Genomic DNA, 57,671 nt, shown 5'->3' on the forward strand with positions numbered 1-57,671 from the left:
GTCCAGCCCTCCTCGAGCGCCATCAGCGCCAGCTCCACGTCCTCCCTGCTGTGCATGCGGACCTCCCGTCCGGACCGCCGCGCGGTCCAACTTTTTGTCCGCGGTCCCAATTCCGTACGTCTCTTACGATATGCACGGAAGAATCCGTATGTCTCTGACGAAAAGAGGTCCCTAAACGTCAGAAGCATACGGATTCGTCCACAAAGGTGCGTTATGTCCCGTTCGATTGGCGACCCTCATACAACGAAGGGGACAACGAGGGGCACCTACACGTAGAACAGCATGTCGTCATAGGTCGGCACCGGCCAGTAGTCGTGCGCGACCACATCCTCCATAGCGTCGACAGCCGTACGGAGCGCGTCCATGGCGGGCGCGACTTCATGAGCGTAGACATCGGCCTTCTCCTGCCAACCCTCGGTTGCGAGAGCCTTCTCGTGAACATCCCGCAGGGCGAGGATTGCCTCGTTGATGGTGGTTACGCCCTCAAGAAGCTTCTCCATAAGATCGCGCTCGAAGTTGAGCGTGCTCACGCCACCTGCACCCATCACGGTATCGATGCCCTTGGCGATCTTCGTCGCATAGGCGCTGATGCGCGGCAGGTAGGTCCGGCGCGCCATGCGCTCCATCGTGCGCGCCTCGATGTTCATGCGCTTGGCGTACTTCTCGAGCTTAACCTCGTAGCGGCTCTCGACCTCCGGGCCATCGAGCACACCCATCACCGCAAAGAGCGCACGCGACTTCTCCGTCACAAACGCAGGAAGCGCGTCGGCCGTGGTCGGGAGGTTGGCCAAGCCGCGACGCTCAGCCTCGGCGTGCCATTCCTCCGAATACCCGTTGCCGCCAAAGAGAATGCGCTGATGCATGGTCAGACTCTCGCGCACGTACGCGAGCGCGCGTTCGCCAAACTCCTCGGCAGAGGCGCCCTCCATCGCGTCGGCAAAGTGCTTGAGCTCGTAGGCGACGGCCGTGTCGAGCACCATGTTGGCATCCGACGCGTTGACGGCAGAACCTGGCATGCGAAACTCGAACTTGTTGCCGGTAAAGGCAAAGGGCGAGGTGCGGTTGCGATCGGAGTTGTCCTGCTGGAGCTTGGGCAGCACGTCGGCGCCGAGGTCGAGCACGCCGTGCGCCGCGTGCACACTCGCGCGACCATCGACGATCTTCTGGACGCACTCGGTCAGAAGGTCGCCCAAGAAGATGGAGATGATGGCAGGCGGTGCCTCATTGGCACCCAGGCGATGGTCGTTTCCGCATGTGGCAACGCTCGCACGCAGGAGGTCCTGGTACTCGTCTACCGCCGCGATCACCGCAGAGAGGAAGACCAGGAACTGGAGGTTGTCCTCGGGCGTCTCGCCGGGGTCGAGCAGGTTTGCGTCCTCGGTGGCAAGCGACCAGTTGTTGTGCTTGCCGCTGCCATTGATGCCCTCGAAGGGCTTCTCGTGCTGGAGGCACACGAGTCCGTGCCGGCTTGCGATGATGCGCATCTCCTCCATCATAATGAGGTTCTCGTCCACCGCACGGTTCGCGTTGGTAAAGACGGGCGCCAGCTCATGCTGGCAGGGCGCGACCTCGTTGTGCTTGGTCTTGGCCGCGATGCCGAGCGCCCAGAGTTCGTCGTCGAGCTCCTTCATGAAATTGTTGACCGTGGGGCGGATCGCGCCAAAGTAGTGCTCCTCGAGCTCCTGCCCCTTGCAGGGAGCTGCACCAAAGAGCGTGCGTCCGGTAATGACGAGGTCCGGCCGGCGGGCGTAATCCTCCTCTTTGATGAGGAAGTACTCCTGCTCGTTGCCCACACTCGGCACCACGCGGCGGGGGTGCTTGCCAAAGAGCGCAAGCACGCGCTTGGCCTGCGTATCCACAGCGGCCATCGAACGCAAAAGCGGCGTCTTCTTATCGAGCGCCTCGCCCGTATAGGAGCAAAACGCCGTGGGGATGCAGAGCACCTCGTCTTTGATGAAGGCGGGCGAAGTCGGGTCCCAAGCGGTGTAGCCGCGCGCCTCAAAGGTGGCGCGAAGGCCGCCGTTGGGGAAGCTCGACGCGTCCGGCTCGCCCTGGATGAGCTCCTTGCCGCTGAACTTCGAGATAGCCGTACCGTCTCCCACCGGGTCGAGGAACGCCTCATGTTTCTCGGACGTGATGCAGCTGAGCGGCTGGAACCAGTGCGCGTAATGCGTGGCGCCGCGTTCGATCGCCCAGGTCTTCATGGCATGGGCGACATCGTTTGCCACATCTATATCGAGTGGCCTGCCCTCGCTTACCGTGGCGTTGAGTTTTTTGTACACGTCTTTGGGCAGATAGCGTTTTTGCTCGGCCTCGCCGAACACCATCGTGCCAAATCGATCCTCCAAAGCGGGCATAGGCGGTCCCTCCTTACGGCTCTCGCCGTGGTACGGGATGGCAACGACACAGGTTTTACCGTGCCGTCCGGACGCACCCAAAGATAGGGCGCCGCTGTTTCGCCGCCGTTGCCCTTTGGTTGCCGAGACGCTTCTATGTGATGAACACTGCAGGTCAAAATGGTTTCAGGCAGATGGATTGCCGGTTACCGACAGGTAGCAGGAGCGTTTCCATTGCGTGACGGCGCGGCGACTTGACTTCCGGGCTAAGCTCACCGCCCTCATCTGGTGTTGCCCGTGGCGTATGATGAGAGGTAAGCCTGATAAGGAGGCGGCATATGGCCGGTGAGAATATCACATCGCGCATCCAACACGCAGTACGAGAGCTCGAACCCTATGTGATCGAGCAGCGGCGGCGCTTTCATGCCCACCCCGAGCTGAGCCTCCAGGAGTTCTGGGCAACCGATGCCATCGCCGCGGAGCTCGACCGGATGGACATCCCCTACACGCGCCCGCTCGAGACAGGGCTCATCGCCACGCTGCGCGGCACAGCCGATGGCGCCTACCTTCCCGACGGCAGCCCGCGCCGCCGCCTGCTGCTGCGCGCCGACATTGACGCCCTGCCCGTTGAGGAGCGCACCGGCGCGCCTTTTGCGAGCAAGTGTCCCGGTGTCATGCACGCCTGCGGGCACGACTGCCATATTGCCATGCTGTTGGGAGCGCTCAGGGTGCTCGCCCAGATGACCGATGAACTTGGCGGCGAGGTCCGCGCCGTCTTCCAACCCTCCGAGGAGAACGGCCAAGGCGCCGCCCTCATGATCGGCGCCGGTGCGGCCGACAAGGTGGATGGGGCGTTTGCCCTGCACGTTTGGAGCGAGGTAGACACCGGCACCATAAGCTGCGAGGCGGGGCCGCGCATGGCAAACGTCGACTGGTTTCGCATCGACGTCACGGGTACCTCCTGCCACGGCGCGATGCCGCAACGCGGGGCGGATGCCGTTATCGCAGCGGCAGAAATCGCCAACGCGTTGCAGACCATCGTGAGCCGCGATGTCTCGCCCTTTGAGCCGGCGGTAGTAACCATAGGCGAGCTGCATGCAGGCAGCGCGCGCAACGTCATCGCCGGAGAGGCGTATCTCGCCGGCACGGTCAGGACGTACGGGGCGCGCACGCACGAGGCCATGCCCACGCTCATCAAGCGCATCGCCACGCACACCGCCCAAGCCCTTGGCGCCGAGGCCACGCTCACCGAGTACACGCGCGCCCACCCTGCCGTGGTCAACGACACCGAGGCTGCGGAGCGCTGCCGCCGCGCTGTGGTACGCGTTCTGGGCGAGGATGCTGTTGGAAGCTACCAGGGAACGCTCTCGGGTGAGGACTTCTCGCTCTACCTCGAGCGCGTACCAGGCGTGCTCGCCTTTGTGGGCACGCGCAACCCCGCCGCAGGTGCCACCTTTGCGCAGCATTCGTGCTATTACACGGTCGACGAGTCAGTGCTCGCCAAGGGCGTGGCGCTTACCTGCCAGTACGCGGTGGACCTTCTTGCCGAGGACGAATAGCCCTAGATTCAACGCGCGCCCTCTACCAAAAAACCGACTCATCGGTGAAAAGCCCAAAGGATTGTCCTGCGTTTACGCGCTCTGCAACGCGTTCGCGCATCGTCGTGGCGTCAAAGCCGCCAAGATCAACATCTATGACAAGAATCTCACCGTCTCGCGTCGCTGCAAGCACCTGGGTACCCTGAGGCGTAAAGGTGCAGGCGCGAATCTCGGACGCCTGCTCGCGCACGGTGGTACCCATGGCGACATCCTCTGAGCGCATGAACGCCATGCCGCCATCGGAAAGACCTATGGCAAAAACCGATCCGTCGGAAGACGCCGCAACAGCGCGCGCCTGCCCACCAACATCCCCCGCAACAAACGCACCGGTCGCGCCCGTGTTCAGCTCCCACCAGCCCGCGCGCTTCGTCAGCGTGCGAGATGAGCCCTGGTTGAATCCATCGCCTACTGCAAGCGCCATGTCGCCCGAACATGCAATGGCGCGAGGCATCGCACCCGGCAAAATGCCCACCGCGCCGCCCAAGATGTCGCTTTCGGCCTCCCTGACACGCGCCAGCTCGCTTGTCCCCGGCTCGACCACGGACAAACCGCCGCCCACAGCGCCGATAAAGACCCTACCCTGCTCGTCCATAGCAAGCGTTGACACCGACGAGCCAGTGATATCCTGCATGACGTCCCCTGTTTGCGCATCAAGCACAAGCACGCGATCAGAAGATCCTACCGCCACGCGGTCGGGCATCGCTGTGGACGATGCCACCTCCCTTGGCTCAAAGCCATCCGGCAGAGACACCTCGTCCGCGGCGCCCGTCGCAAGATCGAGCTTCCACAGGGCGTTCTCGCCCGACTCGTTAAAAGCGATAACGTACACGGTGTCGACATCCGCGCCCGCTGCGATGGCACTTGCCTGGTCGGTCGCAAGGGGATGGACAATCTCGAGCAGCTCGCCCGACGCTCGGTCTATAAGGGCAATGCGCCCGTCTCTGGAGAGCACTGCCCAGCGCAAGCCGTCCGAAAGCACACATCCGTCCATAAACCAACAGTCTGTTGAGGCGGCGGTGCGCGTCGCGGCCGCCGTCTTCCAAATCGCATAGGTGCCCGCGGGCATCTTCAGCGCGAGCTCGTCGCCCGCGTCGCTCCAGGCAAGCGCACAACCCGTCTCGGGCACCACCCCTGCGAGCGTTCGGAACACCTGTCCTCGCGCTGTGTCGATGAGCTTGATGTTTTTCTTGGTTGCGACTGCCACGCACGCGCCCGTGGGGTCAGACGCAATGGCGAGCACGGGCGCATCGAGCACGACTCGAGCCGCCACCTCACCTGTGGCATCGTACAGAAGAAGGCCCGTGGAAGCCTCGTCGAGGGCAATCCGCACACCGCTCGCCGTCTCGAGCGAAGTGCGTGCACCCTCCGAAAATGCAATGTTCGCAGGAGCGCTCTCGCCATACGATACCGGTGTCTCAACCTCAAGCGCGCGATGGTACAGGACCAGATCGGTATACCAGGACTCCTCGTCGGAGTCCTCGCACGCATCGAGTGCAAGCGCTGCAGCGGCAAAGGGCTCCTCAGGCGCCGTCAGGCGCACGGCGCTCATAACAGTCGACGTCTCTCGCCAAGCTACCTGTTGGTCCTTGATGGTTTTAATCTGTACGTGGCCAGCCAAGACGGTGAAGCCACTCAGGCCAATAGCCACAACAGCCAGCACGGCAATCGTCCGCACAAAGCGCGCATGCCCCGTCGAGCGACTCACAAAGGTACGCGCCACATCTGTGGTGCCATCCACACGCCGGCCAATCAAGCGACGGAAGCGCTTAAGATCGCGTCCTCGCGCCAAAAGTCGCGTCCTGCTGCCGCCGTCGACCCATGCCGCCGCACGCGTCTCGAGGTCCGCAACAAGATCGTCATCCTCGGACCGCGTCGCAAAGCGTTGCGCGATGGTCTCCGCGATCTGTGTGAGGTCATCGGAATCCGCATCGAACGGAACCTCGATCAAGGGACGATGGTAGTAACGCGCCTGCTCTTCCTCGATGTGGCAGGGCTTTGACGAGAACCACGCGGGAGCTTGGAAAAGCACGACCGCCGATGCCGACCGGATGGCCGCCGTTACGCGCGCATCCCAATGCGTGCCGTACCGCAGCTGTTCGGTATCGCGCCAAACCTCGATTCCGCGCGCTTCAAGCTGCTTTTGCAGCTCGGCAACCTCAGGCTCACAAACCCTGGGACAGGAAACAAAGATGTAGCCCATAGGTTAGCCACGCCCCCTCTCACCAAACGCAGGGGCAGCCCGCATTCCCAGTTCCTGTACATAGTCTTGGGGCAGTACGTCGATTTCGGTTTGCCGCCACACGATGGGCTGGCGCGCACGAATCAGCTCGGCAATTCCCTCGTTATCTCTTGCGGTGTGATTGGACCACGGCGTCCACCATCTGCCAGCCGCTTTTACCACTAAGCGCTGAACGTCTTCAGACCAGCCAATCGCCTCAACTGGGTCACCCGTGGGGACCTGCCAAGCCTGCGTCTGCTGGAAGCGCATCTTGGGAGAGAGGGAATAGCACACCACAAATCCTGACGACGTACCCGCCGCAAATGACAGGCCGTCTGAAGCGAGGCTTACCGCCGCTACCTCCCCCATACGCTCCTTGAGAACGACACCGTCTGAGCCCGAATCGTTGGACATCGTGATACGGGACCCTTCCGCCTCTACGCTCATCCACCCCACAGAGTCAAAGAGCCCGGTGCTCAGGCGGGCGTAGGCGGGCTCCGCAGCGCAGGGAATCAAATCGGCGAGGTCATCGACAGCCGTGTAGAAACCGTTCGAGCAGCATGCGATGCCATCGGATGATACGGATATGAAGCAGACACCCGCCATAGTCTGGGCAATCTCACCCAAAAGCGCGCCTGTCACGCGGTCGAAGACCTGCACGCCGTCCGCGGCAGTCGCGATTATGACCACATCGTTGGTCGCCGCCATCGCGTCGGGAAGGTCACGTACGGTGGCACCGATACGCCTGGGCGCAGGCGCAGCTCCATCGAGCCCTATCTCAAGGAGCGCACCGTCCGCACAAATGACCGCGCTGCCGTCGGGCGCCAGTGCGCCGGTGTACACCTGCGCCTCAGGTACCGTAACTTCAAACACGGCCGCCAGGTCGAATCCCTTCAGCAGCTCGACCGTCGTCCCCTTGCGAACGAGGGCGCAGGGGCCGAGCGCGGTGCGCGCGCACGCAAGCACCTCGTCAAAACCATCCGCGTAAGAACCGATACGCGCAGAAACAATGCTTGTCACCGCGTTTGTCTGCGCGATGACAGCATCGTCTCCATCTTCGGAAATCGCAACGTCAACGGCGTCACGCACATCTTCTGCGAGGGTCTTCCGCGCGTCGCTTGCCAGGTCGAGCAGGTGCACGCCCTCCGTATCGGCAACAACCGCTCGCGAGCCGTCGGGTGTGACATCGAACACAAACTGGTCATCCGAAGAGGCCTGAACGGACGTAGCACCGTAAAGGGCCTGCATATCCCAAGCTTCAAGCACGCCGCCACGAGCCCGCACCCAGTAGGTACCATCGTCGGTAAAGGCCCCATCCCCCTGCCACGTACCATCGCGTTGAAGGTCGACCGTCCCCAGGGTGCCAGCAGGCCAATGTGCCCTGAGGCTTGAGTAAAACCCCACGGTAGTTGGCACAGACCAATCCCCTAGAGTGACATCGCGGGAAGCCGATGCCGTCTCGACTGCCGTGAATGCAGGGTCGTTCTCGTAAGACGAGCTGAATGAGCTACGCGCAAGGGCGAGCGACTCACTCACCTGCTCGGACACGGCCCAACGGACCAGCAGCACCACGCCAATTGCCACAATCACGAAAAATGCCGTAAACATGGCCCTTTGCATGTTGTGTCTGCGCACCCGAGCCGAAAGAAGCAGCGAGGCGTGCACGTAGGCTGCCAACGTCTTATCGACCGTGTAAAACGTGTCGTTTGCCATCTCCTGGATAACGTCAAACGCTCGCTCGGCATCCTCTTTATTCTGGATGAGGAAGCTGTTGTCGCGCCCCACAAGATCCCAGCGCTCGGCACGCGTTCTCAGGTCTTCGAATTCTTGATACAGCCAAACATGCGCCCGAAACAGGCGATCCCATGCTTCGGGCAACTCGCGCGCCCAAATCCATTGGCGCTCGCGCAGGGGCGAGCCCGCAGGGCCACAACGCTCGGGCGTGATGGAATCGAGCTGCACCGGGACAGCGCTTAGGGCCGCATCGGCACGCATCTCGGCATGCGCCATAAACGCAGGGTCTGCCGCAGCCGCCTCAGACAGGAGCACGACGCAAAGCGTCGCCCGCGCAGAATCGGCAGCATCGGGCAACACTCGCCAGCCATTGCGCTCCGCGGCAGAAGCCACCTCGGCGTATCTAATCGAATCATGCTGATGGGCCACAATGAGCACGGTTCGTTCGGCCGCTGCATCCCCCATGCCTGCCTCCCTAGTCGCTCTTGGCGTCATCATATCATGCCAAAACAACAAAGGCCCCGCAGCGTGCGGGGCCTTTGCGAAACGATGTCTGACGGATTCACTCGACGCGACGCTCAAGCGCGTTCCGCTCGAAATCCTTAGAATGCAGCCTGGACGGAATCGCCAAAGGTCTCCTCAAGGTAGGCCTTGAAGTCCTCGGTCTGAAGAACCTCAACGAGGGCGACGATGCACTCGTCATCCTCAAGCTCGGGACGCGTGCAGATGACGTTTGCATACTCCTCGGCGATGATCTCGGAGTCGGCGCGCTCCTGCGCGACCGCGTCGGCAAGCGTGAGACCGGCATCGATGGCATAGTTGCCGTTGATGACCGCAAAATCGACGTCGGCGAGCGTGGAGGGAAGCATGGCGGCCTCCTGCTCGGAGAACTGAATGTTGTGGGGGTTGTCCACGATGTCGTTGGGCGTGGCCTCGAGACCAGCATCATCGGAAAGCGTAATCACACCCTGCTCCTGGAGAAGCAGCAGCGCACGACCCTCGTTGGTGGGGTCGTTAGGGATGGAGATGGTGGCACCGTCGGTGATAGCAGCAAGGTCGTTCGAACGGCCGGCGAACACGCCCATCGGCTCGAAGTGAATCTTACCGGCGTTAACAAGGTCGGTGCCATTTTCGGCGTTGTAGTTGTTGAGATAGTTGATGTGCTGGAAGTAGTTGGCATCCAGATCGCCCGACGTGACATCCTGGTTGGGCTTGATGTAGTCGGTGTATTCCTTCACCTCAAGAGTAATGCCCTGCTCCTCCAGGCGAGGCGCAACAAAGTCGTTCAGGATCTCGGCGTGAGGGCTCGGCGAGGCGCCGATCTTCAAGGTGCCGTGCTCGTGCTTGGGCTTGCTACCGCAGCCAGCAAGAGACGACACGGCGAGCACGGCAGCGGAAGCGAACAGGGAGCGACGGGTAAACGTGAAGTTCTGCATGATGATTCCTTACCTGAGAAGTTGTAGACAAATGGAGCTCATAGTAACTAAGAGTGTGCGGAGCGATGATCGCTCTTACGTGCAAGGAAGTCGCACAAGCTCTGGATGACTTGCACAATCACCACCAAGATGATGACGGCGGCAAGCATGACGTCAGACTGATACCGGTAGTAGCCGTAACGGATGGCGATATCGCCCAAACCGCCCGCACCAACAGCGCCGGCAATAGCGGTATAGCCGAGTACGGAGATGAGCACGACCGCGACGCCGCGAACGATCGAAGGCAGTGCCTCAGGCAAGAGAGCCGAGAACACGATGCGCGGGGTGCTCGCACCGCAAGCCTCAACAGCCTCCACGCTCTCGCGCGGGACCTCGGCGAGCGACTGCTCGATCATACGCGCAATGAACGGCGAGGCAGAAAGCACAAGCGGCGGGATGGTGCCGAGGATTCCCGAGCCCGTGCCCATGATAAGGCGCGTGAACGGGATGATGAACACCATAAGCACGATGAACGGGAACGACCGGAGGATGTTGACCACCCAGCCGAGGACCGCGTTCAGCGCAGGGATGGGACGCAGCGACCCCGGTGCGGTGAGGTAAAGCACCACGCCGAGCGCAAGGCCGATGACATAGGAGATGGCGGTGGGGATGAGGACCATGATGATGGTCGAACCCGTGCCCTCGAAAAGAAGCCCGCCGTATTCGGCGAGAAACGCGGATACGGTATCAAGCATCCCAATCAACCCTTTCGAGCAGCACCTGTGCAGCATGGGACTGGGGCGCGGCAAAAACATCCGCCACGCTCCCCTGCTCGACCACCTGGCCGTGCTCGAGCACCGCGACGTTCGTGCAGATCTTCTCGACCACGCCCATGGAGTGGGTGATGACGATGACCGTGACGCCCGTCTTGCGGTTGATGTCGCGCAGGAGCTTAAGAATCGTGTTCGTGCTCGCCGGGTCGAGGGCGCTCGTGGCCTCGTCGCAAAGGATGTACTCGGGATCGCACGCCAGCGCGCGGGCGATGGCTACGCGCTGCTGCTGCCCACCGGAGAGCTGAGACGGATAGGACTGAGCCTTATCTTTGAGACCGACCATGTCGAGCAGTTCGAGCGCGCGCTCGCGGTTCTCGGACGTGACCTTGCCCGTGGCCGCCTTGTAGGGGAAGCACACGTTGGCAAGCACGGTCTTTTGTGCGAGCAGACCAAAGTTCTGGAAGATCATGGCAACGCGACGGCGATAGGCACGCAGCGCGGCGCCGGAGAGCCCGGTGACGTCCTGCCCGTCGACGATGATACTGCCCGACGTGGGGCTTTCCAGCAGGTTGATGCAGCGTACAAGCGTCGACTTGCCCGCGCCGCTCATGCCGATGATGCCCATGATGTCGCCGTCGGCGATAGAAAGGCTCACATCGTTTAGCGCATGGGCCGTACCGCCGGCGCTCTCGAAGGTCTTAGTGAGGTGTTTGATTTCAATCACGAGGTTGGCTCCGCTCGATGAGGATGGTCTCAAAAGAGGCGAACAGCCTCCCGCCGGAGGCTGCTTAACTGAGGCGCCCGGTCTTTCCCTGCACGCGACGATCGCGCGGCATGACAAAGTGCCCGGGCGAGGGCATCTGCATGACCATCATCATCGTGATATGTGCGGAAATCGTAAACATGGTGATTAGGTTAGCAGCGCAGGGGGGCAAACGCAACCCGCGAATGTTATCGGTTGGTTACACCGCAGCAGCGCGCTGCTGCGCGGGTGCGCGGCGTTGCTGTCGCACAGACATTTCAGGCAAGAATCGAAGTAATGAACCCAGGTAATGCGCGATTCGGCGCTTTTCGACACATCGGGTTCATTACTTCGATTTTCGCAGGCTCTCTACCTGCACTTCTTCTACGAGTTCACTACCGGGTTCACTACCGGGTTCATTACTTCGATTCTTGCCGAATTCGTAGCGGTGAGGGCGCTTTGCGCGAGCTCGGGCATTTCGCTTCGGCTTTTGTCAGAAGCGCACAAGCAATCGTGGTCGCGGTCGCCATAACAGCCAACGGACGAAACCTGCAAGGCTCTTCGCAGGTGCATGTGCACAGAGCCCGGGCCCCGCCCGTTGTTCTTCTCGCCTGTCGAATCGGCAGAGGACTTACTCGGCGGCCTCCGCCTTCTGGCTGTCGACGTACTTCTTCTTGCTCTCGTTATAGGCCTCGAGCGTTACCACGTCCTCGATGCGCAGGTTAATACCCGCAACGTCGAGACCGGTCATCTCGGTCAGGCGCTCGGTCACGCGCGCCTTGACATCCTCAAAGATCGCCGGCGCATAGCAGCCGTACTCGATGATGACGGAGATGTTCACGATAACGCGGTTGTCGTCCGTGACCTCGACGGTCACGCCCTTGGTGAGGTCCTTGGCGCCGAGCGTCTCCTGCACGAAGTGGATGAGGTTGCCCTTCATGCCGAGCACGTGCGGCACCTCGCGGGTGGCCATGGCAACGATTTTCTCGATGACGCCGTTGGAGTAGGTGAGCGAGTCCTCGGTCTCCTCGTACTCGTCGTCCTCATCATCCTCGTAGTCTTCGTCATCCGCGTCGTCGGCATCCGCCTCATCGGCGTCAACGGCCTCGGCGACGTCCTCGACCGTCTCCTCGGCAGCCTCGTTGGCCTCAACCATAGCCTCGTCCTCAGCAGCGGCGACCTCGTCGGCGACCTCGATGCTCTCGCGGAGTTCCTTGTCCTGAGCCATGTGTGCCCCTCTCGGTTATCGGCCGTAAGGCCGGTTGGAACCTTTACAGACAGCAGCGGCAGGGCCGCGCGTTATCTCCCACCGCGCAAAAGACGGGAGAAGAAGTTGACGATGCCATTATCCCCATCGCGAATCTGGCCAATCACGGCACCCACGATCACAAAGACCGCGATCACAATCGTGTCCCAAAGCCCGATGGTCAGGATGAGAACTGCAAGCACCAACCCGATGAAGCCATACGTCACAGTAAACGGGTGGCGCTTGGCGTAGGCCCAGGCGGTGGCGCCGAGGCCTTTGGCGAACCCGACGGCGTTCTTGAAGTCGTCGGAATTCACCGCGTCGTGAACCGCGTGCCCAGCAGTCTCCCATGCAGAGGCGCCCTCGGCACCAGCGTCCTGATCGTCCTCAAAGGGTTCGGTCTCGATGGAAAGCCGAGGTATCCGCGCCTGGCGCGCGTCGTCTCTATCGCTCACGAGAAACCTCCTTGGTCACAACCGTGGTCTTAGCGGGAAGAAAGCGCACGAGCGCTGTGGCGCCCGTGGCCCCGAGCGTCTCGTCGCACGCGCGCTCGATGCTTTTCTGAATGCGCTCGGCAAGCTCGGTCAGGCCGTCCTCGGTAAAGGCGATGGCCTCGACAGTGAAGCGGACCTGGTCGCGATTGCGGCCAAAGATGCGGCCGCGGATGGACTCGACCATGACACCTTCGCGCTCCGCCGCCGAGCGGACGGTTGACTTGAGCGCAGAGAGGCTCACCTCTATATCGGGATTGCCGCCGGGATTCAAGCACGTGGGCTCGCGGCGGGCGAGAAAGATGGCAAGCACGGTGATGAGGGCGCCGAGCGCGAGCGTAACCAGACAGACGGCGAGCACTACCTGCGCCACCGGATGATCAAGCAGCCGCTCGAAACGCGCGGTGAACGGCCCGTAGGTAAGACCCGTCACCAGCCCCAGTACCACAATGGCCGAGAGCAGATAGATGAGCGCGCATATCCTCTTGAAGACGCGCACGGGCACACCTCCTCGCGTGCAAACGGTCGGGCGCGGCGCCGCGGCGCTTTGCCCTAGGAGCGATATGGTCTGATTATACGCGAGCCGGGCCCGCAGCGTCATGCCACGGACCCGGCTTTAAGCACATTGCCATATGAACCTAAAGGCGAGACGTTACTCCTCCTCGAGGGCGGCGAGCACCTCGTCGGTCATATCCATGGTGCTGTAGACGTCCTGGACGTCATCAAGCTCCTCAAGGCGGTCGATCAGGCGCTGAACCTTCTTGGCGTCAGCAGCGGAGACCGCGGTCGGCGTGGTGGGAACCATGGTGAGCTCAGAGCCCTTGACCTCGATACCCTGCTCCTCGAGACCCTTGGAGACCGCCATGAGGTCGCCGGGGTTGGTCCAAACGACCCACTCCTCGCCAGCGTCCTCATAATCGTCGCCGCCAGCTTCGGCGACGGCCATCATGAACTCCTCCTCATCGCCAGCAGCGCCGTTGGCCATGAGGTTCTCCTTCTTGTCGTTGGGGTCGACGATCTGCTTGGCCACGACGACCTGGCCCTTGCGCTCGAACTGGAAGGCCACCGAGCCGGTGGTGCCGAGGTTGCCGCCGGAATGAGAGAAGGCGGAGCGCACATCGGCAGCGGTACGGTTGCGGTTGTCGGTCAGGCACTCGACGTAGACCGCCACGCCCGCGGGACCGTAGCCCTCGTAGACGATGTTCTCGTAGACGGCAGCATCGGCACCGGCACCAAAGGCCTTGTCGATGGCAGACTTGATCTTGTCCTTGGGCATCGACTGAGCCTTGGCCTTGGCGACCGCCGCGGCAAGAGAAGCGTTGTTATCGGGGTTGGGGTCGTTGCCCAGACGGGCAGCGACGGTGATGTTACGGGAGAGCTTGGAGAAGAGTGCCGAGCGCTTGGCGTCCTGAGCGCCCTTACGGTGCTTGGTAGTTGCCCATTTAGAATGTCCGGACATGCAAGACTCCTTCTAAGTATTTGCGGCCACGGGGCGCTAGGGTGCCGAGCTGGCCCATGTGAGCATGAACTTTAGCATGATATACCGTTTGCGGCCGCCGGTACAGTCCTCGCAGGCGCTGCCACGCAATATGCAAGGTTGTGAGGCGAAAGGCAGCAGGCGCAAACGTGCTTGACGGATCTTTTGGCGCCGCCCATCGCCTGCCGGCGAATCCGTACGTTCCCGACGATAGAGCAATCGAATCCGTACGTTCCTGACGCAAAAGACCCTGCAAACGTCAGGAACGTACGGATTCGATATGGCAAGCTATAGCAAGCGGCAAACGGCAGGAACGCATGGCCACTGGTGAGCGGCGGCAGCGGCAGCGCTCTTGTACAACGTCCTTGTACAAAGGGGCACTGAACGGCACACGCGTCGTACGAATACCGTCCGCATCTCTGCAGCCGCGCTACCGTTCACCGAAAAGATGACTCTCCAGCAGGTGGAATATATATTAGTGCGAAGTGTAAAAACCGCAGGTAAAACGCCATGAAAAAAGTTGTGTTTTCCCCTTGCAAACACATGCGCCAAGTCCTAGGATACCGCGTCATCGCGAGGCTACGCATCCGGAGGCGCACTCGCGACCGTGTGGTTTCTTTTTCTCGTCGTGCAGCCCTGAGCTGCCGACATGGGGAGAGGAGAGGTTTCATGGGAAGCCGTCTCGGCGCATCGCCCGCTGTCATGCGCGATGCGTCCGCCGCGCAGACGCAAGGCGTGGCAGAGCGGGCTGAGGGGTGCGAGGACACCGACCCGCTCGAACGAATCCGTACACAATCAATCGATCATGTTCTTGCCGAGCTCGGCTCGGGCAAGGGCGGCCTGAGCTCGCAAGAAGCTGCCGACCGCCAGCAGAAATCCGGCAAGAACCTCATCGAAAGCGCGAAAAAGCGCTCGCCGCTTCTCGCGTTTCTTTCGAACTTCACGCACCTTATGGCCATCCTGCTCTGGGTCGCCGGCGCAATCGCGTTTTTCGCCGGCATGCCCGAGCTCGGCGTGGCCGTGTGGCTCGTGAACATCATCAACGGTGTCTTTAGCTTCTGGCAGGAGCACCGTGCAAGCCAGGCGACCGAGGCCCTGAAAAAGATGCTCCCGGCATACGCCACCGTCATCCGCGACGGCCAGCAGCAAAAGATCCTTGCCGAGGACCTCGTTCCTGGCGACGTCATGCTCCTTGCCGAAGGCGATAAGATCTCGGCGGACGCCCGCGTCATCCAGAGCTCCGACTTGCAGGTGAACCAGTCCACCCTAAACGGCGAATCCACCCCGTCGCGCAAGACCGCCGACGCCGTTGTGGAGGACGGTCTATCGGCCGCCGAGATCCCCAACCTCGTCTTTGCCGGAACCAGCGTGTCGGAGGGCAACGGCCGCGCCGTGGTCTTTCGCATCGGCATGGCGACCGAGTTTGGCAAGATCGCGAGCCTGACACAGAATATGGAGGCTGCCGAGAGCCCGCTCACCCGCGAGCTCAATCGCCTCACCAAACAGGTGACGGTCTTTGCCATGTGCATGGGCATCGCGTTTTTCCTGCTCAGCATGTTTGTGGTGAAAGAGCCGTTTGCAAGCTCGTTCATCTTTGCGCTCGGCATGGTCGTCGCCTTCATTCCCGAGGGGCTCCTCCCCACCGTCACGCTCTCGCTCGCCATGGCGGTGCAGCGTATGAGCACGCGATGCGCCCTTGTTAAGAAACTCGACTCCGTTGAGGCACTGGGCTCCACGAGCGTCATCTGCACCGATAAGACGGGCACGCTCACCCAAAACGAGATGACCGTGAACCATCTCTGGACGGCGACGCGCGAGTACGAGATCACCGGCGTGGGCTATGCACCCGAGGGCCATATCGAGGCCGAGGGGCGCAGCTGGCGCGCCGTGGATGACGCCGACCTGGAGCTTCTGCTCGAAGGCGGCCTGCTCTGCGGCAACGCGCGCCTGGCCGCACCCGAGGCCGAAGGCGGGCGCTGGGAGGTCTTTGGCGACCCGACCGAGGCGTGCCTCATCGTCTCTGCCGAGAAAGGCGGCATCGACCGCACCGAGCTCGAGCACCGCATGCCGCGCGTGAAGGAGCTTCCCTTTGAGAGCCGTCGCAAGCGCATGACGACGGTGCATGCCCTCGAAAACCCCGTCGATGGGGCGCACCGCATCGCCTTTGTGAAAGGCGCGCCCAACGAGGTCGTTCGCCTCTCCACACAGGTGCGCGCAAACGGCGCAACCGTTGCGCTCGATGAGGCGACGCGCGAGCGCATCATGGCGGCAAACGACGCGTACGCTGCCGACGGCTTGCGCGTGCTCGCCGTGGCGTACCGCCCCCTCGACGGGCCTCGGGCCGATAGCGACATCCCTGCCGCAATGAGCGACTACGATCCCGACACCATCGAGCGCAACCTTACCTTTGTGGGCCTCGAGGTCATGATGGACCCACCGCGCCCCGAGGTCGCCGCCGCCGTAGCGGAATGCCACCGTGCGGGTATCCGCATCGTCATGATCACGGGCGACTACGGCCTCACCGCGGTGAGCATCGCGCGTCGCCTTAAGATCGTGGAGGGCGAGGACGTGTCGGTCATCTCGGGCTTTGAGCTCGCCCACATGGACGATGACGAGCTCAAGCGCCGCCTTGCCGGACAGGTGGTGTTTGCCCGCATGGCGCCCGAGCAGAAGCTCCGCGTGGTCACCGCCCTGCAGGAGATGGGCGAGATCGTGGCCGTGACGGGCGACGGCGTGAACGATGCGCCGGCGCTCAAGAAGGCTGACATCGGCGTTGCCATGGGCGTCACCGGTACCGACGTGGCAAAAGAGGCGGCCGACATGATCTTGACGGACGATAACTTTGCCTCCATCGTTGCCGCCATCGAGGAGGGCCGCGCCGTCTACAGCAACATCCGCAAGTTCCTCCTCTACATCTTGAACTCCAACGCGCCCGAGGCCGTGCCCTCCGCCGTGTACCTGCTCTCCGGCGGTGCCGTGCCGCTGCCGCTTACCACGATGCAGATCCTGACCATCGACCTTGGCACCGACATGCTGCCCGCCCTCGGCCTTGGCACCGAGCCGCCCGAGGACGCCATCATGGACCAACCGCCGCGCGATCCCCACGAGCGCCTGCTCAACCGCCGCGTGCTCGTAAAGGCCTTCCTCTGGTACGGTCTTATGGGCTCCCTTGCCGCCATGACGGGGTACTTCCTCGTCAACATGCTGCACGGCTGGACGCCCGGTATGCCGCTCTTTGGCCTTGGCAACGACGGCGACCCTGTCTACATCCAGGCCACGACCATGACGCTTGCGGGCATCGTCTTCGCGCAGATCGGCCAGGTTATGAACTGCCGCACAGAACGCACCTCTGTCTTTGCGATCGGCCTTCTCTCGAACCACCGCATACTCACCGGTATCGTGTTCGAGATCGCACTCATCGTCTTCCTTACGGTGTTCCCACCGCTCCAGGGCCTTTTCCACACCACGCCGCTCGGCTGGCAGGACTATGTGTTCCTCTGTTGCATCCCGCCCATCGTTTTTGCCGTCGAGGAGCTGCGCAAGGCCTGGCTTCGCCGTCACCAAAGCGCGCGCAGTGCCAAGCGCACGCCCTCTGAGAGTTAGGAGATCATCATGAACGTTATCATTGTGGGCATTGGCTTTATGGGTACCGGTCTTGCCCAGCGCCTCATCCATCAAGGGTTTTCCGTCACCGCCGTTGACCAGAACCAGACAGCGCTCGACGCGCTGGGCGATGCCTTTCCCGGGCAGCGCGTGTGCGGCGTGGGATTTGACCGCGACGTTCTTGAGCGGGCTGGCATCGAGCGCACCGACGCCGTCGTATCGTGCATGGGGTCTGACGAAGCCAACATCGTCGTCGCGCACGTGGCTCGCTCGACCTTCCACGTACCGCGCGTCATCGCGCGCCTGCACGACCTCTCCAAGGCGGATACGTATCGCCGCCTGAACATCCAGACGATCTCGCCCAACGCCTGGGGCATCGCCCGCACGGCCGAGCTGCTCACCTACCAGCACCTCGACAGCGTGTATGACGTGGGCTCCGGCGATGTGGTCATCGTGCGCGCCGACGTGCCGGCGCTACTCGACGGCACCACGGTGCGCGAGCTCACCGCACTTGGCGAAGTTCAGATTGTGGGCGTCTCGCGCGACAACGAGACCTTTATCCCCACGCAGGGCACCGTGCTCGTCGACGGCGACATCGTCTACGCTGCCGTCGCCACAAGTGCCACGCGCAAATTTAAGCAGATGTTCGGCATCGCCGCGTAAGGAGGACTCATCATGCAGATTATCATCGTGGGTGGCGGCAAGACCGGCTCGCACCTAGCCGAGCGCCTGACCGAAGACGGTGCCGCCGTGACCGTTATCGAGGGACGTCCCGAAGTGGCCCGCCACCTGCGCGCCGCCTGCCCCACCGCTACCGTTATCGAGGGATCCGGATCCGACCCGCAGGTACTCGAGCGCGCCGGCATCCATATGGTGGATGCGCTCGCCGCTGTCACGGGCGAAGACGAGGTCAACCTCGTCGTGTCGATGCTCGCCAAGATGGAGTTTTCGGTGCCGCGTGTGGTCGCCCGTGTGAACAGCCCGGCCAACGCATGGATGTTCACCCCGGCAAATGGTGTCGATGTGGGCGTGAACCAGGCGGAGATCACGGCGCGCTTCATCTTGGAAGGCATGAACGCCCGCGACGTCTACACACTCATGAGCCTTGGCCGCGATGACCACCGCATCGTTCAAGCGACCGTGGCGCCCAGCTCGCATGTGGCAGGTAAGACCCTGCGTGACATCGCCTTTCCCGCAGAGACCATCGTGGCGGGCGTCGAGCACGAGGGGGCGCTCGCCGTCCCCAACGGCGATACCATACTCGCCCCCGGCGATGAAGCCGTACTCTTTACCACCGATGAGGGCACCGAGGAGCTAAGGCGCCTCTTTTCGTAGCGCCACGCGATACGAATCGATAACCGAAGACGGGGCGTGCCGCTCGTCCGCGCAGACGCGTAGCGGGCGGCACGCCCCGTCCTTTGTTGTTCTCCGAGTAGCTCAGCAAATGGCTGGCGGTAAAACTCCGCTAGCGAACTCCGTCCTCTTATACCCCCACGTAATCGTTCTGGGGACGCCTGAGGCGCAGGGCGACAATAAGGATCACGATGCCTGCGACCACCAGCGGCAGACTGAGAATCTGCCCCATGGTGATCACGCCGCCCAGAAGATAGCCAAGCTGCACGTCGGGCACGCGCACGAACTCCACCAGGATGCGGGCGATACCATAGCCGATGAGGAAGATGCCCAGAAACGTACCCTGCGGGAGCGTCGGCTTCTTGCGGCTGAGCAAGTAGAGCACGCAAAAGAGCACGATACCCTCGAGCACCGCCTCGTAGAGCTGGCTCGGGTGGCGCGGCATATCCCCCGCCGCACCGCCAAAGACCACGCCCCACGGCAGATCGGTCGGCTTGCCCCACAGCTCGCCGTTGACAAAGTTTGCGCAGCGGCCGAGCGCAAGCGCAATGGGCGCGCCAATGACGGCCAAGTCGGCGATGGTCCATGTGGAGATATGCATGGCACGGCAAGCGATGGCGCCGCCCAAGATGCCGCCCACGAGACCGCCGTGGAAACTCATGCCTCCGTGATTGGTCATGAAGATCTCGAGCGGGTGGGCAAAGTAATAACCATCCCCGTAGAAGATGACATAGAACAGGCGCGCACCCACCACAAGGCCAAAAAACACCCCAAAGACCACCATCGAGAGGTCATCAGCCGAGATATTGAGGCCCCAACGGCGCTGCGTGCGCCACATCACCACTGCCGTGAGAAACGTGCCCACCACGTAGGCGAGACCGTACCAGTAGATAGTGATGGGCCCCGCCGAAAACGCGACGGGGTCCAGCATCTGATAAAGATCGTTCAGCACAACTGCGCCTTAGAACGGCGTGTACTCGTCGTACAGGTCAGCCATGCCGCCCTGGGCGGCGAGGTCGTTCACCGACACGACGCGCGTGACGCCGGGCACGTTCTCCTTCAGGATGCGCTCGATGCCCATCGAGAGCGTGAGCTGGCTCATAGGGCAGCCGGCGCAGTGACCGGTGAGCTCGAGCGAGACGACGCCCTCGTCATCGACACTGTGGTAAATCATGTCGCCGCCGTCGGCCTGAAGGTTTGGGCGAATCTGGTCGAGGACCTTGACCAGGAGTTCTTCGTTAACAGCCACGCTGGGCTCCTTTCATGTGCTATAGGCGCGGGTCGAAATGCTGCCCCGCAGGTGACTGATGATACTACAAGGTGGTACCCACAAGACAGCGCATCACACACGAGGTTGTGTAGAGCAGATGTTGCGTCGCTCACGCACCCGCAAGCCCCGCCGCAACCGAGGCGAAGGCGATGATGACGCCCACGATGGACTCGCCACCGAGCACGCCGGACGCCACGACGACGCCCGCTTCCTCCGCCTGCGCCGTATCCGCTCCGCGCGCGGCGCGCACACGGTCCCACACCCAGCGCACCACCGCGCCTGCCACAGTGGAGATTGACATGTAAAACGGCAGGTACACGCCGAGCCCAAGCATCATCGAGGGGATGCCGGCGAGATAGAGGGCAGCGCCCACCGCAAGTCCTACGGCAAAGGCCGCCGTGCTCGGGATACCCGAAACCATGGTGGCGACCACATTTGCCTGCGCGGCGACAAAGAGAGCGTCCGCGCCAAAGGCATCGGTGCCGTATGCGCCTACGAGAGCCGCCATCGCCCCAACTGCGACAAACGTCCCCAGAAGCGCCCCTATCGCCTGGCCTGCCCACATGACATGCGGGTCGGTCCCTATAATCTGGCCGGTCTTGAAGTCGCTCATCACATCTCCGGCAAGGCCGCACGCAACCGCGATTACGCCTGCCACAAAAAAGAGCTGCACACGCGTGCTTGCAGAGAAGGCCGCCACAAAGAGCAGCACGATGAGGCCAAAGATCTCCATGGGGTCGATGCCCGACTGGCCAACGGACTGTGCACTCATGACAGCGGTCACAAAGGAAAGCGCCACAACCACAAGGCAGACGAGGGGCGAGAAACCGAGCATAAAGCAAAGCGCAAGCGCCGCGGCAGCAACCATGAGGGCGAGCAGGCCGCGATCGCGCGTGAGAATGGTCCCCGAAGAGGGTCTTTCGCTACGGGCAGTCCTGAGCTCGCTCGAAGGCGCCACAGGCACCTTCGGCTCGTGCGGAACTTGCGAAAGACCCTCGCCGGAGCCCTTCCCCACCGCGACGCGCGCTCGTCCTCGCCCAAGAAGCGGCAGTGTGACGTCCTTGATGACAACGCCCGCGCCAGAACCCATCATGAGCCCCATGCCGAGGCTCGACACGATGCCCTGCGCCGTGGCGACATCCCAAAATCCGAGCGCGCTGCCCGCCCAAACGATGCCAAACCATCCGGCAACCGCACCGACCGTCCACCAGATAATCGAGCGCCTGCCCGCAAGAAAACCTACAGCCCAGCGCATGGGAGACAGCTGCAGACCTGTCGCCACACCCGGAACGGGAACCTGAGCCACGAGCGCGGGGATGATACCGAGGACGTCGCGCGCCACGCACCAGGCACCCGCCACCGCCATCGAGCCAAAGAGCATGCTTCCTGTCTGCCCGCCAGCCCGACTTGCCAGCAGCGTCTCTGCCGCCGCACGACCGATGGGGTACTCCAGATCGGACTCATCCACAAAATGTCGGCGGATGAGGGCCGTGCACACGAGACCGAGAAGCGTACCGGCAAGGGCAACCGCAAGCATCTCGAGCATGCTCACGTCATCCCCCGCGCCCAGAATCCACACGCCGGGAATGGTGAAGGCAAGGCCGCCCGCAACCATGGAGCCGGCGGACATAATGACCTGCGTGATATTCGCTTCGTTAAGGCTCGTGCGGCCCGCAGCGCGCAGCAGTACAAGCGCAGTTATGGAGGTGAAGATCGTCGGCCAGGGAAGCGAGCCCATCTTAAGGGCGGTGTAGACCGACGAGGCGGTGATGATGACGCAGCCCACGCACCCGATCAGAATGCCGACCGGCGAGAGCTGCCCGCGCAATGGCGCGCGGCGAGCGTTCGAACTCATAGGTTGTCCCTTCGTATATCCGCTCCCCCTCTGCCGGGGAGTCGGGTTACGGCAAAGTCCGTTCAGTATAGCGGGGTGAGGAACGCCCGTTGCCGCACGCGGCGCGTATCATAGAATCAAAGCAGAACCGTCGCGAGAAAGAGGGCAGCCATGGGCGCCGCAACGCATATCCTTACCGTCGATGTGGGAAACACCACCACACGCCTCGGCGTCTACACCCTGCCCGCAGACCGCGAGGACGCCGCCGCGCCCGAGCTCATTGGCGCCTGCGATCTCACCACGCCGGACCGCGCCACCGCGGACGAACTCCGCATCCAGCTTGCCCAGGCCCAGGGTATTCTGCCGATGGCCGAGCTTGCCGGCTCCATCCTCTCATGCGTGGTTCCCACACTCACCGAAACCTGGCGCCACGCCCTCGCAAGCGTTGCGCAAACACGACCGCTCGTTGTGGGGCCGGGGCTCAAATCGGGCATCCGCATGCGCTATGACGATCCCTCCGAGGTGGGGGCGGACCGCATCGCCGGCATCGTTGCGGCGCGTGCCGCCTACGAACTCCCGGCGGTCGTCGTCGACCTGGGCACCACCACCAACTTCGACGTCATCGACGCTACGGGCGCTTTTGCGGGCGGCATCATCGCCCCCGGCATCGCGCTCGGCGCGCAGTCCCTCGCTCGCGCCGCGGCGCGCCTCCCCATCATCGAGCTCGCCGCGCCCAAGTCCCTCATTGGAACGAGCACGCGCTCTGCCATGCAATCCGGCGTGGTCTTTGGCGAGGTCGCACGCATAGACGGTCTTATCGAGGGCATCGCGGGAGAACTCGGCGCGGCGCCCACGGTCATCCTTACCGGTGGTGACGCCGCGCGCATAGCACCGCTCCTCAAGCACGCGGCAACCGTCGACGGCGACCTCACCCTCCGCGGCCTCGCGCTCCTCTGGCAGAAAATCCGCCGCGGCTAAGCCCCTCCCCGTTAACGGACCAGGGCCCCGCAGGTCAACAACCTGCAGGGCCCTGGTGCATCAATGCAACGTTTGCTGTGCGCGGTGACGGGGCGCCTTACACGTAGAAGAGAATGTCGTCGTAGGTCGGCACCGGCCAGTAATCGGCCGCAACGATCTCCTCCATGGCGTCAACCGTCATGCGGAGCGCCTCCATGGCGGGCGCGACCTTGTGCGCGTAGCAGTTTGCCTGCTCCTGCGCGTCCACAATGGCCTCGGCCTCGGTATGGACCGACACGAGAGCGGCAATGGCCTCGTTGATGTGCGTGATGCCGTCGCAAAGGGCATTGAGCGTCTTCTGTTCCCACTCCATCGCCGAATCGGCGCCGGCGGCGCGGATGGTCTCAAGACCCTTGGCGACCTTGGTCGCGTACGCGGTAATCACCGGGCGGTACGTACGACGCGCCTCGCGCACCATCGTCGTGGCCTCGATGTTCATGAGCTTGTTATACTTCTCGAGCTTGGCCTCGTAGCGGCTGTGGGCCTCCGTCTCGGTGAGCACGCCCATGGACTCCCACAAAGCGATGCTCTTGGGCGAGACCATGGCCGGCAGTGCGTCGGCGGTGGTGCGCAGGTTGGCAAGACCGCGGCGCTCGGCCTCCTCGTGCCACTCCTCCGAGTAGCCGTCTCCCGAGAAGAGGATGCGGCGGTGCTCGCAGAGGCTCTTCTTGCAGTACTCGAGCGCGGCGTCGGCAAACTCGTCCGCAGGCGTGCCCTCAAGCACGTCGGCAAAGTTCTTGAGTGCCTCGGCAACCGCCGTATCGAGCACGAGGTTGCAGTCGGACGCATTTGCCTCGGAGCCCACAGCGCGGAACTCAAACTTGTTGCCCGTGAACGCAAAGGGCGAGGTACGGTTGCGGTCGGTGTTGTCTTGCTGAAGCTTGGGCAGGACCTCGGCGCCCAGGTCGAGCACGCCCTGGGTGGCATGCACGCTCGCCTTGCCATCCATGATCTTCTGCACGACCTCGGTAAGCTGGTCACCCAAGAAGATCGAGATGATGGCGGGCGGCGCCTCGTCGGCACCCAGACGGTGATCGTTGCCGCAGGAGGCGGCGGACATGCGCAGCAGCTCCTGGTACTTGTCGACCGCCTCGATAACCGCGGTCAAGAACACCACGAACTGCAGGTTCTCGAGCGGGGTGTCACCGGGATCGAGCAGGTTCTCATCCTCGGTACCGAGCGACCAGTTGTTGTGCTTGCCGCTGCCGTTGATGCCCTCAAAGGGCTTCTCGTGCAGCAGGCACACCAAGTCGTGGCGGCTCGCGATGAGCTTCATCTTCTCCATGACGAGAAGGTTGTTGTCAACAGCCTGGTTGAGGTCGGAGTAAACCGGCGCGAGCTCGTGCTGGCAGGGGGCGACCTCGTTGTGCTTGGTCTTGGACGGGATGCCGAGCGCCCAGAGCTCGTTGTCGAGGTCCTTCATGTACTTGGAGACGGAGGGGCGGATGGCACCGAAGTAGTGCTCCTCAAGCTCCTGACCCTTACAGGGCGGTGCGCCAAAAAGCGTGCGACCGCAGATAACGAGGTCGCGGCGGCGACGATACGCATCCTTCTTGATGAGGAAGTACTCCTGCTCGTCGCCCACGGAGGGAACCACGCGCTTGGGATGCTTGCCAAAGAGGGCGAGCACGCGCTTGGCCTCGCGGTCGAGCACGGTCATAGAGCGCAGAAGCGGCGTCTTCTTGTCGAGCGCCTCGCCGTTATAGGAGCAGAACGCCGTGGGGATGCACAGCACGTCATCCTTAATGAAGGCCGGGCTCGTGGGGTCCCATGCGGTGTAGCCGCGCGCCTCAAAGGTGGCGCGCAGGCCGCCGTTGGGGAAGCTCGACGCATCCGGCTCGCCCTTGATGAGCGCCTTGCCCGTGAACTTGGTGATGGCGGTGCCGTCGCCCACCGGCTCGAGGAAGCTGTCGTGCTTCTCGCTCGTGATACCGGAAAGCGGCTGGAACCAATGGGCGTAATGGGTCGCACCATGCTCAAGCGCCCAGGTCTTCATGGCATGCGCCACGGCATTGGCCACATCGAGGTCGAGCGGCTCGCCGCCCTCGATGGTCGCGAACAGGCGCTTGCAGACATCCTTGGGCAGGTACTCCTTCATGACGCTCTCGGAGAAGACCAGCGTCCCGTAACGCTCGGTCAGATCGGCCATACGGCACTCCCTTCGGTGGCGCGCCTCAATGCAGCGGGCGGCCTCGGCGATGCAGCTGTGAACAGGGTAACGCACCAGCGGCGTTGCGGGGCGCCCAGATAAGGTTCTCGTCCAAAACGCAACAAAATCCCTCGTCCGCGCAAGCCGACACGCCCAACGTTCCCATCCGGTTACCGACCTCGCCGCACGCAAGCGCGACGGTCCGCATGCGCTACCATCTCTTCTACCGGCGCACGCTCCAAACGAAAGGCACGCCATGCGCATCGACAACATCTTTGCCAACGCCCGCGCAGGCGGGCGCATCCCCGTCTCTTTTGAGATGTTTCCGCCTAAAGGCGAGCTCACCTTGGAGCGCGCTCGTGAGGCGGCCGAGAAACTCTGCGCCTGCGCGCCCGATTTCATAAGCGTCACCTGCTCTGCCGGCGGCACGGGCGACTCAAGCGCCACGGCGGACATTGCCGCCATGATCGAGCGCGATTTTGGCGTGAGCTCCGTCGCGCACCTCACCGGTATCGGCCGAACACGCGCCGAGCTTGCCGAGCGAATTGCCGCCTACCGAAAGGCGGGGGTCGAAAACGTCCTCGCCTTGCGGGGCGACATGCCCGAGGGCGCCGATGCGGCGCGTGGGGATTTCTCCTTTGCCTACCAGATTATCCCCGACCTCGTCGAAGCCGGATTCTGCGTGGGCGCGGCCGCCTACCCCGAGGGCCACATAGCCTGCGATGACCTTGCCGAAAGCGTTCGGCACCTGCGCCTCAAGCAGGATGCGGGCGCCTCGTTTTTGGTCACGCAGCTCTTCTTCGATAACGATTTGTTCTATCGGTTCCGCGAGCTTGCAGACGCCGCGGGCATCACCGTGCCCATTACCTGCGGCATCATGCCCTTTATGAGCAAACAGCAGGTAACACGCATGGTCTTTATGTGCGGAGCGTCGCTTCCCTCCCCCGTCATCAAGCTCCTCGCGCGGTACGAGGATGACCAAGAGAGCCTTATGCATGCGGGTATTGACTACGCCTGCCGTCAGCTCGAAGACCTTGCCGCGCACGGCGTCGACGGCCTGCACGTGTACACGATGAACCGCCCCTCGGTCGCCCGCGCAGCGATTGCCGCGCTGGGAAGGTAGCGCGCCGTGACGACCCGCGCCGCCGCATACGCGCACCATGCGCCCAACGCCCCTTGGCGCGCCCTCGCCGGCGCCCAACGGTATCGCCTGGGCAACATCCACGTCGACCGCGCCGAAATGCTCCGCTACCTCGGCTACACGGGGCAAAAGATCGACGAGGACCTCGCCCGCCGCATCGAGCGCGTGGCACGAGAGGTTGAGCAGACGCTTGAGCCGCACGGTGTGAGCCAGGTGTTTGGTGTTGACACCCATGCGCGCACCGCTGCGGGCGCGTCCTGCGTGCGCCTCGTGGGAACCGTCGTCGAGCTCACCGGAGACGATATCCACCGACACCTGGAAGGTGCCTGCGCCGTAGCGCTTTTGGCGGTGACACTCGGCATGGAAAGCGAGCGTCGCCTGCGCACCCTCGCCGCAACCGAGCCTGTGGAGGCAGCGCTTTTTGACGCCGCCGCCTCCGCGTATGTCGAAGCGGCGGCAGACGCAGTAGATGCCGCCATCGCGACCGACGCCACACGCACGGGCCTTGTCCGCAATGGCCGCTTCTCCTGCGGCTACGGCGACTGCCCGCTCACCGCACAAGGCCCCATCATCGATGCGCTCGACGCCCGTCGCGCGCTCGGTATTACCGTGACAGAGAGCTACCTGCTCGTTCCCAGCAAAAGCATCACCGCCCTCATCGGTCTCTTTGAGCGAGGTAACGGGGTCCAAGACGCATCGCGCACCTGTGCGCACTGCGCACTTAAGGAGAGCTGCGCGTTCAGAGCGCGCGGCGAGCGTTGCTGGCGGCGAGCGAATTCGGTACAGGAGGACTGACATGACGCGCGACCTTGCACGCGCCCTCAAGGGCGAAAGCCATCTTCTGTTTGACGGCGGCATGGGGACCATGCTGCAGGAGGCGGGCCTCGCTGCAGGTGAAACGCCTGAGCTGTGGTGCCTCACCCATCCGGATGAAGTGCGCGCCATCCACCGCGCCTACGTCGAGGCGGGAAGCGATGTCATCACCACCAACACCTTTGGGGCCAACCGCCTCAAGCTCGACGGTAAGGCGACGGTCGATGAGGTCTTCTCGGCAGCCGTGGCGTGCGCCCGTGCCGCAGGGGCTCGCTACGTCGCCGGAGACATCGGGCCCACCGGCGCTTTGCTCCGCCCCTTGGGCACCCTCTCGTTCGATGACGCCTACGAGCTCTTTGCCGAGGAGGCGCGCGCTGCCGCGGCGGCGGGCGCAGACCTCTTCATCATCGAGACGATGACCGATCTTCTTGAGGCAAAGGCTGCCCTTCTTGCTTGTCGCGAGAACACAAACATGCCCATTATCGCCACGATGACGTTCGGCGAGGACGGACGCACGTTTTTGGGGACGAGCCCCGAGGTGGCGGCGGTCACCCTCGACGCACTCGGCGCCGATGCGGTGGGCATCAACTGCTCGCTCGGACCGGGAGAGCTTCTCGGCCTTGCCAAACGCATGCTCGCCGTTACGGAAAAGCCCCTCCTCGTGCAGGCGAATGCCGGCCTTCCACACGTTGAGGGCGAACGAACCGTTTACGACATTGGACCCGAGTCCTATGCAGAGAGCGTGCGCGCGCTCGTGGACGCGGGCGTGGGGATCATCGGCGGCTGCTGCGGCACCACCCCCAGCTATATCCGCCTGCTCGATGAGGTCATCAAGGGCCGCGCGCCTAAGTCGCGCCACATCGAACGCGCGCTCACAGCCACCAGTGCGCAAAGCATGGTGCATCTCCCTGTAGGGGCGGGGCACGTCGCTGTTATTGGCGAGCGCATCAACCCCACAGGCAAGAAGCGCCTCCAGCAGGCGCTTCGCGAGGGCGATATCGACTACGTCGTGGGCATGGGGATCTCCCAGCAAGAACAGGGCGCCGATATCCTCGATGTCAACATCGGTCTGCCCGAAATTAACGAGGCAAAGCTCCTGCCCGAGGTAGTTGAGCGACTCTGCGCAAGCGTCTCGCTACCGCTCATGCTCGACTCATCCGACCCGGTCGCCCTCGAGGCGGCATGTCGACGCTACCCGGGAAAACCTATCATCAACTCCGTAAACGGGAGCCGCGAGAGCCTCGAGGCGATTCTCCCCATCGCGGCGCGCTACGGCGCAAACGTTGTCGCCCTCACCCTCGACGAGCAGGGCATCCCCCGCACGGCAGAGGAGCGCCTCGCCATCGCCCGACGCATCGTCGAGGCGGCAAAGCGAGCTGGCATCGGAAGCGAACGCATCCTCGTCGACTGCCTCGCCATGACCGTATCGACCGATCAGTCCCAAGCCACCCAGACGCTCAAGGCCATAGGCCTCGTCAAACGCGAGCTCGGCGTCTTCACCACACTCGGCGTCTCAAACATCAGCTTCGGACTGCCCCAGCGTCCGCTCATCAACAGCACGTTTCTCTCCGCTGCCTTTGGCGCCGGCCTCGACGCCCCCATCTTGAACCCCGCTACGGAGCGCTACCGCGACGTGGTACGCACCTGGCGGGTGCTCAATGCCCAGGACACGGGCGCCGAGCAGTTCATCGGCAACTACGCCGAATGGGTCGATCCCTACCAGCATCCCGGCAAAGGGGCCATCGGCGATGGCGTCACCACGCGCCAACCGGAAGGTACAGCTGCCGCTGCGAAAACCTCGTCCACGCTGAGGGAGCTCGTTATCTCGGGCAGGCGTGGAGACACGGCGCGCTGCGTGGCTGAGCAGCTCAAACACCACGACCCCCTCGAGATCATCAACGACGAGCTTATCCCCGCACTCGACGAGGTGGGCGACCGCTTTGAGGCGGGTACGTACTTCCTCCCCCAGCTCATGGCATCCGCCGAGGCGGCGCGGGCGGGCTTTGACACCATCCGCGACGTCATGCCCGCACGCGCAACCACAGACAAGGGCGCAATCTGCTTGGCAACCGTCAAGGGCGACATCCACGACATTGGCAAAAACATCGTCAAGATGCTCCTCGAGAACTACGGCTACACCGTCTTTGACCTGGGAAGAGACGTCGATCCCAAGCTGGTCCTCGACTGCGTGAGAACCCACGGCATCCAGCTCGTCGGCCTCTCCGCTCTCATGACCACCACCGTTAAGAGCATGGAGACAACCATCGAGCTCCTTCGACGCGAGGCTCCCAGCACTAAGGTCTTTGTGGGAGGAGCTGTGCTCACGCCCGAGTACGCCAAGATGATCGGGGCGGACTTCTACGCGAAGGATGCCGCCGAATCGGCGCGCATAGCTGCCGAGGTGCTCTCATCATAGGTCCCTAACGCCCATAATCCGCCCGTACAGACGATCCTGTCCCCGATGCGTCGACGATGCGATCGTACAGAGCCCTTGTCTCGGGCTCGGGCATGCCTTTGTCCTGCGCCTTGAGCGCTAGCGCGTGACGCCGGTACAAATCGACCACCTCCCTCCGTCTTCCCGCGAGTTCGTACACGCGCATGGCCGCACGGACCACGTCCTCGCGCAGGGGAGCCTGCAGGAGCGCCGCATCCGCCATCCACGAGGCGCTCGAGACATCGCGCTCCTCCAGAGCCGCCTCAACACCGCGCAGCATACAGTCGACGAACTTCGTCCGGTACCCCTCGCGCATCTTCTCGAAAAACGCCCCTCCCTCTCCATCGGGAACAAACAGGGGTCCTGCGTAGAGCTGCTCAACTTTGAGGCATATGTCGATGATCTGCGGAGCGCTTATGCCCTTGCGCTTGAGAAGCACTTCCCGCGCGAGCATATCGAAACGCATAACATCGGAGACCACATACTCCGCATTGAAGGCAATACCCTCTCCTTGCAAGATCAGGTATTGCGGACCGTCCTTGGTCTGTCCCAGCGCGCGCCTGAGTGCCGAAAGCGTTGAGTAGAGGCTGTTACGCGCATGGGTGTAGTCGTAGCCATGCCACAGTTCCTGCTGGAGCGTCGCGCGCGGCACAAAGGCCCCCGGCGCAAGGGCAAGACGCGCCGCGACGACGCTCGTCTTTCGCCTGCGCCAAAGAGCACTTGTGAGCACGTGCCCATTGCGCTCGATCTTAAGTCCGCCGAAGAGGCGAACGGTCAGCTGGCCAACAACCGTCCGCTCCATATCTCCTACCACCTCAAAGAGGCGCTCCGAGCGTTCCTCCGCCGAGGCGCCCGTCTTAAACGCGGCTTGGAGATGCTCGGGGATTAAGCGGACGATGGCAGCGGCAGGAACGCCGAGAGCGCGCAGGGCAAGTCGCGCTGCCGGGCGAATGCCCTCGTCGAGCATTTCTTTACGGTGGAGAGACATCCAGGCGGACAGCTCCGCATCAAAACGGACAGCGGCCAAGCTGAGCGCCGTCGTCCACGCGGCGGACGGGCGGCATGACGCCGGAGAGAGGTCGATTAGCTCCGCCTCTTCGCTCAACGCGACGCGTGAGGTGTTGCAGATGTAGGCAATCTTCTCAAGAATCTGGGCATGCTCGCGCACAAACGGTACGCGCCGGTCGGCGAGCTTGATCACCTGCTGAGCGCGAAAATGCGCGTTCACTACCTGATCCATACTCAGATATTGCCAGCCCTCCAGCAAAAGACACAACAGTTGGAGCGGTTGGTCGGAGGTGCGAATGGCCATAGTCCCCGCGTCGACGAACGCGCGCTCATCGGTTACCGGGAGCCCCGCGTATACGCGACGCATCGAGATGACAAGCCTGACGGTCATCAATACCGGTGCGAGCCTCCGTTCACGGAGATAGTCGAGTGCCTGCTGCAGCATGTCATCGCGCTCGTCTATACCGCTATCGCGCCCCAAAGAGACCTCTCGTACGAGCTCGGCGCACATCGCAAAGATTGAGGGCAGGTCACGCAACGGCCCTTCGCGCGAATCCCGGGAGGCGCGCACCTCCCCGCTTTTCTGGCGGTTGGTCTTCCCCTCCAAAAGGTTGCGCAGGCTGGTACTGAACGACCGGAGCGCACGGGCAGCGTCACTTGTCGAGCGTCCGCTTTTTCGCGGGCTTACTTCGGGCAGGCCAATACCAGGACAGGTACTCCAGATTCCCCTAAGCGCGCAAGCAACAGCCCATTCGGAAGGTGTCACCTCCTCTTCCACTTCCAGAGCACGCGCCGCAAGCTCTGTTGCCATAGCGCGAGCGACCTTAAAATCTCCGAGTGTGAGGGACGCCGTGTAACGGGCAAGCTGGCACCCCACAGGAAGAAGCGCCTCCGGCGCCGCCATAGTCGTCTCCGTCGCAATGCGGGCCACGTACGCGCCCTGTCCCGCGAGGGCGCACGCTGTCGGGAACCTCCCCATCTCCTCAAGTGCCGCTGCCGCCCCCAGCAACTCGTCTGCCAGAAGCACCGCGTCCTCGGCACTTCCACGGCGCAGCAGCGCCCGCACAGCCTTAGCGGGGAGCTCTCCCATGCACTCCGACACCACCTTGCGCATGCCCCTGCGCGAATCCCATGTGCCCAGACAGCTGAAGGAATGGCTGGAGGGATCGACCCCAAAGAGCGGGTAATCGTGAACGAGGCGCACCCGTGCGGCTTGAGGTAGCTTGATTCCGCAGACGTCGAACTCGCCAAGACCTCCCTTCCCCATAAGAAGCATCATCCCTGCGGCGCGCAACGCCTCGGGCGCATCCTTCTCCAACTCACTCCAGACACTTCGATAGAGACCGTCCACGCAAGCATCGAGTGTCGAGGCCGCTCCCTCCCCCTGGGTAACCACAGATAACGCCGCCACGAGCATCGGTATTCCTTGGGTAAGACCGTACACATCCAAATCACCGGATATGGAAAACGTTCGAATCCACGAGGCGTACTCCCTTGGCCGTATCCTCAACGCCTGGCTTCCAAACTTCGCCGCATCCCCCAAAAGCGCTATGAGTTCTCTGCAGCGCGGCGTACAAGCAAGCAGCACCTCAAAGTTCTCGGAGCGCATAGCGCGCAGCACGCGCACCACCTCTTTAGCCTGCGCTTCTCCCCATGGCGGTACATCGTCTATCGCGATAAGCGGTCGTGTTGCCTGCGGCAGCTCCAAGCGGCAGGCGGCAAGCTCCGTCGCGAGCTCTGCCGGACTTTTGCCCCTCGCATCCATGATGCGCGCAACGCCGCGCAACGGGTCACTCCTCACCTCCTCGGCATATTGGATGAGCAGCGCCGTCTTGCCAAACCCCTCCGGGGCAACGAGCACCGCCATGCCCGCGGCCCGGCATTGCTTGGTCAGTTCGCGCAGAAGATCGACGCGCTTCACCGTGAAGCTCTCCCCCATGGGCAGATGCGACAGAAACGCACCACCGTCTCCTGCTGCACCGATCATGCGGTCTTCGTACGAATCCATAGGCTCGTCCTTTCCCTCCCCCTCACCATAGGCGCAGCGCTGCTCAACCGACGTACCGTGGCAGGATCTTTCTGCGCGCCGGTTGGATGGCGGTCAGGTTTTGGTCAGACATTGGTTAGACGTCCGCGCCTGCAGCGGCGCGCGCACCGTCGCAGCTCATCGCGGGTGCGCAGCCGACGCAAGATTATTTGGATGGGAACGCTTGGTTTTGAGTTCTATAATTTAAACCGTTTATCCGATATATCGCCTAGTCCCACCGAAATGAAATAGACGAGTTGCATAGGCGCTGCTACACACGCTTTTTCGTTTTATTACCCCGCCGTGTCAGACATTTGTTAGAACATGATTCGTCCTGCACATTCGCAGGTGGTTCACCGTACGTTGATGAGCAATCTGATAGACTATGCGCGTGGGGGCGTGGCGGAATTGGCATACGCAGGAGACTTAAAATCTTCGGCCGCAAGGATTGTGGGTTCGAGTCCCACCGCCCCTACCAGATATTCCGCTGGCGGACCGCGTCCGCCATCTCTTTGCGCAAGGGGGCGCTCGACATGAAGAAGATTGTACTTGCCTGCGGTGCCGGTGTGGCCACCTCGGCCGTCGTCGCGCAGAAGATCTCTGCCCTGCTCGATGCTAACGGCTATGCCGATTCCTATGAAATCGTTCAGTGCCCGGTGGGCGAGGCAAAGGACACCTGCGCCGATGCCGACCTCCTCATCGCTACGACCGTTGCGCCCGAGGGGATCACCTGCCCTTACGTTAACGGCGTTCCCTTCCTCACCGGCATCGGCCGTCCCGCCGCCGAGCAGGAGGTTCTCGAGGCTCTCAAGGCCTAGCATCCGGCAAGCCGCCACCCGCAAGTTTTCTCTTGCGCGAGTGCGCGGGCTACGGTATGATGAACCGTGCTTTTGACGAAGGTCGAAAGACGCGGGCGTGGCGGAATTGGCAGACGCGTATGGTTCAGGTCCATATGGGGGCAACCCCGTGAAGGTTCAAGTCCTTTCGCCCGCACCACCGAATAGCAAAGGCCCCGGTAACGGGGCCTTTTTCATGCCGAGCTATTCTGGAGCTCCGGCCGTGCTGTCCGCGCAGCAGGCATCTGAGCAGCACTGCGCATGATCACGTACCAGCGCGGTCCCGACCAGCCAGTCGTATCCTTCCAGAGGGTCGTCATGCGCTTACCGATCCTAATCGCAACAGCGTACCCACCCTGCACGCGCTGCCAGCGCTCCACCGCATCGATGCGAAAAAGGCGCCCGTCGGGCAGGGCGATTACCTCCGGGGTCTCATGCCCATCGGGCCCAACCCGTAGGTACACATCCACATAGGTTCTCATACCCTTGGGAACCACGAGCCACCGCCCTTCAGACCTGATTCGAACATCAGTTCCTACTATACGGTGTCGTGCGGACAGACACGTGGTTTCAGACAGCTCCGCCTCGCAAGCGCCTAGGCAAACAGCTCATCCACAATCAGCTTAAAGCAGACCTTGCGCACCGGGCTCGGCCCGTCCTCACCAAAGACGAGCGTCGGCATATGGGGCTCGCCAGCGAGGAAAAGCGCAAAGGCGCCGTCGGCAAGGTTGCCGTCGATACCATAGTCGCTATCGACCAGCTCGAAATCGTCCTTCTCGTCATACGGGGTAACCGGCGACGTTTCCCCCGCGGTCACGCGAAACGCCTCGCGCCCCGCAAGGTCGATCTGCAGATCCATGTAGCGACGATGCGTCTCAAAATGCGCGTCCTCAGGCGCGCGCGTCGTCGCCTCCATGACGTTCGCATAGACCTTGTCGCCCAGAATCTGATGAGATCCGAGCTCCAGATCCTGCGGATCGTGGTCGGCGAGCCAGTCAATCAACACGTCAAGGCTCTTAAACAGGCCGCGATAACGCTCGATATCACAAAGCGAGCCTACAAACATAGCTGTTCCCCCTATCGTGCGTTACTGGAAAACGCCCAGAAGCGTCAGGTTGCAGTTGGCGTACAGGTTGTTGACGTAGGTCGTCCACGTCTGCTGAGCGGTGCTCGCCGTCTCGTAGTAATCCTGGTAGGCGACGTAGAAGGCGGCAGTTGCCTGCGCGTAGGTAGCGGTCGTGCCGTCAAAGTTTGCGCCGTCGATAGCGGCGTACATCTCGCCGTCAGTGCGCGCCCACGTTCCGGTGGTGCTGTCCCATTCGTCACCCAGAAGATTGATGATGTAGCTCGCGTATTCTGCAGAAGAGGTGCTCTCGTCACCGTTCTCGGGCTCGGTGGGCTGAGTGGGCATCTCCGCTGCACCTTCGGGGGCAACCTGCTCGTAGAGCTTTGAGATGAGCAGGTTGGTGCGCACGATCTCACGCGCCTGGTCCTCACTTATCTGGTACTGCTCGGCAAGCGTAGCAAAGTCGGAGACACCGAGCGTCTCCTCGGCATAGGATGCCATCTCGTCGTCGGTGGCCTCGATGCCGCGCGACTCGGCGTCGGCGACGAGGATTTCGTTGCGCACGTTGGTGAGGATCACCTCTGCCGAGGGAACGGTGTAGGTCCCCGCATCGGTCAGAGCGACGTCGAGGCTGTACTGGCTCTCGATGGCTTCGCGCACGCTCACCGTGTGTTTGGCGCCATCGTAGGTGTAGGTGGCAAGCGGACGGTCGAGTTCATCCTCGGTAACCGTGGCAGAGTGGACCCCTTCGGGAGCGAAGCCGCCGGAACCGATAACGAAGCCAAGCACCGCGGCGACCACCGCGATCGCAACAGTGCAAACAACCAGCAACGGCAGCTTGCTGCGACGGGGATCGCCCTCGTCACCCGCAGGCGCGGTGTCCTCCTCGGCGTCGCCTATGGCTTCGGAGGTATCTGCCTCCGCCGTGTCCTCGGGCTCATCTGATGCAGGCGACTCGGCGTCCTCCGAAGAGGGGGCACCTACGAGCTCGACATCGTTTTCCGGAAGGTCATCGGGCACATCCTCGCGCTCGATGATCTGAATCCCTTCGATCTCTTCACGCTCTTCTTCGTCTTTTTTCTGGATGAAGCCCATCGGTGCTCCTCTCAACCGCACTACAGACGTATCGCCGCACACAGCGGCGATACCCGTTGCTTACGTGAACAAAGTTACTTGGACATACACGCTATGACCGCATCGGCAAACGCGGCGGTGCCTGCCGCACCCGCCACAGAACCGGTCAGCGCGCGGCGGACATCGGCCGTGACCGTTGTGCCCTCGGCAAGCGTCGCCGTGACAGCGGCGCGCACGCGCGCGGCGGCCTCGGCCTCACCCAGATGGTCGAGCATCATGGCCGCCGAGAGAATCTCAGCGGTGGGGTTGGCGATGTCCTTGCCGGCGATATCGGGGGCAGAGCCGTGCGTCGCCTCAAAGACCGCAAGCTTGTCGCCTATATTGGCGCCGGGCGCCATGCCGAGCCCGCCCACGAGACCCGCGCACAGGTCGGAGACGATGTCACCGTAGAGGTTAGGCAGCACGAGGACGTCGAACTGCCCCGGGTCCTGCACGAGGCCCATGCAGCAGGCGTCTACGATCTTGTCCTCAAAGGCGATATCGGGGTAGCTCTCCGCCACCTCGCGGGCAACGCGCAAAAAAAGGCCGTCGGTCGCCTTCATGATGTTTGCCTTGTGCACCGCCGTGACCTTCTTGCGGCCGCAACGGCGCGCATACTCAAAGGCGTAGGTAACAATGCGGCGCGAACCCTCGGCAGAAATGGGCTTAACCGAGATGGCGGAACCCGGGCGAAACGCCTTCTGTCCCGACGCCGCCACCAGCTCGGCCAAGCGCTCGACCTCGGGAGCATCGGGCTCAAACTCGATACCCGCATAGAGGTCCTCGGTGTTCTCGCGCACGATCACCACGTCTACGTCGCGATACCGCGAGCCGTCACCGGGAAGCGAGCGGCACGGACGCACGCAGGCGTACAGGTCAAACGTGTGCCTGAGCGCTACGTTCACACTGCGAAAACCCATCCCCACGGGCGTGGTGACCGGGCCTTTGATGGCAACGCCGAGCTCGCGCACGAGCTCTATGGTCTCGGGCGGCAGCGGGGTGCCGCAACGCTCGATCTGGGCTGCGCCCGCCTCGGCCACATGCCACGAAATCTGAGCACCCGAGGCATCGACCACGCGTCGCATGGCCTCCGTAATCTCGGGACCGATACCGTCTCCGGGGATGAGCGCGACGTCGTGAGCCATGGGTTACTCCTCTTCTTCGTCCTCGTCGTCGTCCTTAGGAACAACGCGGGTACGCTTCTTGGGATCCTTCAGCTTGAAGCGCTTGACCAGGTGGTCGTAAATCTCGGCGGAGCGCGCCTTAATGGAAGCGCCCTTGCCGTTCTGGGCATCAAACTGCAGACGTCCGGCGAGCTCGTCTGCCACCTCGCCGGCAATCTTGCCCTCGGCAAAGGTCATAAGGCAGGCGAGCATATCGCGGTACTCAAGATCGCCGTGGTAGCACTGGATGGCCTCGTCGAGGATCGGCCACACCTTCTTGGAGCGACCACGCTCGGAAGCGCCCCAGGTGGCGAGGAAGTTGAACGCCGAGAAACGCAGCGTGGAGGACAGCTCGTCAAAAAGCGCGGCCTCCGCCCCCTCAAACGCAGCACCGACCTCCTTGGCATGCGTGGGCACGAGGCGGGTGAGCGCGTCGAGCACTTCCCAGCGGGTCTGCGCCTCGGGGCGGTAGAGCGCGTCGATGAGGGCGTCGATATGCGGCGCCAAAAGCTCGGGCTCCTCCGCAGAGAGCAGTGCCATCACGCGCGCCGCAAACTGGCGGCGGCGGCGGCTCGCGCTCGCCAGATCCTCGATAAGGGCCTCGAGTGCGGCACCGTCGCGCTCAACATCGTCGAGCTTTGCGCGCTCCTCGTCGTTAATATCTTCCACAGCAGAATGTGCCATATCGTTTACCTCTTGTTTTCCGTATCGTTGCTTGCAGCCGACGCGCGGTGGGACGCCTTGTCGCCCGAGACGGAGATGAGGTCGGGCGCGGCCTCCCCCGTCTTCTTACGGCGACGCGCGGCGCGGGCGGCAGCACCCGCGGCGCCGCGCTGGCGGCGGTTGACGTCAAAGAAGCGATCGAGAACCTTCCACGGGCCCACCGACTCTCCGAATCCCATCTTGAGTCCCACGACGGCGCCCATGAGAAGGCCGAGCGGCGTGGCGTAGAGCAGCGGGAACAGCGTGAGCACCGCGGTGAGCACCACGCACACCACAACCGCGATGGCATTGTAGAGCCAGTACGCGCCTGCGCTGAGCGCGCGCTCCCCCCAATAGTTGCCTACGGTGAAACCAAGGTACACGCTGAAGACAAAGAGCAGGATGAAGCAGATGAGGAAGGCGAAATCTCCCATGCGCTACTCCCCGTGATGGCAGCAGCAGCCCTCGCCGTGCTCGTGATGATGCCCCTCGCCATGGCAGCACTCGTGCTCACCGTGGGCGTGGTCGTGACCGCAGCCGCATTCATGATCGCTGTGGGCATGGTCGTTTCCGCAACCGCACTCGTCATCGTGCTCGTGCTCGGCGGTGTAGAGCGACCAGTCGAGACCCGCGGCAACCGCCTCGGCCTCCTCCTGATAGAGCAGGGTGATGGCCTGCGTGCCGAGCTCGGCGCCACCGATGGCCTCGAGCATGTCGTAGAGGGTGAAGGCCACGTCGCAGCCGGGCAGCGCGATGTCGCGCTCCTCCGCCTCGGCAAGGGCGAGACCGAGGTCCTTGATAAAGTGGCGGACCTTGAAGCCGGGCTTCCAGTCACCGTCGAGGGCCTTGGGGGCAAGCGTAGCGAGAACGCCGGTGGAGCCGGTGCCGGAGAGGATCATCTCGCGCACCTGCTCGAGGTCAAGCCCCTCCTGCTGCGCGAAGGAGAGCGCGTCGGCCATGCCCACCATGGACGCGGCGAGCGCCACCTGGTTGGAGAGCTTGGCGCTCTGGCCCTTGCCAGCACCGCCGAAGCAGAAAATCTTGCTCGTGAACGTCTCGAGAATCGCACGGACCGGCTCGATGTCGCGCTCGGTGGCACCTGCGATGGCGGTGAGCGTACCGGCGATGGCGCCCGCCTCGCCACCCGTTACGGGGCAGTCGAAGGCCACGCGCTCAGAGACCGCAGCGGCACCGGCGATATCGCGGGCGAGCGCAGGCGAGCTCGTGGTGAGGTCGATCAGGATCGCGCCGGGCTTGGAGGCGGCGAGGATGCCGTCGCCGGCGAGATAGAGCTCCTCGACATCCTCCGGATAGCCGACCATGGTAAAGACCACGTCGGCGCCGCGGACAGCGTCAGAGGCGCTCTCCGCCCACACCGCGCCGCGCTCGATGAGCGGCTCGGCCTTGGCGGCGGTACGGTTGTAAACGGTCACGGGGTAGCCGGCGTCCAAGATGTGCCCGGCAATGGGCGCACCCATGATGCCGGTGCCGATGAACGCAACAGAAAGCTTCTTATCTGCCATGGATTGCTCCTATCGTTATTTTCTGACGCGACGGGCGATACGGTCGGAGAGCGACACCTTCTCGGCGCGGTTCTTGCCCCAGAAGATGAGGGCGACCATGCCCGGGCCCACGTGCGCTCCGATGGTGGGGCCCACCGAACCGCGGATGATGGTGAGGTCGGCGCAGCCGGGCTCCTTGCGCACGGCGGCCTCGACCCAGTCGCCGTCCTTTTCCGCGTCGGCCGTCACGACGGTGAGAGGGAGCGCGGGGTCGAGGACGTAGTTGTCCTGGAACGCCTTGATGAGCGCGCGCAAGGCCTTCTTGCGGCCGCGGTTGACGCCCGTGAGCGAAAGCGAACCGGCGAGGTCGAAGGAAAGCGACGCCTTCACATCGAGCTTGCTCGAGAGCTGCGCCGCCGCGGGTGGGATACGGCCGCCGGCAGCGAGCGAGTCGAGGCTGTCGAGCGTGAAGTAGCCGTGCACGTAGTGCTTGGCCTCGTTTGCCCACTCGACAAGCTCGGCAGCGGAAAGACCCGCGGAACGCTGGCGCACCGCCTCGAGAGCAAGCAGCTCGCCGCAGGCGCACGGCAGGCAGTTGTCGACCACATACAGCTCGAACTCCGGATAATCGGAGCGGACCTGTTCTGCCGCCTGGCAGGCAAAGTCGTAGCTACCCGAGAGCGCGCTGGTGAAGCACAGGTAAACCGTGGGCGTTCCCTCTTTGGCGCACTCGGTGAAGAACTCGAGATAGCGACCGAGCGAGATCGCCGACGTGGACATCTTCACCCCTGCACGGATCTGGTCGTAGAACTCCTTCGGGGTCATCGAGGTCCAGATGTCGTCGGTCTTCTCCTGCCCGTCAACGATGTAGGGAAAGCCCAGGATATCGACGTCGAGGGTCGCCGCGATCTCGGGCGTGAGGTCGGCGCAGGTGTCGACGACGATGCGATAGCGGTTTGCATGGCCGGAAGAGGAAGGCTCTGCCATCTCCACACCCTTTCATACGCGACGGGCGGCCACCCGTACGGATGGCCGCCCATCACCTTACGTGTAACAGACGTATTTTACTCGCATTTACGCGTCGAGTTCCTCAATCTTGGGCTTGATGATGCCATATCCACCGTTTTTGCGGTGATACACCACATTGATGAGGCCCGTCGCGGCATTCTCGAAGACATAAAAGTCATGACCCAACAGATCAGTCTGGACGAGCGCCTGCTCCTCGGTCATCGGCGTGATATCGATGACCTTCTCGCGAACGAGCATATCGTCCTGCTCCTCGGGGATGAGGAGGTCAGCCAGATCCTCAACGGGCAGCTCGGGCGCCACCTCGGCGGCAGACGGGCCCTGCTGGCGGTTGTCGATGACCTTGGTCTTGAACTTGCGGAGCTGGCGGGTCACCTTGTCGGCCGCGAGGTCGATGGCGGTGTACATGTCCACACCGTGCTCGGCAACGCGAATGACAGAGCCGCGGGCGCGGACCGTGACCTCGACGATGGCGGGCTCGGGGTTAGAGGGGTTCTTCTCGTACCTGAGCACCACGTCTGCCGTCATAGGCTCGATATCGAAGACCTTGAGGGCTCCGCCGATCTTCTCGTCTACATGTGCGCGCAGGGCATCGGTTACCGTGGTCTTGCGTCCTGATACGGTGATATCCATGAATGCTCCTGTTCTCCTCGGGGATAGGACTCGGTACTCACGTTGTACCCAAACCCGGCCGAACCGAGCACGAAAGACGGCGACTCCCGTTGGCGAAAAGAAGAAGCCCGCCTACCGAAGGCGGGCTAGACAAACCAGCGTTATACGCTTGTGGAGTTAGTCAAGACTATGGAACTAATCAAGACTGTTGAGCGAATCCAGGGACTCCCCGTCCTCCGCCGCCTCGTCCTGCGCCTGTGTGGCATCGGTGCTCGCAGAGATGGTGACGCCCGACACCACGGTATCACTCAGGCTAAACGGCATGGTTCCGTACCAGACGGTATGAACGGCATCGAGCGTTCCGTCGGAGGAGATCTCGTCCAGCGCGGAGGAGACGGCGTCGGAAAGCTCGTGAGCGTCGGAGGCGATTGCGAGCCCATAGGCCGTCGACGAGCTGAGCGTCCCCTCGAACGACACGCCCGGATAGGCGCGGGCGAGATAGGCGCCGGCCGTGGCATCGCACACCACGTAATCGACCTCGCCGGAGGCAAGCGCGTCAAAGCAGGCGTTAACATTTGAATACGTGCTCTGGGTGGCACCGATGGCGCTGCGCACAAGCGCCTCCTGGGAAGCGGAGCCATCCTGAACGGCGACCGTCGCGGCAGCAAGATCAGCCGCGGAGAGCGACGCCGCATCTGACGTACCGAATACGGCCGTTGCATTCTCAAGATAGACGCCGGACACCGTGATGCCCTCTGCCGCATCGGTCGTCTCCGCCCCAAGGTAGAGATCGGCCGTACCCGCACCGACCGTACTCTCGGCAGACGTGCCAGAGACCACCGCAAGCTCCAGACCCATGTTCTCGGCAAGCGCGCAGGCGACATCCACGTCGTAGCCCTCCACGCCCTCGGTAAGGACCATCGCCTGCGGGGCATCGGAGGTGTCCATGGCAACGGTCAGCGTCCCGGGGGTCACCAGATAGGAGTCCTCTATCACCTGGGTGTTCTTCTCAACGGCAGGAGCCTCGCTGAGTGGGGGCGTAAAAAGGGAGCACCCGCCCAGGCCGGTTGCTGCCAGCACGGCGACCGCGCACGCCGTAGCAATTACTCGAAGTCTCATAGCAACCCTCGCCATGGCATCGTCCCATCCCTCATATGTCCGCCTTGCGCGGAACCTGCCGCCCGCACAAGGCGGACGGCGCCATAATCTCAGCCCCTCAGCTGACCTGGTCTTTGACCCCACACTTGCGCACCGGGGCGTTTGCTCGGGATGCCGCGGCATCCTTCACGACTGACCCGCTCGCCCGCGGGGCGGTATTGCCCCAAAGTTGGTAGGACGGACGGTGCGGCTTACCTCTAGGACGCGCCATGATCGTCCCCGCGCGCACGCGGCGACTTACGTGGATCCCTTTGACCGCGTCTGTCTTGGACTAGGGTGGATGTGCACCCGCAACCACAGCCTGAGGGTTGTTGGCATTATAGCAGCTCGCGGGTGGAGCGGCACTAACACACCCGCGCGACAGCCAAGGCGTCGATATGCGCAGCCCCTGCATCGGCAAGGGCGCGGGCTGCGGAGCGCAACGTCGCGCCCGTGGTGATGACGTCGTCGACGAGCAGAAGGCGCATGCCCTCTACCTGCTCGACCGTCTCGTACGCACCTCGCGAGCTCGCCTGCCTTCCCGCTCGCCCCAACCTGCGCTGGTCGGCGCTGCCGTGCTTGACGAGCGCGTCTGCCATCGGCACGCCTGCAAGCTCGCCGAGCTCGCGCACGATGCCTTCCATGTGGTCGAATCCGCGCCGCCTATAAGCACGCGCCGTAGCGGGAACAAACACGAGCGCGTCGGCCCCTGCGAGGACCCCTCCGTAACGGTCGGGCGCCTCGGTCTGCGCGTGCTCAGCGGTATCGAGAAGCATCTGGGCAATGAGCGGTGCGAGCCTGCGCTCGCCACCGTCCTTGTACGCACGCACGATGCGGGGCAAGGGGTCTTCAAAGACCGCCGTGGCAAGTACCCGGTCGAGAGGCGACTCGTCGTCCGAAGCCGACGCGCCGCTCACAGAGGCACCCGTGGGATTCCCGCATTCGGTGCAGATGATGTAGCCGCCCGGAGCCCCGCAGCGCATACAGGACGTGGCAGGGTCGATTAAGACGAGACGGTTGAGGCATGCAGGGCAGATGAGGGCGCCGGGCCGCTCGCACCCGGCGCACCGCGTGGGCGAGAGGACTTCTAGAAACGGTCGCGCAAGGCGTGCGAGCTCCTTCCCGCGCACGTTGGCCTTCGGCATGCGGACGGATGTAGAAGACTCTTTTGTGCACGCGGCGCATACAGACATGAAAACCCTCCCCCGAACATGCGAGGGAGAGGTGGCGATGCATGCTCTATACCCGCAAAGCGGGCAGCTATACGCAGCGAGCCCGGAGCTGCGCTACTCCGCCTGGGATGCCGCCGAGGATCCGGAGGCACCGCCCTCGGAGCGCGGCTTGCGCGAGCGACGACGGCGGCGACGCTTGGGGGCGGATCCGTCGGAGCCGGCACCCTCGGAACCTGCCGCAGGGGCATCCGCCTTCGGGCGCTGGCCTCCCCCGTCGCCGGGGCGGCGACGCGTCACCTTGACCTCGCCCTCGGCAAGTTGGTCGGCAACGGAGGGCTTATCGGGTTTGACAGAACGACCGCGCTCAGGAGCGTCCGTGCCCGCGGTGTGGCGGCGACGGCGCGAGCGCGTCGGCTTGGGGGACGCGTCGCTCTCAGCGGCATTCTCACGCGCGGCAGCGGCGCGGAACGCATCGTCGCGCTCCTCGCTCGTCAGGTGACGGCGGCGACGGCGCGTGTTCTGCGACGGCGTAGCCTCGGTCTCGTTGCGAACCTCCGCCTCGGAGGAGCGCTTGCGGCGACGGCGGGACGAGGAGCCCTCACGCGGGGCGTCCGCGCCCTCGTCGGAGACCTGAGAGGCCTTGGCGCGCGAGCGCTTACGCGCGGGGGCGCCGGCCTCGCCCTCGTCAGAGCCGCGACGGCGGCGCGACGAGGTGGGCCCGGACGTAGCAATGCGGTCCGCCTGCGACAGACCGTCGCCCACATCCACACCGTTTTGGCGATCGAGCTCAAGAAGCGCAAGCGAGATATCGGCCGACTCAATCTTCTCGAGCACGTCGCGGGTCACACAATCGGGGCGGCAGGCGCAATGCTGCTCCTCGGCACGCTTCTTGCAAGCGTCCGAGCAGGTCATGTCGGACAGGCTCACGCGGAAGACCTTGCCGTTCTCAAGGCGGAGCACAAGCTGCTCGCGCGGGGTGTCGTACTCTTGGATCTTCGCCTTGCCAAGCGGCGTGTCGATGAGCGTCTTCTTTTTAGGCGCGCGGCTCTTAAAGTCCTTGTACGCCTCGAACTCGTAGCGCAAACAGCACATGAGGCGGCCGCACACGCCAGAGATCTTGGACGAGTTGAGCGGCAGGTCCTGCTCTTTTGCCATGCGGATGGAGACCGGCTCGAACTGCCCGCCAAAGCGCGTGCAGCAAAGCTCCTGCCCGCACTGGGCATAGCCACCCGCCAGGCGCGTCTCATCGCGCACACCAATCTGGCGCATGTCGACGCGCACATGCAAGCAACTCGCAAGATCCTTGACGAGTTGACGGAAGTCGACGCGGTCCTCAGCGGCAAAGTAGAACACCGCCTTCTCGCCCCCAAAGAGGAACTCCACGCCCACCGGTTTCATGTCGAGGTTGTTCTGTTTGATAAGGCGGCGGAAGTCGCTCATGGCGGCGTCGCCGCGGTCGGCGAGCTCGTCGGCACGGTCGAGGTCCTCGTCGGTCGCGATGCGGATCACCGGCTTGAGCGGCGCCGCAAGATCCTCCTCCTCAACCTCATACGGGTCCTCGGTCACAAGACCCAGCTCGGTGCCGCGCTCGGTGGAGCAGACGGCGTAATCGCCCTCCACGATGTCGAGGTCTTGCGGATCAAACCACAGCTCACGCGCGGCGAAGGGGAACTTTACGGGAACAACTACCGGCATAGGAGTGCCTTCCTGATATCGAGAAACATGACCTCGAGGGCCAGTTGAGGGGTTATGTTGCGGGCGACGGTTCGCTCGGCGCGCGTCACGGCGTCGATGGCGCGCACCGCACCTGCCGTGTTGGTCCGGGCGGCAAGCCGCTCGACGATTGCGGCAACGTCCTCGTTGACGATGCCGTCGCTGGCGCCTTCGAGCACGCCGAGTACGTCACGCAGAAGCGAGCGGGCGCTCGCCAGCACTTCCATGATACCCGAACGCTCGCGCGCATTGAGCTCGCGCTTCTGACGGTCCTCAAGCTGCTTCAATGCTCCACGGCTGAGGTAGTCGGCGTTCTGGCTGAGCACGGCCTCCTGGGTGGACTTGACCTCCGCAAGCGGCGCCTTGACCTCTAAGATGAGCTGTTTTGCCGCGTTTAGGATATCGAGGTCGTCCGCCTCAGGCAGTGCGTCGAGCGTGCGGAGCATCGTGCGGCGCGCCGCCTGGCGCTCCGCACTTTTAAGAAACTCCACCGCACGCGCCGGGCTTCCTGCCACCGCAACCGCCATACGGCAGCGCTCGGGAGCAGCACCGGTGGCGTGTGCGACGGCCGTCGCCGCATCTTGGGGCGACACCATGCGGAAGGGAACGCACTGGCAGCGCGAGACGATGGTGGGAAGTATCGTCTCTGCCGAGGTGCCGAGCAGGATGAACGTCACGCCCTGTGGAGGCTCCTCAAGGGTCTTGAGCAGTGCATTGGCGGAGTCCGCCCGCAGCCGTTCGGCACGGTCGACAATGTAGACCTTCGAGCGAGCGCGGATGGGAGCGAGCGCAACGTCCTCAATCAGGTCGCGCGTCTGGCCGATGAGGTATCCCGTCACGCTCTCGGGAGAAAGATAATGCACGTCGGGGTGCGTCCGGCGCGCCACGCGCACGCAGGCCTCGCACGAGGCGCAGCCGTGGCTCTCGCAGATAATCGCCTGAGCGAGCGCCCAAGCGGCATCAAGCTTGCCCGAACCGGGGGCACCCAGGAAGAGATACGCGTGGCTTGTGCGGTCGCCCTCGACGGCACGCATCAGAAAGTCGCGCACGCGCGGCTGAGTGTCGAGCTTGGCAAGAAGGCTCGCCGGTGCGGGACGTTTGGCAGTCGTTTCCACCGTCTCAGACGCCCCCTAGCGAAAAGCCCGCTGCCACGAGCTCGGCAGCGACATCGGAGAAAACGTCCTCGACAGACCGCGCCGCATCGATGAGGCGCACGCGCGACGGCTCCTCCTTTGCGATCGCTCGAAAACCAGCGGCCACGCGCTCCTGGAACGCAAGGCCCTTCGTCTCCATGCGATCGGCCGCGTCCCCGCGCGCCTGCGCGCGCTCGGCCGCAATGGCCGGGTCGATATCGAACACGAGCGTGAGCGCCGGACGGCAGCCGCCCACCGCGATAGCATTGGCGGCGTCGACCGACGCGCGGTCGATGCCGTCGGCAAACGACTGATAGCACGTGGTCGAGTCGATAAAGCGGTCGCACACAACGACCTTGCCCGCCGCGAGCGCCGGCTCAATACGCTCATGCACAAGCTGGGCGCGGGCCGCGGCGTAGAGCAACAGCTCGCAGGTATCGCTCATCTCGGCATGCGCAGGATCGAGCAAAAGGGCGCGGATCTTCTCGGAGATGACCACACCGCCCGGCTCGCGCAGGGCGAGCACGTCGTAGCCCGCCTGCTCGAGTGCAGAAACAATGCGCGCCGCCTGCGTGGATTTACCGCATCCGTCGATACCCTCCACGGTGATGAACGCGGGCGTAGGCGCGGCAAGCGAAGCTGTTGGCATGGGCACCCCCTATACCGCGCGGTCCATGTAGTACTTGACGTTCTCCTGGTACTCGGGCCACGCCTCGGGGTGGAAGTCCTGCGCCCAGTAACCGAGGGCGCGCGCCGTGACGAGCGTTGCGGCGGTGCTCACAAAGAAAACCGCAAACAGCACCAGAATCGTGATGGGGATGAACGAGAGCATCATGGCAAGCAGCTGCGCGACGATGTAGTAATCGGAGTGATAGACACCCGACATCCCGTAGGCGACCGAGACGCTCGACCCCATGACCACCATGAACAGCAAGAGGTAGCACACAAAGGTAAGGAGCACCACGAGGGCAGCGGGGCCCCAGTACGCGGCAAACACCTGACCGGTCTTGCCCGGCGCTGCAAAGAGCGACCAGGCGCGCTTGAGGTTAAGGCCTGAGCGGACGCGGCCGCAGAGCGCCGTGCGCATGTTCATCACGGCAAAGAACGGGCCGCAGCAGACAACGAACAGAATGACAAGCAGAGTGAAGATGATAAACAGCCGAAGCGCGCTGAACACCGTCGCGGCAAACAGGCCGAGCACAAAGAAGACGACCGTCATGATGACCGAGACGCCGTAGATGTAGAGGCCGTTGTCGAGCACGCCGGGACGCACGATCTTGGTAGGAAGGGGCAGATGGCGGCCGAGCGCCTGCTCGCGCGCCCATGTGTAGGCGTAGCCGCTGAGCACAAGGCTTCCCACGCCCGGAACAAACTGGAAGAGGGCCAATTTGAGGATGATCCAGAGCTTGCCGGGCGACGCCTTGAAGTCCATCCAGGCGCGCTTGAGCGGACTCGGACGATACGGGTCAGCGATGGCGGGATGGATCTCGGGGCCGGCGGGCGGCTCGCCGGTGGCACCCGCACCGGATGCGCCGGTGGCCGGGTAGGGCTCGGTCGGCGCGCTGTGCGGAATCTCCTGCGTGGGGGGCTCTTCCTGCGGAATCTCCTGGGTAGCCGGCTCCTCGCGAGGAACCACCTGCGTGGGTGCCTCCTCGGACGGGATTACCTGCGTGGGTTGCTCTTCACGCAGTGCCTCCTGAGCAGCGGGCTCCTCCTGCGGAGCCTCATCGGTAGCGCTGGTTTCGTCCGCATCGCCTGCAAACACCGCACCGCAGGCGGGACAAACGGCATTTTGGGAATCTTCGGGCTCGAATTCGTGCCCGCATACGGGACAGGTGGCCATACGTGCCTCCTTTATTAGACGTCAACCGCACCATGTGCGGTATCGTCCCATGGTAAACGAACGTCCGGACACCGTACAAGCACGGTGCCCGGGTACTATTTCGCCTTGGTGCCCGAAGACTTCTTGGTCGTCTTCTTGGCCGAGGTCTTCTTTGCCCCCGGCTTGCGCGCGCCGGCGCGGCCGCGAGCGGGTTTCTTCTCTTTGCTGGGGCAGTCCATGTTCACGCAGATGCGCCACGGACCGCGCGCCGTCTCGACCACCACGATGGGCGCCCCGCAGTGCTCGCACACCTCGCCCGTGGCCTCGAGCTTGCCGCGTGCCGGCAGCGGGTAGGAAACGCCGCAGTCGTCGTAATTGGTGCAGCGGATAAAGCGCTTGCCGCTCTTCTCGCTCTTGTGCGCGATGAGGTCGCCGTGACTCCCTGCCGCCGCGCAGGTGGGGCACTCGCCCACCTTGAGGTCGGGCTCGTAATTGGTGGGGCACTGGGGGTTCACGCAGACCTCGTAGGCCTTGCTACGGAACGGCTGGCACTTGATGCGTGGCGCGCCGCACTCCGGGCACACGGCCGCCTCGCCCTCGAGGGGACTTACCTTCACGCCGGAGGGGACCGGATAGGTGACGTCGCAGTCCGGCCAACCCATGCAACCGATGAAGCTGCCGCGGGTCTTGGCGGAGGTCTTCATGACCAAGTCCTTGCCGCACTTGGGGCAGGTACCCACCTTGGCGTCTGCCGTGACGGCGTCCGCGATGCGGTCGCCCAGGTCGTCCTTGTGCTCTATGAGCGCGTCGAGCATGCCGGCAAGCAGCGCCCGCGAGTGGTCCACAACGCGCTCCTGGGTGTCTTGCCCCTCTGCCACACGCGTCATATCCTCGTCGAGCTCGGCTGTCATCTCGGGCGTGGTGATGCGCGGCGCAAACTCGTGCAGCGCGTCGACAATGGCCATGCCGAGCTGGCTCGGCTCGATGGGGTCGTTTTTAAGGTAGCGCACCTGGTAGAGGCGCTCGATAATCGAGGCACGCGTGGACTTGGTGCCCAGGCCTCGCTTCTCCATCTCCTGCACGAGGCGTCCCTGGCTGTAGCGCGCGGGCGGCTCGGTCTGCTTGGCCTCGAGCTTGATGTCGCGCACGTCGACCACGTCGCCCTCGGCAAGCGCGGGCAGCTGCTCGTCGCGCTTGAGACCGTAGGGGTAGGCCTCGCGGAAACCCTGCTCAACAAGCACGTCGCCCGACGCCGTGAAGGGCTCGCTCGCCACATCAATCGCAAGCTTGGTGTTCTCAATGGTCGCAGGGCCCATGAGCGTCGCCAAAAAGCGCCGCGCGATGAGCTGGTAGAGCTTCTTCTGACCGCCGTCCAAGCTCGACGGGTCGCCCTGCCCCGTGGGGTGGATGGGCGGATGGTCGGTGGTCTCGACCTTGCCGCGCGTGGGCTTCATGGGGCCGGCAAGGACCTTACCGCACACGGGGCGAAGCGCCGGGTTGGTATCGGCGAGGCCCTTGACCACACCCGCGATATCGAGCGAGCGCGGGTAGACCGTGTTGTCGACGCGCGGGTAGGAGATGAGACCCGCCATGTAGAGGCTCTCGGCAATGCGCATGGTACGCGCCGGCGAGATGCCCTCGGCCGCAGCAGCGGCTTGCAAGCTCGTGGTGTTGAACGGAATGGGCGGCTGCTGCTTGCGGGCGCGCTTGGCCACCTGCGTGACGGTGCCGGTTGTGGCACCCTCGACGTGCGAAAACGCCGTCTCTGCCGCCGTCTTGTCCGTAAAGCGCGCCGTGGCGTGGGAGATCTTGAACTCGTCGCCGTCCTTGGCGGCAAGGCCGCGGATCTGCCAGTAATCCTCGGGCACAAAGGCCATGCGCTCGCGCTCGCGCTCGACCACCAAGGCGAGTGTAGGCGTCTGCACGCGACCGGCGGAGCGCACGTTGCCAAACCCGCCAAAGCGTGCAAGCGTGAGGTAGCGCGTGAGCACGGCGCCCCAGATAAGGTCGATGTACTGGCGGCTCTCGCCGGCGTCGGCCAGATTCTGGTCGAGCGTAACGAGATTCTCAAAGGCCGCCGTCACCTCGCCCTTGATGAGCGCCGAGTAGCGCGCACGGTACGCCGGCAGCTCCGGCGCGACCTCGCGTATCATGTCGAGCGCGTCCGAACCGATGAGCTCGCCCTCGCGGTCGAAGTCGGTGGCGATGATGACCTCGTCCGCCTTTTTGGCGAGATTCTTGAGGACGCGAATGATCTCCTTCTCGGCCGGCTTCTTGAGCACGGGCGCCCAGGTAAGGTAGGGCAGGCTCTCGACCTTCCACCCCTTGAGCGAGATGCCATTTTCGAGGTAGGGCTTGCGCTTGGTGGCATACGGCGGGCGCGCGAGGCCGTCGGGAATGTCCGCGGGGAGCACCTCGCCCTCCTCGGTCACGCTGTACCAGCCCTGCTTCTTGTCAAAGAGCACGTCATCGGGGAAGTCGGGCGCCAAGATGTGCCCGGCAAGGCCCATGGAGACCCACTCCTCGCCCGCTACCTCAAAGCGGTAGACCTGGGTGTTGTAGACCTTGTCGGTCTTGGGCTTGGTGGTGGAGAGCAGCTGCGCGATCTTTTGCGCGGCGATGTTCTTCTCTGCAACGACGAGCTTCACGAGGACCCCTTGGCGGCCGGTTGATACATCAAATCAGACACCGCGAAGCGTGCCCCGCGGCGGTGGTTTCTTGCCGGACAGTATAACCAAGTTGCGCGAGCGCGAAAAATCAACACATGTTGCAGCGCGGCGGTGAGCCAGTCTACACCGTGAGAAACACCATCGCGATGATGAGGGCAAAGCCGGCGATATCGGTCGGTGCGAAGACCGTGCCCAAGAAGAGCGCGCTTGTGATGGTCGCCGACACCGGCTCGACCGTGCCGATGAGGCTCGCCCGCATGGAACCGATGTCTTTGACGCCCTGCATATATAAGAAGTACGCGAGGAACGACCCCACAAAGACAAGCACCGCGAAGGCGCCCCAGCCCATAGCGTCAAATGCGGGCACCTGCTCCCACGGACGGATGATGACCGAGGACGCGATGCCGGATACGAGCATGCCCATGCCCGTCACGATCGAGGAGCCGTACCGGGCAAGAAGCCCCGTGGGGATGATGGACATGCACGCGGCGCCCACCGCGGCGATAAGGCCGATGGCGAGCCCGTCGGGCGGGATAACGAGCGTGGAGGGGTTGCCCGCCGTCGCAAGCAGGTAGGTACCGGCGAGCGCCAGCACCACACCCGCGAGCTCGCGTTTGCGGGGACCGCGCCGCGCGCGCAAGCAGGCGTAGACCATAATGATGATGAGCTGCAGGCACTGGAGCACCGTCGCGGTACCGGCGTTCATAGCGCGCACGGCGAGCAGATAGAAATACTGGTTGAGAAAGACGCCGCTCGCCGCAAAGACCGCAAGCAGAGCGAGGTCACGCGGGGTGGTGAGCAGCTGTTTGAGACGAGCGCGGTCGGTCGCGAGGATGAAAACGAGAAAGAGCGCGCCCGAGCAGAGCTGCCGCACGACCATGAGCCACGCGGTGTCGACCGCATAGTTCTCAAAGAGGTAGCTCGCGCACGTTCCCGAGAAGCCCCAGAAGATACCGCCCGCAAGCGTAGCCAGAAAGCCCGTGATAAGTTTACGGTTTGCCGAGGCGTTGAGACGCTCGCGAATACCGCGACGGCGGGCACGGGAGGCGGCATCGGTGCCGAAATCTTCCGCTGTAATATCCTCTTGTTCTGCCATGCCTGCCCCCTTTGGTCCGCGACACACCATAGCGTATGATTGCGCAGGTTAAAAGGGGTATCGGACAAAAAGAACGTCAGAGGGCAAAGTCGCTTTGGCAGGCTAAAGCATGTGCTGGGCGATGCATGCGCTACCTAATCGGCATGCGACCCGTCTTCGGTTGAGGGAGCATCCAGTTTAGGTGCAGGCGAGAGGTAGCGCTCGCAGCAGCGCGGCACGGCGTAGATGGCAATGCCGATCCAGACGATGCACGTGATGATGCTCGTCACATCGGGATTGATGGGCGGCACAAGCTCCGTCAGAAGCGACACGATGTTAGGGATGAACGCCACCAGACCCACAAGCCCAGCATAGAGAAGAAACGCGTCTTTTTTGCTCCAATGATTCTGCTCCACAAAGGTCTCTCCCGCGAAGTTCCGAGCAAAGTAGTCGCGCTTGATTGCCTTGTAGGCGCCCGCAATGAAGATAATCGTGATGATCAAGAACACGAAGAAGAACAGATAGAGGCCAATTATCAAGTTGAATGCCTGCGCTACGTCCAGCTCCCCAAACGGATTGATGCCTACAGCATCCATAACGTTCAGCACGATGAGCGCTATAGAGGCGATGGCGTCCGCCACCAAGGTAAACACCAGATACCGAAGGAACTTGCGCCGCGCCTGCTCCCCCATCACCTGCCACGACGTCTTGAGCATGTCGACGATGCCGTTCATGGTGCCTCCTCCCCAGCAGGAAACCATAGAGCCTATATACCCAAAACGGTTCCGCATTGGGAGCGATAGAGGACCGCCCCCCCCCGCAAACGGACTGTCCGCTGCGGTAAACGGCAGATAGAACTATGATGGATAGGACGATGTCGTTAGGTTTATAGGCCTGGTGATAATGGCGCCAACTTTGCCGTAAACGACTGGACCATCACCACGTTTTGGTGATTTGGCATCGGGGGGTCGACGTGCACAACCATCGGACTCTGGTAGCCGTACTGATTATTGTCTTCCTGCTTCTGCTGAGCCTGCTCTTCTTCGCGCTTTGGGATAAACCGTACGAGCTATTTGCGTATCCTCCCCAGTAATGGCGCCATGACAATCATAGCGCTCGCTACTGAATAGACGACTCTCTGCATCCCAGGAGATACGATTGGGCTGTGCCGATAATCCATGTCGCACATTGCGAATTGCCACTATTTACAAAACCATAGGCTCCGCAGACGGATTGGCTGCCGCGGTAAACGGTGGCGTCAGGCGGTAGTATGGGTATAAGCACCCTCGTTCACTACGTTTGCCTTGATAGGAGCTGTATGGCCACCATCGAATCCGCTGCCTGCGCATCCGCCGCCCACCTGCTCGCCCCCGGTGCGACCGTCTCGGGCTTTACCGTCTGCCGCCGCGAGGCGATTGAGGAGCTCGACGCCGACGCATATGTCCTGCGCCACGAAGCCTCCGGCGCGCGCCTGCTCTACCTTGCCTGCGACGATGAGAACAAGGCCTTCGCCATTGGCTTCAAGACACCGCCGGCAGACGACACGGGCGTCTTCCACATCCTCGAGCATTCGGTACTTTGCGGCAGTGCCAAGTTCCCCGTGAAGGAGCCCTTCGTCGACCTCATCAAGAGCTCGATGCAGACGTTTCTGAACGCCATGACCTACCCGGACAAGACCATCTACCCGGTTGCCTCCACCAACGAGCAGGACTTGCTTAACCTCATGGACGTCTATATGGACGCCGTGCTGAACCCCGCCATCTACACGAAGCCCACCATCTTTGAGCAGGAGGGCTGGCACGAGGAGGTCGAGCGCGACGCCGAAGGACGTCCGCACCGCCGTATCAACGGCGTGGTCTACAACGAGATGAAAGGCGCGCTCTCGGACCCCATGGACGTGCTCGATAACGCTGTGAACCGGACTCTCTTCCCGGACACGGCTTACGCGCACGAGTCCGGCGGCAACCCCCGCGCCATTCCCTCGCTCACCTACGAGGCGTTTCTCGACAACCACGCCCGCCACTACAATCTGGCGAACAGCTACATCGTGCTCTACGGCGACTTTAGCAATGTGCGCCGCGAGCTTGCGTTTTTGGACGAGAACTACCTTGGCGCCGCGGCACAGGAGCGCGCGGCGGCCGTCCGCGCTGCATCCGGCCACGCGCCGGCTGAGGTGGGCACACCCAACCCGCTTGAACATCAGACGCCCGTTACCTGCGATTACAAACGCATCGAGATGGCGACTACGCCCGACAACGCCCCCGTGGGTCAGGCGTACGTGCTCGGTGACGCGCGCGACCCCTTCCGCACCGTCGCCGCGGATGTGCTCTTTGACGCGCTTCTGGGCTCCAATGAAGCGCCGGTGAAAAAGGCGCTTATCGAGGCGGGCATCGGCGGAAACGTGACCTCCTACACCTCCTCGGCGTGCTTGCAACCCTACGAGCTCATCATCCTGCAGAACGCCAAACCGGGTGCGGCGCAGACCTTCCGCCAGATCATCGAGGACACCTGCCGCGACCTTGCGGAGCACGGCATCCCGCGGGAGCGCCTGGAGGCCATCATCTCCAGCAACGAGTACGCTCTGCGTCAGCGCGACTACGGTACGGCCGACGGTGTTGTGCTTGCCTGCGAAGCGCTTTCTACCTGGCTTTACGCCGAAGACACGAGCCAGACCCGCGCCGCCACCGCCGCCCTCACCTATGCGGAGACGTTCGCGCGCCTGCGTCGCGAGCTCGATGGGGACTTCTTCGAGCAGCTCCTGCGCGAGCTCGTGCTCGAAAGCGACCACCGCGCCCTCGTGGAGCTCGTGCCCGTGGACGCCGCGCGGGGTACGGCAGACGTGCCCAGCGGCACAGATGAAGTGTCCGCTGCTGCAGATGCAGACAATACGCTCATGAACGACCCGAACTCCGCCGATTCCGGCAATCTCGATACGGTTATGAGCGCAAACGAGGCCGCGCGCATCGAAGAGCGCGTTGCGGCGCTGCGCGCGGCACAGGAGGCGGAGGACACCCCCGAGGCAAAAGCGACCCTGCCGCGCCTTACCGTGGCCGACATCGGCGCGGCGCGACCCGAGCCCGCGCTCACCCTCGACCGCGAGACGCCCCTGCCCTGCCTTGTGCACCCGCTGCCGACGCACCGCATCGCCTACGCACTCACCTACTTTGACCTCACGCACGTGAGCTATGCCGAGCTCCCCTACGTGAAGGTGCTCTGCCGCCTCATGCAGCAGCTCGCCACGCGCCGTCACACCGCCGCCGAGCTCGACAGCTATATCACGAGCAACCTCGGCTTCCTCTCCTTTACACCCGAGGTCTTCTACCGTGACGAGAATTGGCGCCTCGCCCGGCCCATGCTCTGCGTGGCGGCGGGCGCGCTCTCCGAGAAGATCGACGCCCTCGCCGAGATTCCACGCGAGGTGTGGGCGGAAACCCTCTTTGAGGACACCGGCCGCATGCGCGATGTGCTCGTGCAGCTCAAGATTGGCATGGAGCAGGGCTTTATCGTCTCTGGCCATCAGGCGGCGCTTGCGCGCGCCTACTCCTACGTCTCGCCCGCCGGCGTGGTGCATGAGCAGCTCGGCGGCGTGGACTTCTATCTGTTCCTGAAAGACCTCGTCGAGCACTTTGACGAGCGCGCGGCCGAGCTTTGCGACAAGCTCCGCGACCTGCAAAGCCGCATCTTCACCTCGACCGGTACGATTGCAAGCTTCACGGGCTCATCGGAGGACTACCGTGCCTATTGGGATGCCGCGGGAGACTTGGGGCTCGCACCGCGCACGGCGCCCGCCAAGGAGCTCTACGTGCCCGCGCCCGAGGACAAGCACGAGGCGTTCGTCATCCCAAGCGATGTGAGCTACACCGCGCTTTCTACCGACCCGCGCAAGCTCGGCATCGCCACAAACGGACGCTGGGGCGTGGCCGCAAATGCGCTTTCTTACGACTACCTGTGGAACGAGATCCGCGTGAAGGGCGGCGCCTACGGGTGCGGCTTCCGCGCCGTGGTGGAGCGCCAGCTTGCGTTCTACACCTACCGCGACCCCGCCATCGACCCGTCGCTTGCGCGCATTCGCGCCGCGGGCACTTGGCTCGCCGGCTTCGAGCCCGATTCGGCCGCCTTTGAGGGCTTTATCGTCTCAAGCGTGGCGGCGCACGACGCGCCGGTGAAACCCTATGCCCAGACAAAGCGCCGCTGCGGCGAGTACTTTGCCGGACGTGAGCCGGGCTTCCGCGACCGCGTGCGCGCCGACATGCTTGCGGCCACGCCCGCAGAGCTGCGCGCGCTTAGCTCCGACATCACCCGCGTCGCCGCCGAGGCGCCCGCGTGCGTCTTCGGCGGACGGGACATCATCGCGGCGAGTGAGACCGGTTGGAACGTCGTGGAGCTGCTCGGCTAGATACCAGCCTCGCCGCATCCGCATTGATACGTTTTGTTGGCGGCCGGAGCGGTCATTTCGCTCCGGCCGCCATTTTTAGCGCGAAGTAAGGGGGCCGCGCGCAGCGCTACTTACCGACCGTGCGGATGTCGTAGGGCGTGGTCTGGTAGACGTAGTAGTTGAGCCAGTTGGTGTAGAGGAGCTGTGCCTGCGCGCGCCACGTGTTCACCGGTGGGCGCGAGGGGTCGTTGTCGGGGAAGTAATGAGCGGGCACCTCGGGGTCGATGCCACGCGCCACGTCGCGCTCGTACTCGAGCGCAAGGGTATCGACGTCGTACTCGGGATGGCCAAAGATAAAGAAACGACGGCTGTCGGTAGACTTCACAATGTAGAGCCCCACCTCGGGTGAATCCGCAATCACCTCGAGCTCCGGCACGCGCGCCACATCCTCGGCGCGCACCTCGGTGTTGCGCGAGTGAACAGCGTAGAAGCGGTCGTCGAGCCCGCGCACGAGCGGCGAGCTCGGCTTGACGATGCGATGCTCGAAAACACCCGACGCCTTCTTGGGCAGCGGGTGCTTGTCAATGCCGTAGTGGAAGTAGAGCCCCGCCTGCGCGCCCCAGCAGATATGGAGCGTTGAGTGCACATGCGTGGTGGACCAATCCATGATGCGGCAGAGCTCGTCCCAATAATCGACCTCCTCAAAGGGCATCTCCTCCACCGGCGCGCCCGTGATGATAAGGCCGTCGAAGCGCTCGTGGCGTACCTCCTCGAACGTGCGGTAGAACGTCTCCAGATGGCTTGCCGCAACGTGAGCCGCCTCATGGCTCGCCGTGCGCAGGAGCTCGACCTCAATCTGCAGCGGCGTATTGGAGAGCTTGCGCATGATCTGGGTCTCGGTGGCGACCTTGGTGGGCATGAGGTTCAAGATGAGCACACGCAGGGGACGGATGTCCTGGTGAATAGCGCGGTACTCTGTCATGACAAAGATGTTCTCGGCTTCGAGCGCCGCGGTTGCGGGCAGAGCGTCGGGGATGCGGATAGGCACGGTAGCACTCCTTTAGCGATCGGTCGGCTCAGCTGTCTGAGCGAATGGCGCGTACGGCACGCCCGAGGCGCCTAGCGGTCCTCTCCGGCCACGGCGACGCCGGCGGCGCGGGCAACGTCGGCCTCCTCGGGATAGTAGACGCCCCAGTCGTAGCGCAGGCGCGTCATGAGGTCCATAACGTCGGCGGCGATGTCGATGAGGCCAGCCGCGTGCTCATCGCCGGCAACGGCGGCTTCGAGGTCGGCAACCTCGTAGACGAGCGCATAGCCCTCCTCTCCTACCTCGACGACTTCACGATGGCCGTCGTCGGTCCAGGTGATGAGGGCACGATCGGCGCGCGGGTACGCATCGACCTCGATATAACACCGGTCGAAGGAAAGCATAGCGCGCTTGGGCTGCTTGGAATGGAGCGAGAGCGAGAAGACGCCAATCTGCCCCTCGGCATTACGGCACACAAACCCGCTCGTCTCGTCCACGCCCGTCTGGGCGCGGTTGGCAAGCGACACGACCTCGGTAGGCGCGCTCGTCATGAAGAGGCGGGCGATGCTGAGCGCGTACACGCCGATATCGAGCATCGCTCCCCCCGCAAGCTGCGGATTGTAGAAGCGGTTGGTAAGGTCGCCATACTCCTTGTAACTGCCAAAATTCACCTGAGCGAGGTTGAGCGGGCCAAACTCCCCGGCGCGGGCGCGGTCGAGAAGCTTAGTGTACAGGGGCATATGCAGAATCGTGGTGGCGTCCATAAGCACCACGCCGTGCGCGGCGGCGAGCTCACGCGCCTCTGCGAGCTCGGCGGCGTTGAGCGTGATGGACTTCTCGCAGAGCACAT

At 63.3% G+C, this 57,671-nt stretch carries 45 protein-coding genes and 2 tRNA genes (1 of these 47 running past the window's edge); 12 read left to right on the plus strand and 35 right to left on the minus strand.

Translation table 11 applies throughout. The annotated features are described in order from the left end of the window. Positions 1 to 266: 266 nt before the first annotated feature. On the minus strand, positions 267 to 2,357 hold the full coding sequence (locus B5F89_RS04215; RefSeq protein WP_087430559.1) for a glutamine synthetase III: 2,091 nt from the start codon (positions 2,355 to 2,357) through the stop codon (positions 267 to 269). A gap of 317 nt (positions 2,358 to 2,674) precedes the next feature. Here B5F89_RS04215 and B5F89_RS04220 point away from each other — a divergent pair, with 317 nt between their 5' ends. Beyond that, on the plus strand, positions 2,675 to 3,895 hold the full coding sequence (locus B5F89_RS04220; protein ID WP_087430560.1) for an amidohydrolase: 1,221 nt from the start codon (positions 2,675 to 2,677) through the stop codon (positions 3,893 to 3,895). Between the two features lie 22 nt (positions 3,896 to 3,917). Here B5F89_RS04220 and B5F89_RS04225 read toward each other — a convergent pair whose 3' ends face one another. From B5F89_RS04225 to B5F89_RS04265, 9 genes are all read right to left on the minus strand, one after another. Then, on the minus strand, positions 3,918 to 6,134 hold the full coding sequence (locus B5F89_RS04225; RefSeq protein WP_087430561.1) for a toll/interleukin-1 receptor domain-containing protein: 2,217 nt from the start codon (positions 6,132 to 6,134) through the stop codon (positions 3,918 to 3,920). Positions 6,135 to 6,137: 3 nt separating this feature from the next. Further along, positions 6,138 to 8,351, minus strand: coding sequence for a hypothetical protein (locus B5F89_RS04230; protein ID WP_087430562.1), 2,214 nt, complete (start codon positions 8,349 to 8,351; stop codon positions 6,138 to 6,140). A gap of 137 nt (positions 8,352 to 8,488) precedes the next feature. Further along, on the minus strand, positions 8,489 to 9,322 hold the full coding sequence (locus B5F89_RS04235; protein WP_087430563.1) for a MetQ/NlpA family ABC transporter substrate-binding protein: 834 nt from the start codon (positions 9,320 to 9,322) through the stop codon (positions 8,489 to 8,491). A gap of 47 nt (positions 9,323 to 9,369) precedes the next feature. Beyond that, positions 9,370 to 10,056 (minus strand): methionine ABC transporter permease, encoded by a 687-nt coding sequence (locus B5F89_RS04240; RefSeq protein ID WP_087430564.1) that lies wholly within the window; start codon positions 10,054 to 10,056, stop codon positions 9,370 to 9,372. Further along, positions 10,049 to 10,798: a methionine ABC transporter ATP-binding protein gene (locus tag B5F89_RS04245; RefSeq protein ID WP_087430565.1), complete on the minus strand. Its 750-nt coding sequence runs from the start codon at positions 10,796 to 10,798 to the stop codon at positions 10,049 to 10,051. The genes B5F89_RS04240 and B5F89_RS04245 overlap by 8 nt, the downstream gene beginning before the upstream one ends. Before the next feature lie 649 nt (positions 10,799 to 11,447). Further along, positions 11,448 to 12,044 carry an Asp23/Gls24 family envelope stress response protein gene (locus B5F89_RS04250; RefSeq protein WP_087430566.1) on the minus strand — a complete coding sequence of 199 codons (597 nt, stop codon included), beginning with the start codon at positions 12,042 to 12,044 and terminating at the stop codon, positions 11,448 to 11,450. A 71-nt stretch (positions 12,045 to 12,115) separates the two neighbouring features. Further along, positions 12,116 to 12,517 (minus strand): DUF2273 domain-containing protein, encoded by a 402-nt coding sequence (locus B5F89_RS04255; protein WP_239286670.1) that lies wholly within the window; start codon positions 12,515 to 12,517, stop codon positions 12,116 to 12,118. Next, complete coding sequence (amaP, locus tag B5F89_RS04260) at positions 12,507 to 13,052, minus strand: alkaline shock response membrane anchor protein AmaP (RefSeq protein ID WP_087430567.1); 546 nt, start codon at positions 13,050 to 13,052, stop codon at positions 12,507 to 12,509. The genes B5F89_RS04255 and amaP overlap by 11 nt, the downstream gene beginning before the upstream one ends. Before the next feature lie 153 nt (positions 13,053 to 13,205). Further along, entirely contained in the window at positions 13,206 to 14,012 is an 807-nt protein-coding gene (locus B5F89_RS04265; protein WP_087430568.1) for a YebC/PmpR family DNA-binding transcriptional regulator, read from the minus strand. Positions 14,013 to 14,699: 687 nt separating this feature from the next. On the opposite strand from B5F89_RS04265, the gene B5F89_RS04270 reads away from it, so the two are divergent. From B5F89_RS04270 to B5F89_RS04280, 3 genes are read left to right on the plus strand one after another with little or no spacing between them, the layout of a single operon-like run. Beyond that, a complete protein-coding gene (locus B5F89_RS04270; protein ID WP_204230573.1) occupies positions 14,700 to 17,633 on the plus strand; it encodes a cation-transporting P-type ATPase in 2,934 nt (977 codons plus the stop codon). 9 nt (positions 17,634 to 17,642) lie between these two features. Further along, positions 17,643 to 18,296, plus strand: coding sequence for a TrkA family potassium uptake protein (locus tag B5F89_RS04275; protein ID WP_087430569.1), 654 nt, complete (start codon positions 17,643 to 17,645; stop codon positions 18,294 to 18,296). Positions 18,297 to 18,308: 12 nt separating this feature from the next. Beyond that, the gene (locus B5F89_RS04280) at positions 18,309 to 18,968 is read left to right on the plus strand and encodes an NAD-binding protein (RefSeq protein WP_087430570.1); all 660 of its coding nucleotides are present in this window, start codon (positions 18,309 to 18,311) and stop codon (positions 18,966 to 18,968) included. Positions 18,969 to 19,116: 148 nt separating this feature from the next. Here the strand turns inward: B5F89_RS04280 and lgt are convergent, their stop codons facing one another. The 3 genes from lgt to B5F89_RS04295 all read right to left on the minus strand — a co-directional run bounded on the left by lgt (position 19,117) and on the right by B5F89_RS04295 (position 22,111). Further along, positions 19,117 to 19,938, minus strand: coding sequence for a prolipoprotein diacylglyceryl transferase (lgt, locus tag B5F89_RS04285; RefSeq protein ID WP_087430571.1), 822 nt, complete (start codon positions 19,936 to 19,938; stop codon positions 19,117 to 19,119). Positions 19,939 to 19,947: 9 nt separating this feature from the next. After that, complete coding sequence (locus B5F89_RS04290; protein ID WP_087430572.1) at positions 19,948 to 20,235, minus strand: NifU family protein; 288 nt, start codon at positions 20,233 to 20,235, stop codon at positions 19,948 to 19,950. Between the two features lie 130 nt (positions 20,236 to 20,365). Continuing rightward, a complete protein-coding gene (locus B5F89_RS04295; RefSeq protein WP_087430573.1) occupies positions 20,366 to 22,111 on the minus strand; it encodes an OPT/YSL family transporter in 1,746 nt (581 codons plus the stop codon). A gap of 150 nt (positions 22,112 to 22,261) precedes the next feature. Between B5F89_RS04295 and B5F89_RS04300 the strand changes: the two genes are divergently transcribed. Next, a complete protein-coding gene (locus B5F89_RS04300; RefSeq protein ID WP_087430574.1) occupies positions 22,262 to 23,068 on the plus strand; it encodes a type III pantothenate kinase in 807 nt (268 codons plus the stop codon). A 97-nt stretch (positions 23,069 to 23,165) separates the two neighbouring features. Here the strand turns inward: B5F89_RS04300 and B5F89_RS04305 are convergent, their stop codons facing one another. Beyond that, on the minus strand, positions 23,166 to 25,256 hold the full coding sequence (locus B5F89_RS04305) for a glutamine synthetase III (protein ID WP_087430575.1): 2,091 nt from the start codon (positions 25,254 to 25,256) through the stop codon (positions 23,166 to 23,168). A 256-nt stretch (positions 25,257 to 25,512) separates the two neighbouring features. On the opposite strand from B5F89_RS04305, the gene B5F89_RS04310 reads away from it, so the two are divergent. The 3 genes from B5F89_RS04310 to B5F89_RS04320 are packed head-to-tail and all read left to right on the plus strand — an operon-like array spanning position 25,513 to position 29,626. After that, the gene (locus B5F89_RS04310; protein WP_087430576.1) at positions 25,513 to 26,379 is read left to right on the plus strand and encodes a methylenetetrahydrofolate reductase; all 867 of its coding nucleotides are present in this window, start codon (positions 25,513 to 25,515) and stop codon (positions 26,377 to 26,379) included. 6 nt (positions 26,380 to 26,385) lie between these two features. Then, positions 26,386 to 27,192, plus strand: a complete 807-nt coding sequence (locus B5F89_RS04315) for a vitamin B12 dependent-methionine synthase activation domain-containing protein (protein ID WP_087430577.1) — start codon at positions 26,386 to 26,388, stop codon at positions 27,190 to 27,192. Position 27,193: 1 nt separating this feature from the next. Further along, positions 27,194 to 29,626 (plus strand): homocysteine S-methyltransferase family protein, encoded by a 2,433-nt coding sequence (locus tag B5F89_RS04320; protein ID WP_087430578.1) that lies wholly within the window; start codon positions 27,194 to 27,196, stop codon positions 29,624 to 29,626. 4 nt (positions 29,627 to 29,630) lie between these two features. Here the strand turns inward: B5F89_RS04320 and B5F89_RS04325 are convergent, their stop codons facing one another. Beyond that, positions 29,631 to 32,660, minus strand: coding sequence for a BTAD domain-containing putative transcriptional regulator (locus tag B5F89_RS04325; RefSeq protein ID WP_087430579.1), 3,030 nt, complete (start codon positions 32,658 to 32,660; stop codon positions 29,631 to 29,633). Between the two features lie 411 nt (positions 32,661 to 33,071). Here B5F89_RS04325 and B5F89_RS04330 point away from each other — a divergent pair. The 3 genes from B5F89_RS04330 to B5F89_RS04340 all read left to right on the plus strand — a co-directional run bounded on the left by B5F89_RS04330 (position 33,072) and on the right by B5F89_RS04340 (position 33,674). Beyond that, positions 33,072 to 33,156: transfer RNA gene (locus tag B5F89_RS04330), tRNA-Leu, on the plus strand. Positions 33,157 to 33,211: 55 nt separating this feature from the next. Then, entirely contained in the window at positions 33,212 to 33,496 is a 285-nt protein-coding gene (locus B5F89_RS04335) for a PTS sugar transporter subunit IIB (protein ID WP_087430580.1), read from the plus strand. A gap of 91 nt (positions 33,497 to 33,587) precedes the next feature. Beyond that, a tRNA-Leu gene (locus tag B5F89_RS04340) sits at positions 33,588 to 33,674 on the plus strand. Positions 33,675 to 33,708: 34 nt separating this feature from the next. Here the strand turns inward: B5F89_RS04340 and B5F89_RS04345 are convergent. From B5F89_RS04345 to B5F89_RS04430, 18 genes are all read right to left on the minus strand, one after another. Next, on the minus strand, positions 33,709 to 33,996 hold the full coding sequence (locus B5F89_RS04345) for a hypothetical protein (protein WP_087430581.1): 288 nt from the start codon (positions 33,994 to 33,996) through the stop codon (positions 33,709 to 33,711). Positions 33,997 to 34,109: 113 nt separating this feature from the next. After that, a complete protein-coding gene (locus B5F89_RS04350; RefSeq protein WP_087430582.1) occupies positions 34,110 to 34,580 on the minus strand; it encodes a YhcH/YjgK/YiaL family protein in 471 nt (156 codons plus the stop codon). A gap of 21 nt (positions 34,581 to 34,601) precedes the next feature. Next, a complete protein-coding gene (locus tag B5F89_RS04355; protein ID WP_087430583.1) occupies positions 34,602 to 35,675 on the minus strand; it encodes a hypothetical protein in 1,074 nt (357 codons plus the stop codon). Between the two features lie 74 nt (positions 35,676 to 35,749). Next, on the minus strand, positions 35,750 to 36,838 hold the full coding sequence (locus B5F89_RS04360; protein ID WP_087430584.1) for an isocitrate/isopropylmalate family dehydrogenase: 1,089 nt from the start codon (positions 36,836 to 36,838) through the stop codon (positions 35,750 to 35,752). A gap of 3 nt (positions 36,839 to 36,841) precedes the next feature. After that, complete coding sequence (locus B5F89_RS04365) at positions 36,842 to 37,540, minus strand: hypothetical protein (protein ID WP_087430585.1); 699 nt, start codon at positions 37,538 to 37,540, stop codon at positions 36,842 to 36,844. 5 nt (positions 37,541 to 37,545) lie between these two features. Then, entirely contained in the window at positions 37,546 to 37,992 is a 447-nt protein-coding gene (locus B5F89_RS04370; RefSeq protein WP_204230574.1) for a hypothetical protein, read from the minus strand. 3 nt (positions 37,993 to 37,995) lie between these two features. Continuing rightward, on the minus strand, positions 37,996 to 39,081 hold the full coding sequence (locus B5F89_RS04375; RefSeq protein WP_087430586.1) for an NAD(P)-dependent oxidoreductase: 1,086 nt from the start codon (positions 39,079 to 39,081) through the stop codon (positions 37,996 to 37,998). A 15-nt stretch (positions 39,082 to 39,096) separates the two neighbouring features. Further along, the gene (locus B5F89_RS04380) at positions 39,097 to 40,047 is read right to left on the minus strand and encodes a DegV family protein (protein WP_087430587.1); all 951 of its coding nucleotides are present in this window, start codon (positions 40,045 to 40,047) and stop codon (positions 39,097 to 39,099) included. Positions 40,048 to 40,134: 87 nt separating this feature from the next. Then, complete coding sequence (gene raiA / locus B5F89_RS04385) at positions 40,135 to 40,719, minus strand: ribosome-associated translation inhibitor RaiA (RefSeq protein ID WP_087430588.1); 585 nt, start codon at positions 40,717 to 40,719, stop codon at positions 40,135 to 40,137. A gap of 174 nt (positions 40,720 to 40,893) precedes the next feature. Continuing rightward, a complete protein-coding gene (locus tag B5F89_RS04390; protein WP_239286671.1) occupies positions 40,894 to 41,817 on the minus strand; it encodes a transporter substrate-binding domain-containing protein in 924 nt (307 codons plus the stop codon). Positions 41,818 to 42,200: 383 nt separating this feature from the next. Next, the gene (locus B5F89_RS04395) at positions 42,201 to 43,028 is read right to left on the minus strand and encodes a phosphoribosyltransferase family protein (protein ID WP_239286672.1); all 828 of its coding nucleotides are present in this window, start codon (positions 43,026 to 43,028) and stop codon (positions 42,201 to 42,203) included. Between the two features lie 93 nt (positions 43,029 to 43,121). Then, a complete protein-coding gene (gene ricT / locus B5F89_RS04400; RefSeq protein ID WP_087430590.1) occupies positions 43,122 to 44,702 on the minus strand; it encodes a regulatory iron-sulfur-containing complex subunit RicT in 1,581 nt (526 codons plus the stop codon). Further along, positions 44,693 to 45,835 carry a DNA polymerase III subunit delta' C-terminal domain-containing protein gene (locus B5F89_RS04405; RefSeq protein ID WP_255375154.1) on the minus strand — a complete coding sequence of 381 codons (1,143 nt, stop codon included), beginning with the start codon at positions 45,833 to 45,835 and terminating at the stop codon, positions 44,693 to 44,695. Before B5F89_RS04405 ends, ricT begins: the two co-directional genes overlap by 10 nt. A 4-nt stretch (positions 45,836 to 45,839) precedes the next feature. Further along, a complete protein-coding gene (gene tmk, locus B5F89_RS04410; RefSeq protein WP_087430591.1) occupies positions 45,840 to 46,502 on the minus strand; it encodes a dTMP kinase in 663 nt (220 codons plus the stop codon). Positions 46,503 to 46,511: 9 nt separating this feature from the next. After that, positions 46,512 to 47,696 carry a DUF4013 domain-containing protein gene (locus B5F89_RS04415; RefSeq protein WP_087430592.1) on the minus strand — a complete coding sequence of 395 codons (1,185 nt, stop codon included), beginning with the start codon at positions 47,694 to 47,696 and terminating at the stop codon, positions 46,512 to 46,514. 95 nt (positions 47,697 to 47,791) lie between these two features. Further along, a complete protein-coding gene (locus B5F89_RS04420) occupies positions 47,792 to 50,323 on the minus strand; it encodes a DNA topoisomerase I (protein WP_087430593.1) in 2,532 nt (843 codons plus the stop codon). 142 nt (positions 50,324 to 50,465) lie between these two features. Beyond that, on the minus strand, positions 50,466 to 51,440 hold the full coding sequence (locus B5F89_RS04425; RefSeq protein WP_087430594.1) for an EamA family transporter: 975 nt from the start codon (positions 51,438 to 51,440) through the stop codon (positions 50,466 to 50,468). 134 nt (positions 51,441 to 51,574) lie between these two features. Continuing rightward, positions 51,575 to 52,153 (minus strand): hypothetical protein, encoded by a 579-nt coding sequence (locus tag B5F89_RS04430; RefSeq protein ID WP_087430595.1) that lies wholly within the window; start codon positions 52,151 to 52,153, stop codon positions 51,575 to 51,577. Between the two features lie 584 nt (positions 52,154 to 52,737). On the opposite strand from B5F89_RS04430, the gene B5F89_RS04435 reads away from it, so the two are divergent. Next, a complete protein-coding gene (locus B5F89_RS04435) occupies positions 52,738 to 55,815 on the plus strand; it encodes an insulinase family protein (RefSeq protein ID WP_087430596.1) in 3,078 nt (1,025 codons plus the stop codon). 106 nt (positions 55,816 to 55,921) lie between these two features. Here B5F89_RS04435 and metA read toward each other — a convergent pair whose 3' ends face one another. Both metA and B5F89_RS04445 read right to left on the minus strand, forming a co-directional pair. Continuing rightward, complete coding sequence (gene metA, locus B5F89_RS04440) at positions 55,922 to 56,842, minus strand: homoserine O-succinyltransferase (RefSeq protein WP_087430597.1); 921 nt, start codon at positions 56,840 to 56,842, stop codon at positions 55,922 to 55,924. Between the two features lie 71 nt (positions 56,843 to 56,913). Then, a protein-coding gene (locus tag B5F89_RS04445) for a Gfo/Idh/MocA family oxidoreductase (protein WP_087430598.1) crosses the window boundary here: on the minus strand, positions 56,914 to 57,671 show its 3' portion. 367 nt of this gene lie beyond the right edge of the window; 758 of the gene's 1,125 nt are visible here — the last part of the coding sequence; its start codon lies off the right edge, out of view — the gene reads right to left on this strand; it ends in the stop codon at positions 56,914 to 56,916.

The organism is Collinsella sp. An307, assembly GCF_002161805.1.
GTDB lineage: Bacteria > Actinomycetota > Coriobacteriia > Coriobacteriales > Coriobacteriaceae > Coprousia.

Excerpts from the sequence above, each read along its gene's own strand:
- B5F89_RS04280 (WP_087430570.1), top strand. The coding sequence starts at position 18,309 with ATGCAGATTATCATCGTGGGTGGCGGCAAGACCGGCTCGCACCTAGCC.
- B5F89_RS04310 (WP_087430576.1), top strand. The coding sequence starts at position 25,513 with ATGCGCATCGACAACATCTTTGCCAACGCCCGCGCAGGCGGGCGCATC.
- tmk (WP_087430591.1), bottom strand. The coding sequence starts at position 46,502 with ATGCCAACAGCTTCGCTTGCCGCGCCTACGCCCGCGTTCATCACCGTG.
- ricT (WP_087430590.1), bottom strand. The coding sequence starts at position 44,702 with ATGCCGGTAGTTGTTCCCGTAAAGTTCCCCTTCGCCGCGCGTGAGCTG.
- B5F89_RS04380 (WP_087430587.1), bottom strand. The coding sequence starts at position 40,047 with ATGGCAGAGCCTTCCTCTTCCGGCCATGCAAACCGCTATCGCATCGTC.
- B5F89_RS04345 (WP_087430581.1), bottom strand. The coding sequence starts at position 33,996 with ATGAGAACCTATGTGGATGTGTACCTACGGGTTGGGCCCGATGGGCAT.
- B5F89_RS04305 (WP_087430575.1), bottom strand. The coding sequence starts at position 25,256 with ATGGCCGATCTGACCGAGCGTTACGGGACGCTGGTCTTCTCCGAGAGC.
- B5F89_RS04265 (WP_087430568.1), bottom strand. The coding sequence starts at position 14,012 with ATGTCCGGACATTCTAAATGGGCAACTACCAAGCACCGTAAGGGCGCT.
- B5F89_RS04390 (WP_239286671.1), bottom strand. The coding sequence starts at position 41,817 with ATGAGACTTCGAGTAATTGCTACGGCGTGCGCGGTCGCCGTGCTGGCA.
- B5F89_RS04295 (WP_087430573.1), bottom strand. The coding sequence starts at position 22,111 with ATGAGTTCGAACGCTCGCCGCGCGCCATTGCGCGGGCAGCTCTCGCCG.
- B5F89_RS04375 (WP_087430586.1), bottom strand. The coding sequence starts at position 39,081 with ATGGCAGATAAGAAGCTTTCTGTTGCGTTCATCGGCACCGGCATCATG.
- B5F89_RS04370 (WP_204230574.1), bottom strand. The coding sequence starts at position 37,992 with ATGGGAGATTTCGCCTTCCTCATCTGCTTCATCCTGCTCTTTGTCTTC.
- B5F89_RS04225 (WP_087430561.1), bottom strand. The coding sequence starts at position 6,134 with ATGGGCTACATCTTTGTTTCCTGTCCCAGGGTTTGTGAGCCTGAGGTT.
- B5F89_RS04335 (WP_087430580.1), top strand. The coding sequence starts at position 33,212 with ATGAAGAAGATTGTACTTGCCTGCGGTGCCGGTGTGGCCACCTCGGCC.
- B5F89_RS04365 (WP_087430585.1), bottom strand. The coding sequence starts at position 37,540 with ATGGCACATTCTGCTGTGGAAGATATTAACGACGAGGAGCGCGCAAAG.
- B5F89_RS04250 (WP_087430566.1), bottom strand. The coding sequence starts at position 12,044 with ATGGCTCAGGACAAGGAACTCCGCGAGAGCATCGAGGTCGCCGACGAG.
- B5F89_RS04430 (WP_087430595.1), bottom strand. The coding sequence starts at position 52,153 with ATGAACGGCATCGTCGACATGCTCAAGACGTCGTGGCAGGTGATGGGG.
- B5F89_RS04220 (WP_087430560.1), top strand. The coding sequence starts at position 2,675 with ATGGCCGGTGAGAATATCACATCGCGCATCCAACACGCAGTACGAGAG.
- B5F89_RS04300 (WP_087430574.1), top strand. The coding sequence starts at position 22,262 with ATGGGCGCCGCAACGCATATCCTTACCGTCGATGTGGGAAACACCACC.
- B5F89_RS04240 (WP_087430564.1), bottom strand. The coding sequence starts at position 10,056 with ATGCTTGATACCGTATCCGCGTTTCTCGCCGAATACGGCGGGCTTCTT.
- raiA (WP_087430588.1), bottom strand. The coding sequence starts at position 40,719 with ATGGATATCACCGTATCAGGACGCAAGACCACGGTAACCGATGCCCTG.
- B5F89_RS04435 (WP_087430596.1), top strand. The coding sequence starts at position 52,738 with ATGGCCACCATCGAATCCGCTGCCTGCGCATCCGCCGCCCACCTGCTC.
- B5F89_RS04415 (WP_087430592.1), bottom strand. The coding sequence starts at position 47,696 with ATGGCCACCTGTCCCGTATGCGGGCACGAATTCGAGCCCGAAGATTCC.
- B5F89_RS04360 (WP_087430584.1), bottom strand. The coding sequence starts at position 36,838 with ATGGCTCACGACGTCGCGCTCATCCCCGGAGACGGTATCGGTCCCGAG.
- B5F89_RS04355 (WP_087430583.1), bottom strand. The coding sequence starts at position 35,675 with ATGGGCTTCATCCAGAAAAAAGACGAAGAAGAGCGTGAAGAGATCGAA.
- B5F89_RS04325 (WP_087430579.1), bottom strand. The coding sequence starts at position 32,660 with ATGGATTCGTACGAAGACCGCATGATCGGTGCAGCAGGAGACGGTGGT.
- B5F89_RS04395 (WP_239286672.1), bottom strand. The coding sequence starts at position 43,028 with ATGTCTGTATGCGCCGCGTGCACAAAAGAGTCTTCTACATCCGTCCGC.
- B5F89_RS04230 (WP_087430562.1), bottom strand. The coding sequence starts at position 8,351 with ATGGGGGATGCAGCGGCCGAACGAACCGTGCTCATTGTGGCCCATCAG.
- B5F89_RS04425 (WP_087430594.1), bottom strand. The coding sequence starts at position 51,440 with ATGGCAGAACAAGAGGATATTACAGCGGAAGATTTCGGCACCGATGCC.
- B5F89_RS04350 (WP_087430582.1), bottom strand. The coding sequence starts at position 34,580 with ATGTTTGTAGGCTCGCTTTGTGATATCGAGCGTTATCGCGGCCTGTTT.
- B5F89_RS04215 (WP_087430559.1), bottom strand. The coding sequence starts at position 2,357 with ATGCCCGCTTTGGAGGATCGATTTGGCACGATGGTGTTCGGCGAGGCC.
- B5F89_RS04320 (WP_087430578.1), top strand. The coding sequence starts at position 27,194 with ATGACGCGCGACCTTGCACGCGCCCTCAAGGGCGAAAGCCATCTTCTG.
- B5F89_RS04275 (WP_087430569.1), top strand. The coding sequence starts at position 17,643 with ATGAACGTTATCATTGTGGGCATTGGCTTTATGGGTACCGGTCTTGCC.
- B5F89_RS04270 (WP_204230573.1), top strand. The coding sequence starts at position 14,700 with ATGGGAAGCCGTCTCGGCGCATCGCCCGCTGTCATGCGCGATGCGTCC.
- B5F89_RS04235 (WP_087430563.1), bottom strand. The coding sequence starts at position 9,322 with ATGCAGAACTTCACGTTTACCCGTCGCTCCCTGTTCGCTTCCGCTGCC.